Source organism: Bacteroides sp. AM07-18, assembly GCF_003602695.1.
In the GTDB taxonomy this organism is placed as follows: Bacteria; Bacteroidota; Bacteroidia; order Bacteroidales; family Bacteroidaceae; genus Bacteroides; species Bacteroides uniformis.
In genome coordinates this window covers 620,996-678,666 of sequence record NZ_QTLM01000001.1, presented here as the reverse complement: position 1 = coordinate 678,666, position 57,671 = coordinate 620,996, and the positions used below count along the sequence as shown (strand labels likewise).

The window sequence follows — 57,671 nt, the reverse complement described above, 5'->3', positions numbered from 1 at the left end:
TTCGTGCTTGCTGTGTTGGTTCACCAAAGCGATGAAGCGGCGGAATAGCTCTTCCTGGCGTGAAAGGCGTGCCGGAGTTGACTTGCATGTGTGCTCGTGGATATACTTAAGGTTATAGAGAAGTGAGACAATCAAGTGCTGTACAGCTCCGCGGCGGTAGGGCAAACAATGTAGTATATTCCACAATAAAGAGAAGAAGCTGCTGATGTGTGCCCATTCCTCGTTGTTGCATGAAAGGCGGATTCCGTTTCGTGTATAAGCTTCCGAAAGAATGGAATTCTGTAGTACGGGCAGAAAATTGGCAGTGGGCATGATGACTTGGAATTCGTAGTCGGGACTGACTTCCGATATTTCTATCAGCGAATTGTCAGGGATGATAATAATATCGTGGGCTGTAGCTTCATATTCGATAAGATTGATGGAGATTCGGCCCTTACCTTGCATGATGCGTACAATCCTTCCTTCTTTGGCACGATAAGGTTGCTGGGTGCGGAATAGCCTGAATCCCATTGCTTGAAAACTGATGACCATTCCCAAATCGTCGTTTATAAATCTGTATTCGGAATGTTCTATAAAATCCGGATTGTTGCGGATGTCCTCGAATGCGACGCTTATCGGTTTGTTCTTTTCCATATCTTTCCCTTTATGAATAATGTATATTTCCACCGCAAAGATAATAAAGTGTTCCTATTATTTGTCTTTTTCTACGAAATGTCGTACTATTAGAACATCTTTGCGCACAAATGGATTGTAAGGTTATAGGGTTATGCCTTTATCTTTGCATGTGTATAGAACAAAACCATGTAGAATAAACAAGAAACAGAATGGATATGAAACGAACCGTTTTCTTTTTTACCCTTTCTCTTGCCGCCATGCTGGCACATGCCCAGCTCACGTTGGAAGAGTGCCAGCGCCGGGCGCAAGACAATTATCCGTTGGTCAGGCAATACGGACTGATAGAAAAGGCACGCGGGTACGACCTCTCCAATGCTGGAAAAGGTTACTTGCCCCAGTTTTCCCTATCCGGCAAGGCCACGTACCAGAGTGACATCACCCGGCTACCGGTCGAAATCCCTAATCTCGACATCAAGACTGCTTCGAAAGACCAGTACCAGGTGATGCTCGAAGTGCAGCAGACCCTCTGGGATGGTGGGGATATACGTTCCAGAAAACGATTGACGCGTGCCGCCTCGGAAGTGGAACTGGAAAAACAGCATGTAGACATGTATGCCTTGACTGACCGGGTGAACCAGCTCTTTTTCGGCATCCTGCTGTTGGACGAACAGCTGAAACAGAACAGCCTCTTGCAAGAAGATTTAGGAAGAACCCACAAGCAGGTAGCCGACTATATAGCCAATGGCATCGCCACCCTGAGCGACCTGGATGCAGTCAGCGTAGAGCAACTGAACACCAGGCAGCACCGTGTGGAATTGGAGACCACCCGCCGTGCATACCTCAGCATGCTTGCTGCCTTTACGGGCAAGGATCTCTCTTCCGAAACGGTTTTATTGAAACCGGCTGCCGAAGAAAACATAGACCGGCAGATGAACAACCGTCCCGAACTTCGTTGGTACGATGCGCAGGGAGAGCAACTCCACCAGCAGGAGGCAGCCTTGAACACCCGGTTGATGCCGCGTTTCGGCCTTTTTGTACAAGGGGCATACGGCAATCCGGGATTGAATATGTTGAAAGATGAATTCAACGCCTATTACATGGCGGGGGTGCGCATGTCCTGGAATTTCGGCAGTCTGTATACGTTGAAGAACGACCGCCGCAGGATAGACAATACCCGCCAACAGATAGAGACCGGCCGGGATGTGTTCCTTTTCAACATTCGCCTGCAGGCTACGCAGCAGGATGCGGGCATTGTATCCATGCGCCGCCAGATGGCGGATGATGACGAGATTATCCGTCTGCGTGGGAATATCCGCCGTGCAGCCGAGGCCAAGGTGCAGAACGGGACAATGACCGTGACCGATATGCTGCGGGAGATTACCAACGAAAGTATGGCACGACAGACCAAGGCATTGCATGAGGTGCAGTTGCTGATGAACATCTGGCAGCTGAAATATACGCTGAACAATTAATGACTATAATCCGTAATTTATAACTTGAAATAGTATGAAATCATTGAAATTATTTCCTTTTTTATTTCTCCTTGCCGCCTGTACCGGCGGTACTCCGAAATATGATGCGACGGGAACGTTCGAGGCTACCGAAGTCATCGTTTCTGCCGAGGCGTCTGGAAAACTGCTGAGTTTCGACATCGAGGAAGGCACGACACTGAAAGACGGGCAGGAGGTAGGCATTATAGATACCGTCCAACTCTATCTGAAGAAACTCCAGTTGGAGGCCAGTGTCAAGTCCGTGGAAGGCCAGCGGCCTGATATCCTGAAGCAAGTAGCCGCCACTCAGGAACAGATTGTGCAGGCACGGCGCGAGCGCGACCGTGTGTCCAACCTGCTCCGTGTGGGTGCCGCCAACCAGAAGCAACTGGATGATGCCGAGTCCCTTCTCGAAGTCCTCCGCAAGCAGCTCGACGCACAGAACTCCACCCTGCGCAACAGTGACCGGAGCCTGACGTGGCAAAGTTCCTCTGTCGGCATCCAGGTGGCGCAGATAGAAGACCAGTTGCGCAAATGCCACATCACCTCTCCGCTGACGGGAACCGTCCTTGCCCAATATGCCGAAGCCGGAGAACTGGCTGCTCCCGGCACCCCTCTTTTCAAAGTGGCGGATATGGAGCAGATTTACCTCCGTGCCTACATCACCTCCGAGCAGCTTGCCGAAATCAAGCAGGGGCAGCAAGTGAAGGTTTATGCGGATTATGGAAAGGAAGTGCGGAAAGAATACCCCGGCATCGTCACCTGGATTTCCGATACGTCCGAATTCACTCCAAAAACTATCCTGACGAAAGACGAGCGCGCCAATCTGGTCTATGCTGTAAAGATTGCCGTGAAGAATGACGGGATGCTGAAAATAGGAATGTATGGAGGCTGTAACTTTAACTAATATCTCCAAACGTTACGGCAGCGTGGAAGCCCTGCGGGGTGTCTCTCTGTCAGTGGCTCCCGGTGAGCTTTTCGGCATCATCGGGCCGGACGGTGCGGGCAAGACATCGCTTTTCCGCATCCTCACCACTTTGCTGCTTGCCGACGGAGGCTCGGCCTCGGTCTGCGGTCTGGATGTGGTGAAGGACTACAAAGCCATCCGCAGGCGGGTGGGGTATATGCCCGGACGCTTCTCTCTCTATCCGGACTTGACGGTAGAGGAGAATCTCAATTTCTTCGCCACCGTCTTCCACACCACCATCGAGGAGAATTATGATTTGGTGCGCGACATTTACCGGCAGATAGAACCTTTCCGCAAGCGCCGCGCCGGAGCGTTGTCCGGCGGCATGAAGCAGAAACTCGCCCTTAGCTGTGCCCTTATCCATAAACCGGATGTCCTCTTTCTGGACGAACCCACTACGGGCGTCGACCCCGTGTCCCGCAAGGAATTCTGGGGAATGCTTCGCCGACTGAAGGAGCAGGGTATCACCATCATTGCTTCCACCCCCATCATCGACGAAGCGCGCCAATGCGACCGCATCGCCTTCATCAACGAAGGAGAGATAAAAGGCATCGATACCCCCGACCGTATCCTGACACGCTTTGCGGGCATCCTCTGCCCTCCGGGCTTGCAGCACGAACGGGTGGAAAACCACGAAAACAAGGTGATTGAGGTGGAAGGGTTGACCAAGCGGTTCGGTAATTTCACCGCTGTAGACCACATCTCCTTCCAAGTCCATCGGGGCGAGATTTTCGGTTTCCTGGGAGCCAACGGGGCAGGCAAGACCACCGCCATGCGCATGCTTACGGGACTTAGCCGCCCCACCGGCGGCAAGGCATGTGTGGCAGGTTTCGATGTGGCTTCCCAACCCGAAGAAGTGAAGAAGAACATCGGCTACATGAGCCAGAAATTTTCCCTTTACGAAGACCTCAAGGTGTGGGAGAATATCCGCCTCTTTGCCGGTATCTACGGCATCCCCGAAGCGGAGATTGCCCCCAAGACGGATGAGCTGCTCCTCCGCCTCGGGCTGGAAAAGGAACGGGATACACTGGTGAAAAGCCTTCCGCTGGGCTGGAAGCAGAAGCTGGCCTTCTCCGTCTCCATCTTCCACCGTCCCAAGATTGTCTTTCTGGATGAGCCTACGGGTGGGGTGGACCCTGCCACGCGCCGCCAGTTCTGGGAGCTGATTTACCAGGCTGCCGACGAGGGCATCACCGTCTTTGTCACCACCCACTTTATGGACGAGGCGGAGTATTGCGACCGCATCTCCATCATGGTAGACGGCGTCATCCGTGCACTCGACACTCCCGGGGAGCTGAAACGGCAGTTCAATGCCACTACGATGGACGATGTATTCCAACAACTGGCTCGTCAAGCCGTGCGAACCGCCGACTGAAAATCCGTGAAATCCGCATTATCCGAGCCTAAATATAAATATAGACAATGAAACAATTCATATCTTTCATCCGAAAAGAGTTCTTCCATATCTTCCGCGACCGGCGCACGATGCTGATTCTGCTGGGCATGCCCATCGTGCAGATAATCCTTTTCGGTTTTGCCATCACCACCGAGGTGAAGAACGTGCGTGTGGCGGTGCTCGACCCGTCGAATGACGTAGTTACCCGCCGTATCATCGACCGCATGGATGCAAGCGAATACTTCACCGTCATCCGCCGCCTGCATTTTCCCGCCGATATGGAGGCTTCTTTCGGAAGAGGGGAGATTGACATGGCGCTTGTTTTCAGCGAGCGTTTCTCGGACAAGCTTTATACCGGCGAGGCGCGCGTGCAGCTTGTCTCCGACGCCACAGACCCCAATATGGCGACTATGCAGGCAGGCTATGCCGCAAACATCATCTCCTCTGCCGGGCAGGAGATGCTTCCGCCGGGAGTGCATGCCGCTGCCATTGTACCCCAGCTCAAGCTGCTGTACAATCCGCAGATGAAGAGTGCCTACAACTTCGTGCCGGGTGTCATGGGACTTATTCTGATGCTGATTTGCGCCATGATGACCTCCATCTCCATTGTGCGCGAGAAGGAGACGGGGACGATGGAGGTCCTGCTGGTTTCTCCCGTCAAACCGCTTTTCATCATTCTGGCAAAGGCGGTGCCCTATTTTGTGCTGTCGTTTGTCAACTTGACCACCATTCTTCTGCTTTCGGTCTATGTGCTCGATGTTCCCGTGGCGGGCAGCTTGTTCTGGCTGGTGGTGGTGTCGCTGCTATTCATCTTTGTCTCCCTGGCGCTGGGGCTGCTGATTTCCACGGTCACCCGGACGCAGGTTGCCGCCATGCTGGTGTCCGGACTGATGCTGATGATGCCCACCATGTTGCTTTCGGGCATGATATTCCCCATTGAGAGTATGCCCGTTATCCTGCAGGCCATTTCAGCTGTGCTTCCTGCACGCTGGTATATCCAGGCGGTGCGTAAGCTGATGATTGAGGGAGTGGATGTTTCGCTTGTGCTGATGGAGGTCGGCATACTTGCCACGATGGCGGTATTGCTGATAACGGTGAGTTTCAAGAAATTCAAGCATCGGCTTGAGTAAAGAGCGGATATGAATTTTATATTAATTATTCAGGCAGAAGAACATAAGGACAAAAGGATACGGGAAATCTGTTCTTTTGTTCTTATGTCTAAAATCTTTAAAATATCGTCTTATGATAAAGTTTCTCATTGAAAAGGAATTCAAGCAGTTGTTCCGCAACTCCTTCCTGCCCAAGCTGATTTTCATTTTCCCGTGCATGATTATGATACTGATGCCCTGGGCCGCCAATCTGGAGATAAAGAACATCAATCTGAATATAGTGGACAATGACCACAGCGTCTTGTCTCGCCGTCTGGTAGATAAAATCGGTGCATCCACTTATTTCTGCCTGACAGCGCTTCCCGATACATACGATGAGGCTTTGCTGGCCATTGAAGCAGGTTCGGCAGATGTCGTGCTGGAGATTCCCCGTGATTTCGAAAAGGATTGGGTGAAGGGAGAGGCGCCCCGTCTGCTGGTGGCGGCCAATGCCGTGAACGGCACGAAGGGCAGTCTGGGAGGATCCTACTTGTCTTCCATCATCAGTGACTATACCCGTGAACTGGGTTCGGAGTCGTCTTCGCAAGGGCTTGCCGGGAAGCCGCTTCCCCGGGTGGACATCACTACGCAGAACCTTTACAACCCCACGCTGAACTACAAGCTTTTCATGATTCCTGCCCTCATGGTAATGCTGCTGACGCTGATTTGCGGTTTTCTCCCTGCCCTCAATGTGGTGGGCGAGAAGGAGGCGGGCACCATCGAGCAGATAAATGTCACCCCCGTCGGCAAGTTCACTTTCATTGCCGCCAAGCTGATACCTTACTGGCTGATAGGTTTTGTGGTGCTGACCATCTGTTTCGTTCTGGCATGGGTACTTTACGGCATTCTGCCGGCGGGACATTTCCTCACTATCTACGGCATGGCGCTGTTTTTTCTACCGGTGGTGTCGGGGTTCGGGCTGGTCATATCCAATCATTCGACCACGTTGCAGCAGGCCATGTTTGTCATGTGGTTCTTCATGCTTATCCTTATTCTGATGAGTGGTCTTTTCACCCCTATCCACAGTATGCCTGAGTGGGCGCAATGGATTACGCGCATCAATCCGCTACGCTATTTTGTGGAGGTGATGCGTACCATCTATCTCCGTGGTGGCGGATTTGCCGAACTGCTTCCGCAACTGGGAGCCGTGTTGGTCTTTGCATTGGTCTTCAATCTGTGGGCGGTAAAAAGTTATAAGAAAAGTAGTTAACTGATTTTTCTTTATTATTATCCTATTTGGCTCTCTTTTTTGAAGAAGGGCTACACCATTTGCCTTGGATAGCTACACCCTTTTGTGTTTAAGGCTACACCATGAGGAGGAAAAGGTGTAGCCCTTTTATTATGGATAATAAAAGCTGTTTTTTGTGCGGAAAAAAAGGTGCAAGTAGTGATATGTATCTAATGATAAAGACAACTGTTATACTTGTCAATTAATTGATAGAGTTTATATGATATCTATCAGTTCCCTTATTGGAAAAAACTCTTATCTTTGTACGCGAATAAATAAATATCTTATACCAAAATGAATACACGAACTACTTATCTTGCCTCGAAACCGCATTATGAGATTCTTGACGGACTTCGTGGCGTGGCGGCTGTCATGGTTATTATCTTCCATCTTTTTGAAGCACATGCAGGTGGCAGCCATCTTACTCAAATTATCAATCATGGTTATCTGGCAGTGGATTTCTTCTTCATGCTTTCCGGTTTTGTTATCGGCTATGCTTATGATGACCGTTGGAACCGGATGACCGTGGGCACTTTCTTCAAACGCCGTATCATCCGCCTGCATCCTATGGTGATTATGGGAAGCATTGTGGGCGCTGCCTTTTTCTATTTTCAGGAGTCGCCTTGTTTTCCACCTATCGAGAATACGTCCATCGGAACAATGCTGCTGGTGATGTTGCTGGGCTGTACCTTGCTTCCTCTTCCGCTGAAGTTCGACATTCGCGGCTGGACGGAAATGCATCCGTTGAATGGCCCGGCATGGTCGCTCTATTATGAATATATCGGTAATATCCTGTATGCGTTGTTTGTACGCAAGTTCAATAAGGTGGCCCTGTCGGTGCTGGTATTTGTGGCAGGGTGTTTTACGGTGTACCGTTGTCTGACTGCTCCTGCCGGCGATATTGTGGGTGGTTGGGCCTTGAACTGGGAACAGCAGTATGTGGGTATGGTCCGGCTGATGTATCCGTTCTTCGGCGGATTGCTTCTGTCACGCCTCGGCTGGCTGATACGGCTTGAAAAGCGTGCTTTCTGGTGGTGCAGCCTGCTGATTGTGGTGGTTCTTTCCATTCCCCGTATCGGAGGTGAGGATGGTTACTGGATGAACGGGCTTTACGAGGCTTTCTGTATTATCTGCATCTTCCCGGTCATTGTTTCGATGGGAGCGGGCGGCAAGGTGACCGGTAAGCGCTCTACTGCCGTATGCAAGTTCCTGGGAGATATTTCCTATCCGATTTATATCACCCATTATCCGCTGGTATATACTTATACGGCTTGGGTATGCAACAATAACGCTACAATGGCGGAAGGTATCCCTTATATGATACTTACTTTCGTGGGAGCCGTTGTCCTTGCTTATGCTTGTTTGAAACTGTACGACGAACCGGTGCGCAAGTGGCTGACAGACCGTTTTCTGAAAGGGAAGAAGAAATAGTTCCGTATGGCTATGGATATAAAAAATCTCCCGTTGCATTATCTTGTGCAGCGGGAGATTTTCTTTTTAATGGTCGGGCGTTATTTTACGTCGATGAATTTCTTGGCCTTTTCTTTTTCTGCTTCTGTAAACTTAGGCAATGTAATGTTCAACACGCCGTTTTCTACATGGGCGCCAATCTTTTCCTTATCGACATCGTCCGGAAGAATCATGGTTTGCTGGAACTTGGTGTATGAGAATTCGCGGCGCAAGTAGCGGCCTTCCTTCTTTTCGTCCTTGTTGTTCTCTTCCTTGCTTTCTGTTTTCTTTTCCATGCTGATGACCAGATTGTTTTCTTCATCGATGTGAACGTTGAAGTCTTCTTTTGTCATACCGGGAGCAGCCAATTCAACTTTGTACTCTTTTGCTGTTTCGAATACGTTGATGGCAGGGGCGGTGGCATTTGCTTTTACCATCCAATCATTGTCAAAGAAATCATTAAAAATACTCGGTAACCAATTTTGGTTTCTTCTTACAGGCATCATAGTTATAGTCTCCTATTGTTTAAGTTAAACATGCTGTTTAGTTTTGAACTCCGGTTCTTTGTCTTCGGGTGTCTGCCTTTTGGGTTTTCACCATCCGTTTCTTGAACCGTCGTTCGCTAACAATATTGCAAACCTTATGCCAACCAGTTTTCACTGACTTTATTGACTATTTGTCATTGAAAAACTGACTTATTTGCTTATTTAATGCCATTTTGCTATCTTATTTATTAAAAATTGATAGATTTTCAGACTAATTTAAAACGCATTCTCCAACGCTTGGCTTCTTCGTCCCAATCGTGACTGATGATTTTGAAGGTTCCGATTTCTGATGTATTCTCCACATGTACTCCGATGCAGAGGCATTCGTCGTAATCGCCTACTTTCACGACACGTACCGTTTCCGAAGCACCATCGGGCAGGCGTTCCAAGTCGAAACGTCCTTGCGCTTCCTCTTGCGTAATGAATTCTGTTGTGACGGGCAGCTGTCGGGCGATTACCTCGTTTACGGCCTCTTCCAGCTTCTTTATTTCTTCTTCTGTGGGGCAGGCGGCAAGGAGATAGTCCAGCTTGCTCTTCTTCCGTTCTATGTGTGCTGATATGGAGCGGCCGCAACCGAATAACCTTATCATGGTCTGGTTGATGATGTGCTCCGTGGTGTGCATAGGAGGGTACTCCTGCTTGTTGTGGTCATTGAGATGAGGTTGTTGTTCCATGTATAATTTCAATAGTTGATATATATTTGATATTTTATCGTTTGAGGTTGGCCAGCACTTCTTCTTTCAGGATGCTGTATATATGTATATCTGTATATTCTCCAGAAGCCAGCAGTTCTCCGCAACGTTCTGTTCCCTCATGGACGAAACCGAGGCGAACCGGTACGGCGTTACTGGCTGCATTGCCCACGGCACAGCGAATTTGTATCCGCTTTATCTCTTTTTCTTGTACGGCCCACAGACACAGCTTGCGGACACTTTCAGTAATGATGCCCCGATGCTGGTATTCCGGCAGTAGCCAATAGCCGAGTTCTGTACGGTGGTTGTCGAAATCGGAGAAATGGAAACCTATCAGTCCGCAGATTTCATGTTGTTGGTTCCAAATACCGAATATTGGCTCATTTCGTTCGGCAGGAGTAGATAATACCTGACGTAAAAAAGCTTCTTCATCAGCTATTGTGCGCATATTATCCACAAATGGCAGCCATGTTCTTAAGTAGTCCCGGTGTGTGTCGATGGCATGGTAGATGGCTGCGGCATCTTCTATTCTGATTTCCTGCAGATAAATGTCCGGAAGGATGGGGAAGGAAATGGGAGAGGGGAGGATATGTACGTCTCCTGATTGGGACAGCTGTATCCTTTCCTTGATTTTTCCCCAGGCATGTGTATCGAACAGACAGCTTTCGCGCATGGTGTGATACATTTCCTTGAATCGGGACATGGGGATAGTGAAGCTCAATAAGTCCGCTTCGAAGTATGGGCGGACGGAGGGGTCGAAGAATCCCAGGAAAGTACGTTTCCCTTGTTTCCGGTTTTCAATGATGGTTTGGGTAATGACGGAACAGCAGCCGGAGCCGAATGGGGCTGCTACGGCATCCGATGCATTGTTGTCGAAGAAGGTCCATGTCGCCAGTCCGGATAGAATGTCGGGAGTTGGCAGGAACAGCAGTCCTTCCACTTCATCAAAGGAAGGTATCTTGTCTATGCGGGCAAAATGCAGATAGGCTTTGTCAGTTCTGGAAATCTGTAGCTCATTGACAAAATCTACCACCATTTCGGGAGTCTTCTTGTATTTCTCTTTCAAAGAGACAAACCCCGGGACGCGCTCGGGCATTTCAGTAAATCCGGTATAGAACTTGCCTCCTCCGCAGGTAATTGTTTTGTTGCTGAGACTGACGATTTTGCCGTCTCTGACTTGTTTCATGCATTTGAAGAGACAACCGGTTACTTTCTCTGTAGATGCCCCCATTCGGTCTGAATACCAAAAGGCGATGGGGAGTTCGGCGTGTTGGCCGAAAGCTTCCTGATAATTGGCAATAAATGTGTGTATATCCATGATGCTCGGATGATATTTATGATATGGTCTTTCTTTGGATTTTCCGTAAAGGTAATTCAATATTTTGATTCTTTTGCTTGCAGTATGCCTTTTTATCACTCTGCTTTCGAGCTTTTAATGATAGTAGAATAGGTTTTTATGGTATTTTAATTACTTTTGCATGAGGATTCTCAAAAAGTATTGCCTTTAACTAATCGGAAAGCCGGATGAAAAATATAATCATATTCTTGTGTCTTTGTACCATCTGTATGTGCCGCCTTCATGCTGCAGACAGCAGCCGGGCGGATTCTTTGCTGCTGAAACTGGACCAGGCGATAAAGGAGCGTCCCATATACATGGAGCAGAAAGAGCTGAAACTGGTGGAACTGAAAAGACAGTTGCATCGGCAGATACCGGATGAAGAACGTTTTGCCATTCTTGGCACATTGCTGGATGAGTACCGTTCGTTCAATACGGATTCTGCATTGCACATGGCCGAGGAAAGGGAACAGATAGCCATACGTCTTGGAAACCGGGAATACATAGACAATGCCCGCATGAATAAAGCAGATGTTTTGGGAATGACCGGTATGTATAAGGAAGTTATGGATTTGATGCGGAATATCCATATAGACCGGTTACCGGTGGATATCCATCCATATTATTACCATATCTACCGTACGGTCTATGGCCTTATGGCCGATTATGCCGTGACGGCATATGAAAAGAAGCTTTATACGGAGCTTACGGACAAATATCGTGATTCGTTGCTGTTGGTCAATAAAGATAATCTTCTGATACATACCTTGATTCAGTCCGACCAGTATAATGTACGCAATGAATATGACAAGGCCATCCGTTTGCTGACGGATTATCTGGCGCTGCAGAAGGACTATGAACACGACGTTGCGATTTGTGCCTATACTTTATCAGAGTCTTACCGGCTGAAAGGGGACAAAGAGAAGGAAAAGGAATACCTGATTGTTTCTGCTATGGCGGATATGAAAACCGCTGTCCGTGAATATATCTCTTTACGCAAGCTCGCCGTACTGCTTTACCAGGAAGGAGACATCGAGCGTGCCTATTCTTATGTAAAGATATGTATGGAAGATGCAGCCGCCTGCAATGCCCGGTTGCGCAAGCTGGAGATTCTGGAAATCTTTCCTATCATTAATGATGCTTACCAGCAAAAGACGGAGAAGCAGCAGGAGCAGATGAAATGGGCACTGGTATCTATCAGCCTGCTTTCACTTTTTCTGTTGCTTGCCATATTTTATGTATACAAGCAGATGAAGAAAGTGGCTGCCGCCCGCAGGGAAGTGATTGACGCCAACAAACGGTTGAAGGAGCTGAATGATGAGCTTCACCTTTCCAATGCACAACTCAAGGAGGCCAACCACAGCATTGCCGAAAACTCCTATCTGAAGGAGGAGTATATCGGCCGTTATATGGACCAGTGCTCGGTCTATTTGGAAAAGATGGACAATTACCGCCGGTCGCTGGGAAAGATTGCCGCTACCGGAAATGTGGAGGAACTCTACAAGAACATCAAGTCTTCTAAATTCATAGAGGGGGAATTAAAGGAATTCTATACCAACTTTGATAATACCTTCCTGCAGCTGTTTCCTACTTTTGTAGAAGACTTCAATGCCCTGCTTGCCGATGATGAGCAAATATCCTTGAAAGCCGGCGAACGGATGAATACAGAGTTGCGCATCTTTGCATTGATACGTTTGGGTATTACTGACAGCGTGAAGATAGCCCAATTCCTTCGATATTCTGTTACCACCATTTATAACTATCGTACGAAGGTTCGCAACAAGGCTGCCGGTGACCGCGACTTGTTGGAACAGGAAGTGATGACAATTGGCAAGTCGAAGAACTGAGAATAGGGGTTTTGAAGCTTGGAAGTGTCTCTTTTACGCTTATATTTTCACTACTTTTTTAGTTGGGTAATAATTTTATATATTATTGGTATATAGTGGTTTAAGTATTTTTGAATGATGTAAACCACTACTTTTTTACTCTTTCCTCCACTATTGGCTTCTCTTATCTGATACATTTGCATTGTCCCTCTTCGGAAAGAGTGACACATGTGATTTATGTTTTTATTATTAACTTTAAATTCTTATATTATGCAAAAGTACAAAATGCCAATCAGCAGGCTACGGATGATGGTTTGTCTGATAGGAATGTTACTTCCGATGTGCATGTTCGCACAGCAAATTACAGTACAAGGTGTAGTGAAAGACCAGACCGGTGAAACGGTTATTGGCGCCAGTGTAATGGAAAAAGGAACCACAAATGGGACAATAACCGGTATTGACGGTGATTTCTCTTTGAACATGTCTCCGAACGGTACTCTTGTCGTTTCATTTGTAGGCTATAAGACTCAAGAGGTGCAGGTGAAGGGACAGAAACAGCTTCAGGTAGTTTTGTCTGAAGATGCCGAAATGCTGGATGAAGTGGTGGTGATAGGGTATGGCACCATGAAGAAAAGCGACCTTACAGGAGCAGTGTCCTCCATCGGTAACAAGGATATCAAGGATTCCCCCGTATCCAATTTGGGACAAGCCATCCAGGGAAAAATCTCAGGTGTGCAGATTGTAGATGCCGGTAAACCGGGAGACAATGTATCCATCAAGATTCGTGGTTTGGGTTCTATCAACAACTGCGACCCGCTGGTCGTGATTGACGGAGTGCCTACCGACTTGGGCTTGTCTTCCTTAAATATGGCCGATGTGGAACGTTTGGATGTATTGAAGGATGCTTCGGCCACAGCCATCTACGGTTCCCGGGGAGCTAATGGAGTTGTGATGATTACCACCAAACGCGGTACGGAAGGAAAAGGAAAACTTGCTGTATCTGCCAATTACTCTTTCCAGAATGCTACGAACGTACCTTCTTTATTGAACGCGGCGCAGTATGCCGAGTTGAGTAATGACATGATGGTGAACAGTGGACGCAATCCTAATCCGGAATGGGCCAATCCTTCTGAATTGGGTGCAGGTACCGACTGGATGGATGAATTGCTCCGTACGGGTGTGATGCAGAACTATACGGTAAGTTATTCCGGCGGTAACGAGAAATCCCATTATTATGTGTCCGGTGGTTTTCTGGATCAGTCCGGTATCGTGAAGAGTGTGAATTACCGTCGCTTCACATTCCAGTCCAACAGTGATGCGCAAGTCTTGAAATGGTTGAAGTTCTCCAATAACATTACGTTCAGTGCCGATACGAAGAAGTCGGGCAGCTATAATATAGGTGATGCGCTGAAAGCGCTCCCCATTTATCCGGTGAAGAATGAAGATGGCAGTTGGAGTGGCCCTGATGGTAACTCGGAATGGTATGGCAGCACGCGCAACCCCATTGGACCGACGGAACTGAACAAGAGTCAGACTGATGGATATAACTTCCTGGCCAACTTGACGGCAGAACTTACTTTTACCAAATGGCTTAAGTTTAAAAGTACTTTCGGCTATGATGCCAAATTCTGGTTCATAGACAACTTTACCCCCAAGTATAACTGGAAACCCACTCCCACAGAGGAGACTTCACGTTATAAGAGCGATAACAAGTCGTTCACTTATTTGTGGGACAACTATTTCCTATTCGACCATACTTTTGCAGAAAAACATCGTGTGGGATTGATGGCCGGTATGTCTGCCCAATGGAACACCAACGACTACCTGAATGCGCAGAAGAATGTGTTTATGTTCGACAATGTGCACGAAATGGATAATGGCGAGGAAATGTATGCCATCGGTGGAAACGAGACAGAGTGGGCATTGCTCTCTTACATGGCACGTGTCAACTACTCTTACGAAGACCGCTATTTGCTGACTGCAACCATTCGTCGTGACGGTTCCAGCCGTTTCGGTAAGAAACATCGCTGGGGTACTTTCCCTTCCGTATCTGTGGCATGGCGTGCCTCTCAGGAAAAGTGGTTTCCAAAAAACGACTATATCAATGACCTGAAAGTGCGTGCGGGATACGGTGTGACCGGTAGCCAGGCAAGTGTTGGAAACTACAGCTATCTGGCATCCTACAATACCAGTGTATATCCTTTCGGCATTTCGAGCGGCAATCAGACAGCGCTGGTTTCTTCTACTCTCGCCAACCCGTATATCCATTGGGAAGAGGTGGCACAAACCAACATCGGTTTTGATGCCTCACTGTTCAATTCACGCGTTATGTTCTCGTTCGATGCTTATCTGAAGGAGACGAGAGACATGCTGGTAAAGGCGTCTATCCCTATCACATCGGGATTTGAAGATACTACAACCACGTATACCAATGCCGGAAAAGTACGTAATCAAGGTATTGAAATGAGTCTGCATACCATCAATCTTACCGGTGAACTGGGATGGGAAACGAACCTGACCGCCACTTACAACAAGAATAAAATTAAGGATTTGAACAGCGACGTTCCTTATTACATTAACCAAATCAATAACTCCTATGTAACGATGCTGGCAAAGGACTATCCCATTAATGTCTTCTACGGCTATGTTACGGACGGAATCTTCCAGAACCAGTCTGAAGTGAATACACATGCCGTGCAGCCGGGAGCTGAGCCGGGTGATATCCGTTTCAGGGATTTGAACAACGATGGTGTCATCAATGATAGTGACCGTACCGTCATCGGTAACCCGAACCCAAGTTGGCTGTTCTCCATGAACAATAGCCTTTCCTATAAGGGTTTCGAACTTTCTGTTTTCTTACAAGGTATAGCCGGAAATAAGATATACAATGCCAACAATATCGACAATACCGGTATGGCAGCTGCCTATAACCAGACTACCGACGTACTGAAGCGTTGGCAAGGAGAGGGGACCAGCAATTCGATGCCGCGTGCCGTGTTCGGCGACCCCAATCAGAATACACGCGTGTCAGACCGCTTTGTGGAGAATGGTTCTTATCTGCGTTTGAAGAATATCACACTCTCATACACTTTCCCGAAGCAGTGGTTACAGAAAGCCCAGATTGAAAATGCACGCCTTTCCCTATCTTGTGAGAATGTGGCTACCATCACCGGATATTCCGGTTTCGACCCTGAAGTGGGTATTAACGGAATAGACCAGAACCGTTACCCCATTTCCCGTACGTTCAGCTTAGGATTAAACTTTAACTTTTAATGATTGACTCGGATATGAAAAAGATAACAAATTTACTATATATGCTGGCAGTATTGCTGCTGGCTTCCTGCAGCGACTTTCTGGACAAGTCTCCTAAAAATACGGTTGACCCGGAAACGACGGTGACCGATGATGTGGCCATTGCTCTGACCAATGCCTGCTATCGCACCCTTCAGTCTTCCAATATGTACAACCAGCGTATCTGGACACTGGATATTGTGGCGGGTAACAGTTTGGTGGGTGCCGGTGGCGGTACCGACGGCCTTGAAACGATACAAGCTTCTAACTTCATAACGCAGAGCGACAATGGCATGGCATTGTACATGTGGCGTTCTCCCTGGGTGGGGATAGGACAATGCAACATTGTGTTGAATAGTCTTCTGGAGGCTGAAGCTGTGTCAGAGAGAATCAAGAACCGCTGTCTGGGAGAGGCTTATTTTCTCCGTGCACATTATTACTATGTATTGGTACGTCTGTACGGTGGTGTTCCACTGCGTTTGGCTCCTTATAATCCGGGAGAACCGACAGACATTGCACGCGCTACAGTCGAAGAGACTTATGCCCAGATAATTTCCGATTGTAAGAATGCGGTTGACCTGCTTCCTGCCAAGTCTTCTTACGACGACGAGAACGTGGGACGTGCCTGCAAAGATGCAGCTTTGGCCATGTTGGCAGATATTTATCTGACGCTGGCTCCTAATCATACGGAATATTATCAGGAGGTGTCTGATTTGTGTGATGAGATAACAAATTTGGGGTATGACCTTTCTTCCTGCAAGTATGAGGATAATTTCGATGCATTGGTCAATAACGGGCCGGAATCTTTGTTCGAGGTCCAGTATTCGGGCAATACGGAATATGATTTTTGGGGAAACAATCCGCAGTCTTCCTGGCTTTCTACTTTCATGGGTCCCCGTAATTCGGACTTTGTTGCCGGCAGTTATGGCTGGAACCAGCCTACAAAAGAATTTGTGGGTCAATATGAGAGCGGTGACAAACGTAAGGATTTGACCGTGCTTTATGCCGGATGTCCGGATTTTGACGGTAAGGCTTACAAAAGCTCTTATTCCAATACGGGATACAATGTACGCAAGTTTCTGGTGTCGAAAACGGTTTCTCCGGAATACAATACCAATCCTGCCAACTTCGTGATTTATCGTTATGCGGACGTCCTGCTGAAGAAGGCCGAAGCTTTGAATGAAATGGGACGCCCTGACCAGGCTGCCGTGCCTTTGAATATTGTACGTAAGCGTGCCGGACTGCCGGAGGTTTCGGGCTTGTCACAGGAAACCATGCGTGAAAAGATTATCCATGAGCGCCGCATGGAACTAGCTTTCGAAGGGCATCGCTGGTTCGACATGATTCGTGTCAACAATGGAGAGTATGCCATTAAATTCCTGCATTCCATTGGAAAGAGCAACGTGAACAAGAACCGCTTGCTGTTCCCTATTCCGCAGACGGAGATGGATGCTAATACCTTAATGGTGCAGAACCCGGGTTATTAATTAATTTAATCAGAAGAATATGAAGAAATATATTTCACACCTTGTATTTGCCTTACTGGGCTGTGCAGCCTTATCTGCTTGTGTAGATGATGATTACATGGAATTGGATAAAGGACAGAATGAACTTGTACTGACGGCCAGCAAGACGGAAGTTGTTTTGAATGAGCAGGCACATGCCGATGATGCCCTGGAGCTTTCCTGGACTACGGGAACCAATTATGGGACGGGTAATAAAATTTCCTATACGCTGGAATTGACCAAGACCGGCAGTGATTTTGCAGATTCTTATGTAGCTGTGGAGAATGCCGTACAAGAATACTCATGGAAAAAGAGCGTGGAGGAATTGAATGACATCCTACGCAACCATTTTGGGGCAACTGCCGGGGAGAACATTTCGTTGGAAGCGCGCTTGACAGCTACTGTAACAGAACGGGACGAAAAACAGGTGTCTACCACTGCTTTCAGTGTTACAGCCTATAAACCGCTCACATCCACCCTTTATCTGATAGGTAGTGCCACTCCGGGCGGCTGGAGTGCCGATGATGCGACAGAGATGACCCGCAAGGACAATGGTATCTTTACATGGACGGGCCGGCTTGTGGCCGGTGAGTTTAAGTTCATCACGACCTTAGGCTCATTCCTGCCCTCTTACAACAAAGGAACAGATGGATTGCTGGTTCTTCGTAGCAGTGATGACCAGCCGGATGAACCTTTTGTTGTCGAAGAAGACCATAATTACATCGTCGAAGCCAATCTGTTTACCGGTGTTCTTACATTGACCCAGACAGAGACGTTGGCACCTGCCTACGACCAGCTTTATTTTGTGGGTAACGCTACGGATTGGGGATTCGTGAAGATGAAACAAGATGTGCTCGATCCATACTTGTTCCGCTTCGGCAAGTTCTTTGAAGTAGGCAAAGGAGGGGAATTCAAGTTCGGAACCTCCGATGGAAGTTGGGAGAACATGTATAAGGCCAAGAATGCCGATGCTGCTTATACCGATACAGAAGTGGTGTTTGTGAAAGGGTTCGACCCGGACAATAAATGGGTGCTGAAAGACGGGGAATGCGGCAAGGCCTACAAGATTTGCATGGATATCCGTAGTGGTAAGGAACGCATGATGATGAGCGAATTTACTCCGTATGAGATGATTTATATGGTAGGTGATGCTACTCCGGCCGGTTGGACGATTGGTGATGCTACGCCGATGCAGACAACGGATAATCCGTATGTGTTTACTTGGAAAGGTACGCTGAATGCCGGTGAGTTGAAATTTACTTGTGATAAGCAGGAAGATTGGAATGGAGCTTGGTTCATGCCGGCTGTAGCAGACAAACAGCCTGCAGGAGAAACAGAACCGATGCTTTTCCTTGATAAATCAGACGAAGCGTTCAAAGCGCAATATCTGGACGTGATGGTAGGCGGCATCGACCAGAAGTGGAAGATTACGACAGCAGGTTCCTATCTGATTACTTTGAATCAGCTGGAAGAGACAATTTCAATCGTGAAACAATAGGTATCTACAATAGATGAAGAAGATAGTTTATACAACAATGGTAGCCTTGCTGCTGGTTGCATGCAGCAAGGAGAGTGATGATACCGGTAGCGGTACCGGTGGAGGCGGAGAGAGTGGAGGGGTTACGGAAGTAACCCCAGTCACCTCGGACTTGACGGTCAATCTCACTACCGACAAGGCATGTTACCGGCCGGGCGAGAGTGTTTCTTTTACAGCTGACGCCCTTCCTGCCGGAGCTAAAATCCGCTACCGGACAATGGACAAGGTTGTATCGGAGCAGGCTGCTGTCGGTACTACTTGGACTTGGACTGCTCCGGCAACCGATTATACCGGTTATCTGGTGGATGTATACCGTACAAAAGAGAATGGAACAGAGGTTATTCTTGGTACTATTGCCGTAGATGTATCCAGTGACTGGACACGTTTTCCACGTTATGGTTTCGTTGCCACTTTTGATGCTTCGAAAAAGGTGGATGGAGTGATAGAGAAGGAGATGGCTTTCCTGAACCGTTGCCACATTAACGGGGTACAGTTTCAGGATTGGCACAACAAGCATCATTGGCCGTTGGGCGGTACGCGTGAGCATCTGGACGAGGTCTATAAGGACATTGCCAACCGGGAGGTCTATACCGAGGTAGTGAAGAAGTATATCTCTACACAACACAGCCTGGGCATGAAGTCCATGTTTTACAATCTATGTTTCGGAGCTTTGGACGATGCCGTTTCCGACGGAGTAAAGGAAGAATGGTACATATTCAAGAACACGGGACGCATGGATAAGGATTCGCATGACTTGCCCTCCAGTTGGAAAAGTAATATCTTCCTGCTCAATCCCACCAATACGGAATGGCAGGCATATATTGCCCAGAAAAACGATGATGTTTATGCCAATCTGGACTTTGACGGTTATCAGATAGACCAACTGGGAAACCGGGGTGACCGCTATGACTATGATGGCAATAAGGTAAATCTGCCTAAGGGATATGCCTCGTTCATCGAAGCCATGAAACAGAAGCATCCGGACAAGCGTTTGGTGATGAATGCCGTCTCCAGCTATGGAGCTTCCCAGATAGCTGGTACGGGTAAAGTGGATTTCCTTTATAATGAAGTATGGGGCGATGAGGCAGGCTTCAAGGATCTGCACACCATTATCAAAGCGAACGACCAGTATGGCAACCATGCCTTGAAAACGGTGTTTGCCGCATATATGAACTATGACAAGGCAGGTAGCAGTACCGGTGAGTTCAATACACCGGGTGTGCTGCTGACGGATGCTGTGATATTTGCTTTGGGAGGCTCTCATTTGGAATTGGGTGACCACATGCTATGCCGCGAGTACTTTCCAAGCACGGCTTTGCAGATGAACGATGTACTGAAAACAGCCATGATTCGTTATTATGACTTTATGACGGCTTATCAGAACCTGCTTCGTGATAAAGATACGGAGGCGGAGATTTCCGTTTCTCTGAACTGTACGGATGCTGCGCGGAATCTTTCTCTGAATGCATGGCCGCCGCAGAAGTCTGCCATCACTGTATATGCCAAGAATGTAAATGGCAGGCAAGTCATTCATCTGCTCAACTTCCTCAATGCGGATAACTTAAGCTGGAGGGATTTGAACGGAACAATGCCCGAACCGCGTCTGGTGTCCGACGTGCCGTTGAAGATGAATGTTTCCGGTAAAGTGAACAAGATATGGGTTGCATCGCCCGATTTCCATGCCGGTGCTTCGCAGGAACTGTCATTCGAACAGAAGGACGGCACGGTTACCTTTATCTTGCCTTTGCTGAAGTACTGGAGCATGCTTGTGATGGAATAAGAGTATCCAATAAAGGAACAAACAGATTATAGTAATGAAGAAATATATATTTTTATTTTTTGCCGTCTGTGCATTTTCAGTATATGCGAATGCACAGAACCGCACCGGAGACTGCACTTCCTATACCAGTGATGACCGGAGTGTGACCTTCTATTTAAATGACAGTTCTGCCATACAATTACGTCTGTGTAGCCAGTCTACGGTACGTATATGGTTTTCTCCCGACGGTAGTTTCCAGCGGAGTAATCCTTCCTTTGCCGTCGTCAATGAGGACTTGGAGGATGTCGGTACCGTCCATGTGGACGAGCAGAATGCCTGCTACGAGATTTTTACCCCTAAACTCCGTATCCGGGTAAACAAGTCTCCGTTTAACTTACAGATATTCGACAAGTATCAGAAACTGCTGTTCAGTGATTATGCCGATAAGGGGCATATCAGTAACGGGCAGCGCAAATTGGAATACAAGACCCTCCGTCGTGACGAACACTTCTTCGGCTTGGGAGAAAAGACCGGCAAGCTGGACCGTCGCGGCGAAGCCTACAAGATGTGGAACAGTGACAAGCCTTGTTATAGTGCCGTTGAGGACCCGCTCTACAAGAGTATTCCGTTCTTTATGAGCAGTTATCGTTATGGTATTTTCCTGGACAATACGTATAAAACCGAATTTAAGTTTGGTACGGAAAGCCGCGATTACTACAGTTTCGAGGCTCCTGGGGGAGAGATGATTTATTATTTCATCTTCGGGAAGGATTATAAGGAAATCATGAAACAATATGTCGACCTGACGGGAAAACCCATAATGCCTCCTAAATGGGCATTGGGCTTTGCACAATGCCGGGGACTGCTGACGAGCGAGAAATTGTCTTATGAAATAGCTGAAGGCTATCGTAAGCGCGGAATTCCTTGTGATGTTATTTACCAGGACATAGGCTGGACACAGTATTTGCAGGATTTTGAGTGGCGGAAAGGGAACTACGAGAATCCGAAAAAGATGCTTGCAGACCTCAAGGATATGGGCTTCAAGGTGGTGGTTTCGCAAGATCCGGTCATTTCACAAGCCAATAAGCGGCAATGGGAGGAAGCCGATAGGTTAGGGTATCTGGTAAAGGACTCCACCAACGGCAGGAGTTATGACATGCCCTGGCCCTGGGGCGGTAATTGTGGCGTAGTGGACTTCACCCTTCCTGCTGTGGCAGACTGGTGGGGAGCTTATCAGCAGAAGCCCATTGATGATGGCATTGCCGGTTTCTGGACTGATATGGGTGAACCTGCCTGGAGCAATGAGGAGCAGACGGAACGCCTGGTGATGAAACACCATTTGGGCATGCATGATGAGATTCACAATGTTTATGGTCTTACGTGGGATAAGGTGGTGAAGGAGCAGTTTGAAAAACGGAATCCTAACCGTCGCGTATTTCAGATGACACGTGCCGCTTTTGCGGGCTTGCAACGCTATACTTTCGGCTGGACCGGTGACTGTGGAAACGGTGATGACGTGACGCAGGGTTGGGGACAGATGGCCAATCAGATTCCGGTACTGTTGTCTGCCGGTTTGGGAATTATTCCTTTTACTACTTGTGACATTACCGGTTATTGCGGAGATATAGAGGATTATCCTGCGATGGCTGAACTTTATACGCGGTGGATACAGATGGGCGCTTTCAATCCCCTGAGCCGCATTCATCATGAGGGCAACGTGGCTGTGGAGCCGTGGCTGTTCGGCGAAGAGGCCGAGAAGAATGCCAAGGCAGCCATCGAATTGAAGTATCGTCTTTTGCCTTATATCTATACGTATGCCCGCGAAGCACACGAAACGGGGTTGCCTCTCATGCGACCGATGTTTCTGGAATATCCGGCAGATATGGAAACGTTCTCTACGGATGCCCAGTTCATGTTTGGCAGCGAACTGCTGGTTGCTCCGGTGGTAAAGAAAGGAGCGCGAAACAAGAATGTGTATCTTCCTGAAGGAACTTGGATTGACTACAACAACAAACACACAGCATATAGCGGTGAGCAATGGATGACGGTGGATGCTCCCCTCAATACTATTCCTATGTTTGTAAAGCAGGGAAGTATCATACCTCAAATGCCGGTCATGAACTATACGGATGAGAAACCGGTCTATCCGGTTACGTTTGAGATATTTCCTGCTGCAGCGGGCAGTGAAACTACCTTCTCGCTTTATGAAGATGCAGGAACTGATTTAGGATATTTGCGTGGAGAGTTCATGCGCACTCCTATTACTTGCCAGACTACCGACACAGGCTATACGCTGAAAGTAGGTACACGGACCGGTGAGAAATATAGCTTACCCGGCCAACGAAACCTGATGTTCTGCATCTATACGGAACAGATGCCGAAAACAGCTTTGCTGGACGGTCAGAAAATCAAGAAAACGAATGTCGGAAAGCTGGAAGAAAATCGGGAGACAGAGTTTACGATAACTGCCTGGTGTCCCGACAAGAAGCAGGGGACCTGCCTGCTGAGGTTGCCGGATGATGGAAAGGAACATATCATTGAGTTTGTCTATTAACACAAAAAACATATCATTATTATGAAGAAATTTGTACTTAGCGCAGCTTTGCTTTTTTCTGCCCTGGCGGGGAATGCTGAAGGCATTTCATCCCCTTCGGGCATGGTGAAGCTGGATTTTGAACTGACAAAAGACGGGAGACTAGCCTATCAGGTGGATTATAAAGGGACTCCCGTCATCAATCCCAGTACGTTGGGATTGGAACTGAAAGGAGCTACCAGCCTGATGGATGGTTTCAAAGTAGTAAAGACTTCTACTTCCACTTTCGATGAAACCTGGCAACCGGTGTGGGGGGAAACAAAAGATATCCGCAACCACTACAACGAATTGCTGGTAGAACTTGAACAACCGTCTACCACTCGTTTTATGAATATCCGTTTTCGGGTATATGATGACGGCGTGGGATTCCGTTATGAGTTTCCGCAACAGAAGAATCTGGTTTATTTTGTGATAAAGGAAGAGCATTCCCGGTTTGCCATGACCGGCGACCATACTGCCTGGTGGATTCCGGGAGATTATGATACCCAGGAATATGATTACACGGAGTCCAAACTCTCTGAAATCCGTGGACTGCTGCAGGGAGCTGTGAGTGACAATGCGTCACAAACTGTCTTTTCGCCGACAGGTGTCCAGACTTCCATACAGCTTAAAACAGCTGATGGAGTGTACCTTAACCTGCACGAGGCAGCCTTGGTGGACTACTCTTGCATGCATCTCAACCTGGATGACAAGAACCTCGTTTTTGAATCCTGGCTGACTCCGGATGCTCAAGGAAATAAAGGGTATATGCAGTCTCCCTGCCATACTCCCTGGCGTACGGTCATAGTCAGTGATGATGCCCGCGAGATACTGGCCTCCAATTTGATTCTCAATCTGAATGAGCCTTGTAAGTATGATGATACCTCCTGGATTAAGCCGGTGAAATATGTCGGCGTATGGTGGGAAATGATTGCAGGGGGAAAGCCCTGGGCATATACTTTTGACCTCCCTTCTGTGAAACTGGATGATACGGACTATTCCAAGGTGAAACCGAACGGCATTCATCCGGCCAACACGGCTAATGTGAAGAAGTACATAGACTTTGCTGCCGAACACGGTTTTGACCAGGTATTGGTGGAGGGTTGGAATACGGGTTGGGAAGACTGGTTCGGTAATTCCAAGGATTATGTTTTCGATTTCGTGACTCCTTATCCCGATTTTGACATCAAGTATCTGAATGAATATGCTCATTCCAAGGGTGTCCGTCTGATGATGCACCATGAAACATCGGCTTCCGTCCGTAACTATGAGCGGCACATGGAAGCTGCCTACCGTCTGATGAATAAATATGGATATAATTCGGTAAAGAGTGGCTACGTAGGCAATATGATTCCCCGTGGCGAGCATCACTATGGACAATGGATGAACAACCATTACCTATACGCCGTGACCGAAGCTGCCAAACACAAGATAATGGTCAATGCCCATGAAGCGGTACGTCCGACCGGTTTATGCCGTACCTATCCCAATCTGATAGGCAATGAATCTGCCCGAGGCACGGAGTACGAGGCTTTTGCCGGTAACAAGCCCTTCCACACAACGGTACTTCCGTTTACCCGTTTGCAGGGTGGTCCGATGGACTATACGCCCGGTATCTTTGAAATGGACATCAATAAGTTGAATCCGAACAGCCATACGCATGCCAATACTACCTTGGCGCGTCAGCTGGCACTTTATGTCACTATGTACAGCCCTCTACAAATGGCTGCCGACCTTCCTGAGAATTATGAGCGTTTCATGGATGCTTTCCAGTTCATCAAAGATGTGGCTGTGGATTGGGACGACAGCCGCTATCTGGAAGCTGAGCCGGGACGTTACATCACTGTTGCCCGTAAGGCAAAAGGTACGAATGACTGGTTTATCGGTTGCACCAGCAGTGAGCACGGACATGCTTCAACTCTGAAACTGGACTTCCTGGATGCAGACAAGCAGTATATTGCAACCGTCTATGCCGATGCAAAAGATGCCGATTATAAAACAAATCCGCAAGCTTATGTTATCCGTAAAGGTATCGTTTCTCCCAAAACGGTCTTGAAACTGAAAGCTGCTTCCGGTGGTGGCTATGCCATCAGCATCATGGAGGTGAAAGATAAATCTGTATTGAAGGGACTGAAGAGGCTTTCCGGGAATATCTGATTTACGGGCATAAAAAAAGGAGTACCGCTGTACTCCAACCTTTGTTAACCTTAAATCTAATACTATGAAAAACACATTGCAAAGATACGGACTTTTGATAAATCTGCAAATTATCCAACTAAAAAAGTATGTTTTATAACACTTATTAGCCGTTTATTCCTTTGCTTCTATTTTTGTTAACAAAAAGGATGCGAATGTGTCAAAAGCACATGAAGACTTTTATAATGTTATAATATTAGGCGCGGATTGCGCGGAATAATGCGGATTCAATAAACTAAATCCGTGAAATCTGCGTCATCCGCGCCTAAAATAAAGCGTTAAAGAAGGTTTTGACACATTCCCCTTACCCTTTTACTTCCTGATACATAAATCTTTTAATACTCTTCTTTGCCGTTTTCTCGAACTCCTCGAAGTGTATCTTGACTTTTGTTATCTGGCAGTAGGCCGGTAATTGCAGATTCAATTCATTCCGATTGTCCTCCATAACCTTTTCGATGTCCGATTGTTCCATACCATGGGCGAATGCATCGTCAAAATCCGGATAGATAAGAGCCACGAGCTTGTCGTTCTGCAATACGATCAGTGATTCGGACACATAGGGCATGTTGTTCAGTTTGCTTTCAATCTCTTCGGGATAGATGTTCTGGCCACTGGCTGTGAGCAACATGTTCTTACTGCGTCCGCGGACAGTGACATATCCTTCGGTATCCATCGTTGCAAGATCACCGGTGTGCAGCCAGCCGTTTACATCGATGATTTGGGAAGTCGCTTCGGCATTTTTGTAATAGCCCAGCATCAGATTGGCACCTTTACAGATTATTTCTCCTGCCACGTTCTGAGGGTCGGGAGAGTCTATCTTTACTTCCATGCGGGTGGTTGCCTTGCCACAAGAGGCCAGTTTCAATGTTTCCCAGCGGCTGGAACAAATGATGGGGCCGCATTCCGTCATTCCGTATGCAATGGTATAGGGGAAGCCTATCTGCTTCAGGAAGCGTTCCACTTCGGCATTGAACGGTGCTCCTCCGATGATTATTTCATCGAAATTACTGCCGAATACTTCCATTGCCTTTTTGCGCATGTCAGCCTTGATTTTATCGTTGACAATGGGCATCCGCAATAGCAGCTTGCCTATTTTATTGTCTATCCGGGGCAGGATATCCTTCTTGATAATCTTTTCTACGATAAGCGGTACACACGAAATGATCCGTGGCCTGATTTCGGAGAATGACTGTGCAATAATCTTGGGAGACGGCATACGGGTAAGGAAATACAGATGGGCGCCTGCGGAAAAACCGTATAGAAAATCGTACACCATACCAAATACATGTCCCAGAGGCAACATGGATACAATATGGTCGCCCGGACGTACAGGAAGCATCTCATGGCAATATGCAACATTGGACCAAAGGCTGCGATAGGGAAGCATGACCCCTTTGGAATATCCCGTCGTGCCCGAAGTATAGTTGATGACAGCCAGTTCTTCGGGGGATTCCTCCTTGCGGTAACTGATATGCTCGGGGCGGAAATTCTTGGGGAAACGTGTGCCATAGAGGACGTTGCGATGTTCGAAAGCCTCCATCAGCTGCTCGTTGCGGCAAACCACCGGAGTGAAGTCCGTCAGCAGTACGATACCCATCAGCAGGGGCATTGCCTCTTCATTGAGGTTTTCCCATGCCCGGTCGCCGACAAACAGCAGCTTGGCTTCGGAATGGTTGACGATGTTGTGGATATTGTCGGCTTTGAACTCATGCAGAATGGGAACGATGACAGCTCCATAGGTAACCGTCGCCAGAAAAGCGACTGCCCAGTGTGCACTGTTACGTCCGCAAACGGCAATCTTGTCACCGGGCCTGATGCCGGCGCTTTCCAATACGATATGGAATTTGGCTATTTTCCGTGCTACATCTTTGTATTGCAGTGTAATTCCTTTGTAGTCTGTCAGGGCGTTGCGATCCCAGTTTTTAATAATGCTTTGTTCTATATAATCGATGAACCCTTGTTCTTGTTCCATTCAGCTGTTGCACACTTTAGTTAAAACTGCGCAAAGATAGGTCTTATAGTGATGCAAAGCAAATAGTTTCCACTTTTTTCTTGCCCTGGAACGGATAGAAACTTATCTGTAATTCTTATTCCTTGCTATTTTCCGAAATAAGAAGCAGCTTGTCACCGGCATGAAGTTTTAATGTCCCGTTCGGAATGAGGTACTCATCGCCACGTTTTACAATCATCACCAGTGTGCCTTTGGGCAGGTTCATGTCTTTCAGGGTGTCTGCCTGCTCCAGCATTTCTTGTGTAATGGTCATGTCGTGCAAGTTGGAGTCAATCTCTTCGGGCAGTTCAACTCCGAAATCATTTCCGGTCTTTTCCAGCGGGGTGGAGAGGCCAAGCAGCCGGGCTACCCAGGAGACTGTGGTACCCTGGATGACCAGTGAGACGATGGTTATGAAAAATACGATGTTGAAGATGACATGGGCGCCGGGCACATTAGCCACCACGGGATAGGTGGCAAAGATAATGGGTACTGCGCCACGTAATCCTACCCACGATACGAATAGCCGTGACTTGAGGGTGATTCTCTTGCCAAAAGGCAGCAGGCAGAGAAAAACACTGAGAGGACGTCCCACGACAATCATGAAGACGCCGATGAGCAATGCCACGACTGCAACTTCCAGCATCTCATGGGGGTTGACAAGCAGACCGAGGCAGAGGAACATGATGATTTGGAAAAGCCAGGTCAGTCCGTCCATAAAAGTATAAATCTCTTTCCGGTGCATGATTTTGTTATTGCCTACCATCATTCCGGCGATATACACGGCCAGGTAACCGTTGCCTTTCAGCAGGTCGGTGATGGAGAAGGTGAAGAATACAAAGGACAGCAACAGGATAGGATAGAGTGCCTGGTTGTCTATATTCAGCCGGTTCAGCATAAGGATGGCCAGCTTTCCGAGGAAATAACCGGTTGCGGCACCGACAATGAACTGTATGGCAAAAGAGCCCAATATCTGGGGAACTCCCATTCCGGAGGACTGGATGAATTGAATCAGCACGATTGTCAGCATATATGCCATCGGGTCGTTACTACCGCTTTCCAGTTCCAGCATGGGGCGCAGATTATGCTTCAGGTTCATTTTTTGTGAACGCAGAATGGCGAATACAGAGGCTGAGTCGGTAGATGACATGGTGGATGCAAGCAAAAGGGAGGTTATCAACGGCAGGTGGATGTTGGTCCAGCTCATGCCGGACAGCCACCAGATAAATAATCCGGTAAAGAGGGCCGTGAGCAGCACTCCTGCAGTTGACAAAACAATGCCGGGAGTCAATATGGGCTTTATCTCCGTAAACTTGGTGTCCATGCCACCGGAGAACAGAATGATGCTGAGTGCAACCATGCCGATGAACTGTGCTTCCTTGGCGTTGTGGAACTGCAATCCCAATCCGTCACTGCCGAACAGCATACCGACGACAAGGAAAAGCAATAACGCAGGCACTCCGAAACGGTAGCCGGTCTTGCCGACAATGATGCTGACGAAAAGTAATATGGAACCTATAAGTAGTATGTTTCCTGCTGTAAATATCATAAATTCTATGCTATATAGTTTGAAATGTGATGTTTCTTATGTCTAATAGTACAAAGATATGCAATGTGTTTAACAAATACAAATCTAAAATAGTTCAATTGAATTTTAAAATAAAGGTGGTTTCTTTACCAGGCAATAAGGATAAATTTCCGCCGGAAAGCCTCATTATTTGCCGGGAAATACTCAATCCAATACCGCTTCCACCCTCTTTGGTCGTAAAGAAGGGGATAAATATGTGTTCGGCAATGTCATTGGGAATGGCAGGTCCGTTGTTGGAAATTTCTATCAGTATGGCTTCCGCTTCGTTGCAGTAGGCACGTATGTTGATATGTCCTTCTTTATCTGTATTTTTATCCGATTCGATGGCTTGTATGGCATTTTTCAGTAGGTTGATGACCACTTGTGATACCAGGTTCTCATCGGCATATAGAATAAGGTCGCTTGGCGCGATGTCCGTATGAAAGGTGACCCGGACATCGGGGTGCTGGTGACGGGCGAGTTCGACCATCCGCTCGATAAAGCTTTTTACGTAGAACAAGGATGGTTCGGGGGTGGGAATACGGGTGAATTTCCGGTATGATTCCACAAAAGAGAGCAGGCCCTTGCCTGTACTGCTGATAGTCTGCAGGCCGTTTCTGATTTCTTCTTTGGAGGCTTGTGCCTCGGTCAGTCCCAGCAGTGTATCGCTCAGGGAGGTTATGGGAGTGACGGCGTTCATTATTTCGTGCGTCAGTACGCGGGTAAGCCTGATCCAGGAATCTATTTCCTTTTCATCCAGCTCGTTGTTGATGTCGTTCAAGGCGAGGATGCGCAGATGTTCTTTACGGACTGTGATGTCGCTGACGCGGACAGACATGTTGACAGTGCCTCGCTCGTTGTTGAAAGGCATTTGCAATTTGTCTCCCGGGCGGCAATTGGCAAGAAGGGACGAAAGACGCGGATCCACGCGGTTCAGCTGGCTGACGTGGGTAAAGACATTGAGGCCCAGCAAACGGAGGGCTTCGCTGTTTTTCTGATATACGGCACCATTGTCGTTCAGGACAAGGATACCGGTATTCACGCAGTCCAGGATGAGTTCGTAGTATTTTTCTTGCTGGGCTGTTTCACTTTTCACATTATAAAGTATATGGGCAACCCGGTTCAATGCACGGTTCACGAGTCGTGCGTCGGCAGTGTTTTCCGTTTCGGAGAAGTGGATGGCATTGTCGTTGTTTTCGATGGCGTCGAGCATGAAAAGCACCTTCCGCACATGATGGCGGTATAACTTCTGCTGCCAGTACAAGGCTATGGGAAGCAGCGCGGTACAGAGCGCGCCCCAAAATACGTCTACAGTCCACATCACCCCTGCAAGGAGTGCTACTGCCAGACTGACGGCAACGCGGAATGAATAATTAAAGGCCATACTTCTTCATTTTGTTGTACAACGTCTGGCGGGTGATACCCAGTTGTGCGGCGACGGCAGAGAGATTTCCGCTACATTTGTCGAGCGTCTTCCGTATCATCTGCATTTCCATTTCTTCGAGCGTGGATGCGGCTGCTTCGGGAGTGCCGGTTCGCCGTGCCAGTTGGAACAGTTCTGCAGGAAGGGTTTCGTTGTCACAGATGATAATGGCTTTTTCGATGGCATGTTCCAGTTCGCGGATATTGCCGTACCAGGGGTGGAGCGTAAGCTTCTCGCAGGCGCCGTCCGTCAGCTTGACGGGGGGCTTGTCATATTGCTTGCAGAAGCGGGCGATGAAAAGTTCTGCAAGGGGGATGATGTCTTCGGGCCGCTCGCGCAACGAGGGTATCTCGAGGTGTATCGTATTGATGCGGTACAGCAAGTCCTCGCGGAATTCGCCTTTTGCCACCATCTCGGGCAGATTGCGGTTTGTGGCGCAAATCAGCCGTATGTCTACGGGAATGGGAGTGTTGCTGCCTACACGGACAATGCTGCGGCGTTGGATGGCGGTCAGCAGTTTGGCTTGCAGATGGTAGGGGAGATTGCCTATTTCATCGAGAAAGAGGGTGCTGCGGCTGGCTGCTTCGAACTTGCCGGCACGGTCGGCATGGGCATCGGTGAAAGAGCCTTTTACGTGGCCGAACAGTTCGCTTTCGAAAAGGCTTTCGGTGACTGCACCCATATCCACACTTACCATCTCCTGCCGGTTGCGCGGTGAAAGGGAGTGAATTTCGCGTGCCAGCATCTCTTTACCGGTACCGTTCTCGCCCGTAATAAGGATATTGGCATCGGTAGAGGCCACTTTTTCCACCAAAAGGCGGAGCTGCTGCATGGCTGGGCTGTTTCCCCAATACATGTTGCGGGTATCCGCAAACGGGTGGCTGCTTTCTGCCGTACGCCTGGCATTTGGGCCGTTGGCCGGAGATTTTGTTTCAGAAGCCGATACGGCATTCAGCAAGGTTTCCACCAGTTTCTGGTTGTTCCAGGGTTTCACGACGAAGTCTGTGGCTCCTTCCTTGATTCCCCGTACGGCAAGGTCAATGTCGGCATAAGCGGTGAACAGCACTACGGGCAGGGTGGGACATTGCTTCTTTATTTCATGGAGCCAGTATAGTCCCTCGTTGCCGGTATTGATGCCCGAGGTGAAGTTCATGTCAAGAAGAACCACTTGCCATGACCTTTCTCGCAATACGCTGGGCAGGGTTACGGGAGAGGGAAGTGTGATTATCCCTTCAAAATATGGCTTTAACAAAAGCTGCAAGGCGGTAAGTACGCCTCGGTTATCATCGACAATCAGGATGTTTCCGTTTTTTTTTGCCATAAACTATTTCTGTTTTCTGCAGGCAAAGTTAATGATTTATCTGTATTATATGCTTTATTCTATATTTTTGCTTACTAAGAATTAATCGTCCGACAGCTGTTGAATTATCGTCCAACAGTTATCGGACGATAATTCAACAGCTGTCGGACGATAATATAACGATTGTGGGACGAATAGATTTAAGTAAAACAGAAATTAGTTTGTAGCAACTTCAGTAAGAGTTCATGGCGGTACTGAAAAAAGAACTTATAGCAGTTGCAGTTTGATGCCAAACGACAAGCTCAGATAATCCTTGGGTTTCAGATATTTGTTGGTGAAAGCGCTGACTACATATAGGTCACATGTACTTATTTCATAGAAGAAAGTGATTTCCTTGGCCGTGAACCGTCGTTGCGGGTCGATGTCGTAAGTGATGCGCTGTCCTAAGAATACATGGATGCGTACCTTGGAGGAGAAACCATAATATCCTTTAGGGTAGCGTTCCGGTTCATTGACCCAGAATTCATCGCCGAATACCGTGTTCAGATACATACCGCAAGCCAGCGGTTCTACAGAAAAACGGCTCTGTTTTATTTGCAGGCTCCAGGGAAGGTAGTTCTGCTTGACGGTGAATGTCAGCTTGGTACGTTTGGAGTCATATTTGGGCAATACTCCGAAGAATACGTCTGTTTCCCATTGGTTTCTTCTGCCGTAATCCCATCCGGTACCGAATGACAGCAACCCCATATTGCCGGCAAACTGAATTTTGGTGTGCGTCGGAATCAAGGCCTCCCAATGCCTGCGGTAGCGGTGTACGCGGCGGTCATAACGGTTCTCTCTGGTCTGGCTTTCAATGACGGCATCCGGTTGCAGGTCCATCCATACGGTATCGTGTTCTATGATGAAGATGGTATCTCTCTCTTGTGAAAAAGCAGAAAAAGAGCATACCGACAAGAAGACGACGGCGCATGCCAGGTGATTAATAATATGCCACTTCGCGTTCATATCCGTCGGGGGTTATGGTGAATATATAGTAATTGCGGTTCTTCATGCAGTCGCTCATGTAATACATTATCCCATCTTCAAAGAGGTCTTTCTCGAAGCGATGGTGTTCGTGTGCGGATGTACAGAACTGCAGTCCGGGAAATTCCTTGATGTAACGCTGGAATACGTGTGCCACATTATTGTTGAACTCGTTGCAGAACGGGCGTATATGCATGGACACAACGGTTTTATCGAATTCCTCTTCATGGTCGCGTATCTGTGCGGCAAGAAACTCGAAGTCGGGAATGGGGCGGGAGTAGTCAAATTCGATGGCGTTGGTATTCAGGCAGACAAACTTTACCCGTCCTGCAATGAAGGAGAAATTGGGGTCTCCGAATATTACGCGATAAGTCTCTTCGCCCGTGCCCAGACAGTCGTGGTTGCCGAGAAGTACCACATAGGGTATCTTGAGTTTGTTCATAATGTCCCGTTGCCAAAGGAACTCGTCTGTTACACCGAAGTCACTGACGTCTCCGCCATGAATGACGAAATCTATGTCGTCCCGCTTGTTGAGGTGGCTTACAAAGTCGTCGGTCTCGTCATACCAGCGCTGGGAATCACCCATTGTTACGAACCGGATTGTTGTCTTGTTCTGGCAGTTCTGCTCTATTTGGGCAATGTTGTGGGCATTGACATCGGTTTCACCGCTGATGTGTACATCGTAAGGGTGATAATCTATCATGTCGCAGCCGGCTATAAGCAGGCATAGGAATGAAGGATATAAGAGTTTGGGGAATTTCATGTGCAGGTGCTTCATTTTACGTTTATACTCTATCTTTAGAAAACTGTGGGCAAAGGTAAAGTTTTCATTCTTATGGATTCTTTTCTAATTTTCCTTTTTTTTGTTCTATGAGGCTGAACAGAGATTCGGCCTCTGTCTAATTTTTAGACGGGAGTGTCTAAAAATTAGACACCTTTGTCTTCTTCTGAAATACGATATGCGCTGATAATCAGGTTTGTGTATTCTTTGGCACGCTTTCTGCAATATGAAAAGCAAGAAAATAAATCTAATAAACGATAAACGGAATGAAACAAATCTATTATGCAATTCAGACTTTACTGCGGGGACGCGGTTCGAATATCATCAAGGTCATTTCTTTGGGATTGGGATTGACGATGAGTATTCTGCTTTTCTCCCGCGTGGCATATGAACAGAGTTTTGACACTTGCTTTAAGGATTATGATAACTTGTATCAGGTATGGTCGATATTCTCGGTGAAAGGAGAGAAGTTTGAGCCTCAAGAGTGGAATTGCGGTCCCGTGGCAGGGGCCATTTTGGAGAACTTCCCCAAAGAGGTGGAGTCGGCAGTAAGTTTGAGCACGTCTATGGTATCTGCTCCTCTTTACAATGGAAGCGTGCGTCTTGATGACAGGAAGATTGCAGCCGATTCGCTGTTCTTTCGTACTATGGGCATCGACGTCCTGAACGGCAATCCCGAAAAGGACTTGGTGCAGAAGGATATTATTTTCTTGAGTGAACGCTTTGCAAGGAAAGTGTTCGGTGAGGAGAATCCTATAGGGAAAACGCTTAATTATGACCATCAGTTTGACCTGACGGTGAAGGGAATCTATGCCAATTTGCCTGAGAACGCCACAATCAATCCGGAAGCGGTTATCTCGATGCCTACCTTGTGGAGCCGCAACTGGAATAACTACTCGTGGAGCGGGGGAGACAGTTGGGTAGAGTTTATCCGTTTCCGTCCCGGTGCCGACAAATCTGTTGTCAATGCGCGTATTGATGCCATGATAGACAAATATCGCCCGGCAGAAGATAAGAAAGAGTACGGTTACACGGCTTTTGTGCAGCCCATCCGTGATACATACCGCAATTATGATGATGTGCAGCGGATGCGTGTCATTATGAGCATTCTTGGTTTTGCCATTCTTTTCATTGCGGCGTTGAACTATGTGCTGATTTCCATTTCCTCTTTGAGCTACCGCGCCAAGTCGGTAGGCGTACATAAATGCAGCGGTGCGAGCGGTGGCACGGTTTTCAGCATGTTTTTGCTGGAAACGGGTATCATCATTGTGGCGGCATTGCTGCTGATGGCGTTGATAATGCTCAACTTCCGCGATTTTGTGGAAGACACGGTCGTTGTAAAGCTCTCCACCTTGTTGGCTCCGGAGCGTATCTGGGTACCGTTGTCGGTAGTGCTTCTGCTGTTTATAGTGGGAGGCGTATTGCCGGGCCGGCTCTTTGCGCGTATTCCCGTATCGCAGGTGTTCCGCCGCTATACCGAGGGGAAGAAGGGCTGGAAGCGTCCGTTGCTGTTTGTCCAGTTTGCAGGCGTGGCATTCATTAGTGGATTGATGTGTGTGGTGATGTCGCAATACCAGTATGTACTGAAAAAGGATATGGGGTATAATCCCAAGCAGATAGCCATAGGCAATGCCTACTGGGATAATGAAGCGACGCGTGATGCGGCTTATCAGTTCTTCAAGGGATTGCCCTACGTGGAAGCGGTGTCCAGCGCCAACAGCACGCCCATTAGCGGATATAGCGGTTCGATGATTCATAGTGAGAGCGGGCAGGCACTGTTCTCTTGTCGTTCTTCTTATTTCATGCGCGAGGACTTTCCTGCTTTGATGGGCATGACTATGAAGACGGGACGTATGGCGCGCGATAAAGAGGAAGTCGTGGTGAACGAGACCTTTGCCGAGATGATGCGTTGGGGAGACGACGTCGTGGGCCGTACGGTATATACCGAAGGGAATACATTCAAGGTCGTAGGGCAGTTGAAGGATTTCCAGATAGAGAGTTTCAGAACCGAGAAGATGCCTTTCATAGCCCGGGGAAACAAGAATTTTTATGGAACGGTACATGTCCGTTTGAAAGAACCCTTTACCGAAAATCTGCAGAAGTTGAACCACGATGTAGCCGAGGCTTTCCATGACCAGACTATTGACTTTACCGGTTATGAGAAAAGGATAGAGAACAGCTATAATTCTGTCCGTGTATTCCGCAATGCCACTTTGATGGCGGCAGTGACCATGTTCTTCATCATGCTGATGGGGCTGATTGGGTATACCACCGATGAGGTGCGCCGCCGCAGCAAGGAGATTGCCATCCGCAAAGTGAACGGCGCAGAGGCTTCTGGCATCTTGGAAATGTTGTCAAGGGATATACTCGTTGTGGCAGCTCCGGCAGTTGTCATCGGTACGGTATTGGCATGGTATGTCAACGGAATGTGGATGGAACAGTTCGCGGAGCGTATTCCCGTCAGTTGGGCAGTATACGTACTGGTAGTGATGGCCAATTTGGTGATTATCGTAGCCTGCGTACTTTGGAAGTCCTGGCGGATAGCGAACGAGAACCCGGTAAACAGCATTAAGAGCGAATGATAATAATATTAATACATAGAATATCATGATTGAAATTAACAACATCAGCAAAGTATTCCGTACTTCGGAAGTAGAGACAGTAGCATTGAACCACGTCAGCCTCGATGTAAAGGAGGGGGAGTTTGTAGCCATTATGGGACCGTCAGGTTGCGGCAAGTCCACCTTGCTGAACATCCTCGGGCTGCTGGACAATCCTACGGAGGGCAGTTACAAGCTGCTCGGTCAGGAAGTAGCGGACTTGAAGGAAAAGGAACGTACCCGTGTGCGCAAGGGCAAGCTGGGATTCGTGTTCCAGAGCTTCAACCTGATAGACGAACTGAACGTCTACGAGAATGTGGAACTTCCCCTTACGTACCTCGGCGTGAAGGCAAGTGAGCGCAAACGCATGGTAGAGGATATTCTGAAGCGGATGAACATCAGCCACCGTGCCAAACACTTCCCGCAACAGCTTTCCGGCGGTCAGCAGCAGCGTGTGGCGATAGCCCGTGCGGTCGTAACCAATCCCAAGCTGATACTCGCCGATGAGCCTACCGGTAACTTGGACTCCAAGAACGGAGCTGAGGTGATGAATCTGTTGACAGAACTGAATAAAGAGGGTACTACGATTATTATGGTGACCCACAGCCAGCACGACGCCTCGTTTGCACACCGCACGATACATCTTTTCGACGGTAGTGTGGTGGCAAGTGTGGCAGCGCAGGATTTGTAACAGACTTTTAAAACAACTTCCATGAGACAACTATATTACACTCTTCAGACACTGATACGAGGAAAAGGCTCCAACCTCATCAAGATTATTTCCTTGGGACTGGGGTTGGCAGTCAGTATCCTCATTTTTTCCCGTCAGGCATTCGAGCTCAATTATGATACCTGCTACAAGGACCATGAACGTTTGTGTCTTGTCAAAACAGTATGGTATTACAACAACGAGTATCATCCTTCGCATATAACTCTTGGACCGGTGGCTGGTACCATTGCCGAAAACCTGCCTGACGAGGTGGAGAGTGTTACCGTCACCCAGCAATGGTGGAGCAATTCGGCTTGGTTTGCCAATGAACGCCGTTTCCAGACCAATGCCATGACGGCCGATTCTTGTTTCTTTGCCACTATGGGCATTGATGTTGTCAGTGGAGACCCTCGCGAGCTGAATAATCCGGAGGTGGTCTTCATCAGCAGGGAGCTGGCCGGCAGCATGTTTGCCGATAAGAATCCCATCGGGCAGACGGTGGTCTATAACAAACAGATGCCAATGACCGTGAAGGGCATTTTTGAAGATTTTCCCGAAAACTCCAGTTTCTATGGAAGTGGTGTCGTGATGTCTCTGGCTACCTCCTTCAAGCATCATTGGGGATACTGGGGGTGGGGAGGTGGAGACAGCTATATGTCCTTTGTCCGTCTGCGCCCGGGGGTGCAATTGGACGATGTGAACACCCGAATAGAGAAACTTGCCGAGCAGGTGCGCAAGAGCGATGATGTGTTTATCAGTCTGGTTCCGATAAAGGACTACCGTATGGAATTTGGTATCAGTACCATGCGTATGGTATGGATTCTGTTGACGCTGGGAACCGCCATACTTTTTATTGTGGCGATGAATTATGTGCTTATTTCCATCTCAGCCATGAACCGTCGTGCCAAAGCTATAGGCGTACATAAATGTAGTGGGGCAAATACGGGAACTATTTTCGGTATGTTCTTATGGGAGACCGGAGTCATCATGCTTTCTTCCTTGCTGCTCGTAGCGCTGCTTCTATTTAATTTCCGTGAGCCGTTGGAGGACATGCTCGACGTTAGTCTTGCCGGTCTTTTCTCTTGGGAAAACATTTGGGCACCGCTTTCAGTGATAGTCATTTTGTTTATGATAGGCGGCATGTTGCCCGGGCAGCTTTTTGCCCGCATTCCGGTGACGCAGGTTTTCCGCTGGTACACCGAAGGCAAGAAAGGCTGGAAACGTCCGCTCTTGTTTGTGCAGTTTGCCGGTACCTCTTTTATTTTCGGCTTGTTGGGGCTGGTGCTTATGCAGAGCCATTACATCACCAATAAAGAACGTGGATTCGATTACCACCGGGTGGCTTATGCTTCGGGCGTATCCTTTGACTCGGATGCGGAAAGCGATGCAAATCGTAGTGTGATGCTTTCTTTGCCTTATGTGGAAGATGGAGCTTGTAGCGGTAATCTTCTTACAGACGGATTGAGTGGAGAAGGGGTTACGACTGATAACGGGCAGTGGATGAGCATGCGTTGGGTGGAATTTGGCAAGGACTATGCCCCGTTTATGAAGTTGGAATTTGCGGAAGGCAAGAATATGGATGCTCCTGGGCAGATATTGGTCAATGAAACATTTTTGAAAATGATGCATTGGGAAGATAAACCGATAGGCAGGCAAGTGCGCAACGGCGATCGCATAGCGGGCAATATTGTAGGTGTACTGAAAGACTTTGCCACATCCAATGCCGCTTATGTGGCGGTGCAACCTATGTATGCAACTTATCTTGACCGATTTTCCGGAAACATCCAATTACGTCTGAAAGAGCCTTTTGACGATAACCTCAAGCGTTTGAACGAAGACATGGAGAAGCTGTTTCCCACCCGTGACATTGTATTTTCCTCGTTCCAAAAGGTCATTGACGACCAGAACAGTACCGTCACGGATTTCCGTAATGCAGCTTTACTGGCTGCCATAACCATCCTTTTTGTTACGTTAATGGGGTTGATTGGCTACATCAATGACGAGATACAACGCCGCAGCAAGGAAATTGCCATCCGCAAGGTGAATGGTGCGGAAGCGTCATCCATTCTCCGGCTTTTCTCGAAGGATATATTCTGGATATCCTTGCCGGCCGTTTTTCTTGGAGGGCTGGGAGCCTGGTATATAGGCGGTGTCTGGATAGAGCAGTTTGTGGAGGGAGTGGATTTTGGTATCTGCGGATTCTTGCTTATTGCATGCATTGTACTATTGCTCATCATCGGTTGTGTAGTATTCAAGGCATGGCGGATTGCCAATGAGAATCCGGTAGACAGTATTAAGAGTGAATAAAGAATAACTTCAGGAAATTATGAGGCGGCACATTTATTATACATTACAAAGCTTGTTGCACAAGCAAGGTTCCAATGCCATTAAGATTGTATCTTTGGCATTGGGACTGCTGATGTCTGTATTTCTATTTGCACGGATTGCATTCGAGTTGAGTTTTGATAACTTTTATCATGATTCGGATAACCTTTATATTGTGAAGACGGGTTGGTTGAAAAATGGAGTGTTGGAAGGTAACGAAAGTCGCTTTACCATCATTCCGATTCCGGCTGCCATTGCCGAAGAGTTTCCGGAACAAGTGGAAAGTAGCACAGTGAGCTGTTCTCTTTTTGATAATAGTTTCCAGTTGGGTGAGCGCCAATTAGATATGTCCACGGTGATGGCAGATACACTTTATTTTTCTGTACTCGGTTTGGAGATGATAGAAGGCAATCCACAGGATTTGGCGGGTCCGGATGTCGTATTCCTTTCTGCCAAGTCAGCAAAGGAGGCCTTCGGTGACGAAAATCCGATAGGGAAAACACTGCGTTATGATTTTGGGGGATATCAGACTACACTGCTCGTGAAGGGTATCTTTGCCGATATTCCGTTGAACACTTCTTTGGAGAGGCGTCCAGAGGCAATCATTTCCTTTCCTACTATAGGGCGGCATCTGAAGTGGAACCTAGGTTGGCAAAGCGGTGGAAACTACGACGGTTATCTCAGGCTGCGCAGCCCGCAGGATGCTGATTGGCTGAATAAGCGTATGTCCATAGCTATTGCCCGTCATATTCCACCGGAAAGTGGTTTAGAATTGAGCGTACGTATTGTCCCTATCCATAATCTGCATATCGAGACTCCTCAAGTACGGAAGATGATTTGGATTATGTTCTTCCTGGGTATCGTGCTGCTTTTTACGACCGCATTGAATTATGTACTCGTTTCCGTGGCTTCGCTGACACAGCGTGCTAAGGCCATCGGTGTACACAAATGCAGCGGTGCTTCGGGAAGTAGCATCTTTTCCATGTTCATGGTAGAGACTGCTATAGTAGTAGGGCTTGCCTTGCTGCTCATTGGACTGTTGGTGTATATTTTCCACGAAAAAATGGAAGAATTGGCAGCTGTACCTCTCAGTGCTCTTTTTGACTGGCAGAATCTTTGGGCACCATTGTCGGTGATACTGTTACTGTTTATTTTAGGTGGTTGCCTGCCTGCCATGCTTTTCGCTCGTATTCCGGTGACACAAGTGTTCCGCCGCTACTCTTCCGGACGCCGCGGCTGGAAACGGGTACTGCTTTTTGTTCAGTTCATCGGAGCGGCATTCATTCTGGGGATGATGCTGATGGTCGTTTCACAGTACAGTTATGTAACGACGCGTGACCGTGGTTGGCGTCCTGAACGTGTGGCATATACCACCCAGCGGGAAGTGGATGGCAATAGCCTGCGTAGTCTTGTCGGCAGTTTGCCTTATGTGGAAGGGGTTGCTTCGGCAGAACGCCCTATATTGTGGTTCGGTTCTAACCAGCCAATTCTTGACAATCAGGGTAACGAGCTTTTCTATCCTCGCAATACCTGGTTCGACAGTGATTTTCTTCCTTTCATTGGTCTGAGACTGAAAGAGGGGCATAACTTGACGGGAGAAGGTCAGTTGCTTGTCAACAGTGTCTTTTGTGAGAAGATGAATTGGACAGACAGCCCCGTAGGCAAGCGGGTGAATGATTATGGCACTGTTGTCGGGCTGTTTGACAGTTTTAGTTTTGCCGATATGCCCAACGATAATTTGCCGGTGATGGTGGAATGGACGGGGAAGACAGCTGCCACCCTGCATGTTCGCCTCAAAGAGCCATTGGATGAAAATCTCGCCCGCCTCAATGAAGAGATGCATCGGATTTATCCTCAGAAAAGCCTCGTATTCCGTTCGGTGGAGCAGGAAATGCGCAGTTATGCCGAGTCTGTACGGGTATTTCGTGATGTCACCCTGCTGGTTTCATTGACCATACTCTTTATCATTCTGATGGGACTGATAGGCTATGTGAATGATGAAATCCGCCTGCGTTCAAAAGAGATTGCCATTCGTAAAGTGAATGGAGCGGAGACGGAAAGTATTTTGCTGTTATTGTCAAGAGATGTGCTTTGGCTGGCCATTCCGTCTGTCGCCATAGGTATTGGGGGAGCATGCCGGGCCGGAAAGCTTTGGGCGAGCCAGTTCTCTGATGTTGTGCCATTCCCTATAGGCGGATATATTCTTGTAGGTTGTCTGTTGCTGTTGTTTATCGTTGCTACCGTGGTATTGAAGGCATGGTGCATTGCCAATGAAAATCCGGTAATGAGCATCAAGAGCGAATAAAGTTGCCGCAACATACATCATGCGTTTGGGGTAGACAGACCATCTGTTTGGGGCGAATAGATGATGTGTTTGGGCTGAATGAATGATATATTTTCGAACAATTTGTTTGTTATAACATAAAATGCAATATTTGCAGTAGAATAAATCACTTTCACCTCGCTTTTTCGGTAATTCCTGTGGGTAATCTTTTTACATATATCCACAATGCCACCGCTGCCGTTACAAAAGCAAAGAAGTCCGATACCGGCATACATATCCAGATGCCGTCCAGCCCAAAGTAATGCGGGAATATCAGTAGTCCCGGCAACAGATACAGTAATTGGCGTGTCAGCGATAAGAAGATGCTGATTTTCGCTTTCCCGATGCTTTGGAAGAAATTGCCGATGACAATCTGTGCACCTACCAGCGGGAATATGGCTACGGCAATGCGTACGCCTCTGGAAGCAATATCTATCAACTCTTCATCACTGGTAAAGATGGCAGATATGGCATGGGGGAACAATTCGCAGATAAGGAAGCCTGTACTGGTGATACATACTCCGGCAATGATGGTCAAGCGCAGGGTAGCCTTCACACGGTCGTGCTTTTGCGCACCGAAGTTATAGCCTACAATCGGTTGCATTCCCATCGTCAGCCCCAATACAATCATTACATAGAGTACCAGCAGTCGGTTGATAATGCCATATGCCCCGATGGCCATATCGCCTCCGTACTGTTGGAGGCTGTTGTTTACGATAATCACAATGATACATGCCGTGACGTTCATCAGGAACGGTGACATACCGATGGATAATATACTGCTGATGATGCGTTTCTTCATCTTCCAGAACCCCCGTTGCAGACGTACCACACTTGTCTTTTGCAGGAAATGGCTCACTACCCACACCATGCCGATGAACTGCGAGATGACCGTTGCCGTTGCAGCTCCCCGTATTCCCCAGTCAAATTGGAAGATGAAAATGGGAGCGAGGATTATGTTGCAGACTACCGTTACCATAGACGTGAGCATCGCTTTCTTGGGATATCCCGTGGCACGCATGATATTGTTCAGGCCAATCATGGTATAAGTGACGGGGGTACCCAGTAATATTACCTGCATAAAGTCGCGTGCATATGGCAACGTATCATTGCTGGCACCGAAGAAGAGCAGAATATCATCCAGAAAGATGAATGAAACACTGCCGAATATGAATGCGTTGACCAGGCAGAACATCAGTGTGTTTCCCAATACTTCCGTTGCTCCGTCCAGGTCTTTCTGTCCCAACCGAATGGACGAAATGGTGGAGCCACCTGCCGATACCATCGTACAGAAAGCCACGACCAGATTCATCAGAGGGAAAGTAATGGCGAGTCCGGCAATGCCCATAGGACCTACGCCATGACCGATGAAAATGCTGTCGATGATGTTGTACAACGAAGTAATCGTCATGCCTATAATGGCCGGAATGGAGTACTGCACAAGCAGTTTGCCAATACGTTCGGTTCCTAATATATGCGCGTTGTTCATTTGATATGAGTCAATTAAGGAGCACAAAGGTATAAAATATTTGTTTGATTCGCAGATTATTCCCACCTTTGTACGCTATAATGTTTTGGTATTAACAGATTTAGGTAAAAGAAAGTTTATGGACACAACAAAAGCAACCGCCGTACTTTTTGATTTTGACGGCGTGGTGGTAGACACGGAAACACAGTACAGTCACTTCTGGCATGAAATGGGAAAGCAGTATTTGGGTATGGATGATATTGAAGGCAGGGTGAAGGGCCAGACGCTGGTCTATATTTATGATACCTTTTTTCCGGGCATGGCGAAGGAACAGGCCGAAATTACCGAACGGCTGAACCGCTTTGAACAGGAAATGTCATTCGACTTTATTCCCGGAGTGCTTGACTTCATTGCCGACCTACACCGGAATGGGGTGAAGACTGCCGTAGTGACCAGCTCCAACGAAGCGAAGATGGCAGCTGTCTATCGGGTTCATCCCGAAATAAAGACTCTTTTCGACCGTATCCTTACGGCCGAGATGTTTACGGCTTCCAAGCCTGCACCGGATTGTTTTCTGTTGGGTATGGAGGTTTTCGGCACAACTCCCGACACCACATATGTATTCGAGGATTCTTTCAACGGGCTGAAAGCCGGCATGGCTTCAGGAGCTACCGTTATAGGGTTGGCAACCACCAATTCCCGTGAAGACATAGCTCCGTTGTGTCATTATGTACTGGATGACTTTCAGGGATTCACTTACGATAAATTAACTCAATTGCACAAGTAATCAGAAAAAGGATTACCTTTGCGCCGAAAATTAAATTGAGTAATTGTAAATACTATCATGGGTTATATTTCAGACGACACTCGTAAAGTGACTACACATCGCCTTGTTGAAATGAAGCAAAGAGGCGAAAAGATATCAATGTTGACATCATATGACTATACTATGGCGCAGATTGTGGACGGTGCCGGGGTAGACGTGATTCTGGTGGGAGATTCCGCTTCCAATGTAATGGCAGGCAATGTCACCACGCTTCCCATCACGCTCGACCAGATGATTTATCATGGCAAATCCGTGGTTCGCGGTGTGAAGCGTGCCATGGTCATTGTCGACATGCCTTTCGGCTCTTATCAGGGCAACGAACTGGAGGGATTGGCTTCCGCTATCCGTATTATGAAAGAAAGCCATGCCGACGCCCTCAAACTGGAGGGAGGCGAGGAAATCATCGGTACGGTGAAGCGTATCCTCAGCGCCGGTATTCCCATCATGGGACATCTCGGACTGATGCCCCAATCCATCAACAAGTATGGAACATATACGGTCCGTGCCAAGGATGATGCCGAAGCCGAGAAACTGGTACGCGATGCGCATTTGCTGGAAGAAGCCGGATGCTTCGGACTGGTATTGGAGAAGATTCCTGCCGCATTGGCTGCCCGCGTGGCAAGCGAGCTGACTATACCCGTTATAGGCATCGGTGCCGGTGGCGATGTGGACGGCCAGGTGTTGGTGGTTCAGGATATGCTGGGTATGAATAACGGTTTTCGTCCCCGTTTCCTGCGTCGCTATGCCGACCTGCATACAGTGATGACGGATGCCATCAGCCGTTATGTATCCGATGTGAAGAATTTAGATTTCCCGAATGAGAAAGAACAGTACTAACAAACTCATGACACTCAATTTTTGGCGGATGTGTACGGCAAATCTGTTGCTGTTCATATCCGTCTATATGCTTTTCCCTTTGCTTCCTTTTGTGATGGGAGAGCAGTTGGGTGTTTCCGTCGGGCAGGCGGGCAGCATGTTTCTGGTCTTTGCGGTGGCCATGTTTGCTGTCGGTCCTTTCCATGCCTATCTGGTCGATGAATATAAAAGGAAACACGTGCTCCTTTACTCCGCACTCATTATGCTGGCGGCTGTTCTGGGATATGCCTTTGTGGATGGTTATACGAAATTTCTGCTGCTTGCCGCTGTGCAGGGAGCATGTTTCGGGCTGGCAACCACAGCGGGCATTACGGTGGCCATCGACATAACGACTTCCGCGCGCCGCAGCGCAGGAAACATGGTATATGCATGGGCTGCACGCTTGGGCATGCTGGTGGGTGTTGTGTTGGGCATTGGAATGTATAAGATGTATGGTTTCCGTATGGTGACCTATCTGTCCGTAGCGGCCGGACTGGCCAGCATATTTTTCGCATCGAGGGTATATGTGGCTTTCCGTGCTCCGATAGGCGTGTCGTTGTGCAATATGGACCGCTTCTTATTGCCGCGTGCATGGGTACCTGCCATCAATATGCTGTTGATTGCTTTTGTACCGGGAGCGTTGCTGCCACTGATGTTTGTGGGCGATTACTGGTCATTGGCGGCATTGGCTGTATTGGTGTTCATTACAGTCCCGTTCATGAAGATGTTCGTCAAGCTGTCGCACCATTGCCAGCGTGGAACGGCAAACACCACTTGCCATTTGTTCATGGAGGCAGGGCTGCTGGTGGGCATGGCTGTGGCTTGCCACCTGATGGACAAAGCGCAGATATACCATGTGGCGTCTGTTGCTGCTATGCTTGCCGTATTTTTCTTTGTACTGCTGACCTATCCTTATTATAAGAAGAAGCGGGTGAGGTAAGGGATAAATACAATCAATCCTATAATGGCCGCCGTTGCAGCACATACCAGTACTGCTCCGGCGGCTATGTCTTTTACTTGCCCTGCCACGGGATGCTGTTGGGGAGACACCAGGTCGACCAGCTTCTCAATGGCGGTATTGAACAGTTCGGCTGCTATCACCACTCCGATGCAGAGAATGATTATCATCCACTCCATGCGGGTAATGCCTAAAACGAATCCTGCAATGACTACCACAGCCGTAGCTATCAGATGGAAGTTCAGGTTCTGTTCTTTTCCTATGCAACACCGGATACCTTTCCAGGCATATCCGAAACTGCGCAACTGCTTTTTAAAGTCATACTTCATGGATTATAGTTGTTGCTTAATTCCTTGAAACCTGTTTCACTCCCTTTACTGTTCTCAGTTTCTTGACGAGCGCTTCCAGATGTCCCGTATCGCTCACCATGATGGTCAGTGTTCCGGAGAACAGCCCGTCATGCGAGTCAATGCCGATGCTTCTCAAAGTAATACCCGTTTCTTTGGAAATGATGGAAGTGATGTTGGTCACGATGCCGATGTCATCGTGTCCCACTACGCGCAGGGTGATGGGGTACTGTGTACCTTGTGACTTTCCGGCCCAGCGTGCCTTCACGATACGGTAGCCGAAACGTGAGTGCAAATCACTGGCATTGGGACAATCGCAACGGTGTATCTTGATACCTCCCGTCACACTGACAAAGCCGAATACATCATCTCCATAGATGGGATTGCAGCAGCGTGCCAACTTGAAATCCAATCCTTTCAGATTTTGATCAATGACCAGTACATCTTCTTTGGTACCTATCTCTTCCGGTATGCCTTGTTGAAGGTTATAGCCTTCAGCACTGCGGTAGACAATATCGTCGCGCGTATCATTTTCCCGTCTTTGCTGTTCCTGGTATTTGTCTATAATCTCGTTGACATCCAGTTCTTCATCGGCTATGGCTTGATAGAAGTCGGTCACTATCTTGAAACCGAGGCGCTTGATGAGGCGCATCATGGTTCCTTCATCATACTCTATCTTCCGGTTCTTGAACTTGCGTTCCAGGGTTTCCTTAGCGAAGGCGTGCTGGCGTGCAGCCATTTCCTTCAATGCCTGGCGTATTTTGGTGCGTGCCTTGGAGGTGGTTACGATGTTCAGCCAGTCCTGCTTGGGCGTCTGCGTATTCGATGTCATTATCTCCACCTGGTCACCGCTATGCAGCATTTGCTTCAGCTGTACATTCTTGCCGTTCACTTTTGCACCGATACATTTGCAGCCCAGTTTGCTATGGATGTGGAACGCAAAATCGAGCACGGTGGAGCCTTTGGCAAGTTTGAACAAATCACCTTTGGGGGTAAATACAAATACCTCGTCTTCGTACAAATCCAGTTTGAACTGGTCCATCGTTTCCAGTCCGTTGCTGTCCGAGCTCTCTAAGGCTTCGCGTACGGAAGTCAGCCATTCGTCAAGACCAGATTCACCTTTCACTCCTTTGTATCGCCAATGGGCGGCCAGGCCTCGTTCGGCAATATCATCCATGCGTTCGGTACGTATTTGTACTTCCACCCATTTGCCTTCGGGGCCCATCACGGTGATGTGCAGTGATTCATATCCGTTGCTTTTAGGTACGGACAGCCAGTCGCGTAGCCTTTTCGGGTTAGGCTGGTACATATCTGTTACGATGGAGTAGGCCTGCCAACATTCCAGTTTCTCCTTTTCCAGGCAAGAGTCCAGGATGACGCGGATGGCGAACAGGTCATACACGCCTTCGAAGGGGCATTTCTGCTTCTTCATTTTCTGGTAGATGGAGTGGATGGACTTGGTGCGTCCTTTAATATGGAACTTCAGTCCGGCTTCTTCGAGCTTCTTCTGTACCGGTGCAATGAAGGCGGCAATGTACTTGTCACGCGATGCCTTGGTCTCATTCAGTTTTTCCTTGATATGGTAGTAAACTTCCTTTTCTGTATATTTCAATGAGAGGTCTTCCAGTTCCGACTTCAATTTGTACAGACCCAGCTTATGGGCAAGGGGCGCATAGAGATAAGCCGCTTCGTTGGCTACCTGCCGACGGGCTTCATCGTTCTTGCAATCCTTTATCTGCCGCATGATGTTTACGCGGTCGGCAATCATGATGAGAATGACACGCATGTCTTCGGCGAAAGTCAGCAACAAGTTGCGGAAATTCTCGGACTCGATGGTAGGGCTTTTGGAATAAAGTTCGTTTACACGTATCAATCCCCGGATGATGCCTGCCACATCCTCGCCATAGATTTGCTCCACTTCCAGAGCGGTGCAAGTGCCGCAGCGCACGGAGTCGTGCAGCATGAGCCCCAGGATAGAAGCACGCTTCATTCCGATTTCTTCCGCTACAATGACAGCCGTCTGCATATCTTTGATGACGGGATTCAAACCGAATATATCACGCTGGATACGGTTGTTCTGTATAGTATTGACAAGATGTGTTTTCAGCTTTTTGCAGTCCCCCTTCTGGAGGGTTTCTCCGGAAAGTTGCAACAGTTTGCGGTAGAGCGAGAAGAGTAAATCTTTCTCTTTGATAGTGAAAAATTCATCAGTTTCCATAATCGTCCGTATTTTATGCTTCAAAGGTAAGTTTTTTCTTCATTTTCTTGACGGCAGTTCTGCTTTTTTTGTATTTTTGGGCATGAATTAATAAAACAAGATATTATGATAACACCGCAAGACAAAGAGTTGCTCGAAAATAAAGGCATCTCCGAAGAACAAATAGCCGAACAGTTGGCTTGTTTCGAAAAAGGTTTTCCATACTTGAAGCTGTCTGCCGCCGCTTCTGTAGAAAAGGGTATACTGGCTCCGGATACGGATGAACAGAAGAAATACCTGGATGCCTGGGAGGCATATACACAAACCGATAAAGTGGTGGTGAAGTTTGTGCCTGCTTCGGGTGCTGCCAGCCGTATGTTCAAGAACTTGTTTGAATTTCTCGGGGCAGACTATGACACTCCCCAGACAAACTTTGAAAAGACTTTCTTTGAGAAAATAGAGAAGTTTGCCTTCTATGATGACTTGAATACCGCTTGCCAGAGGACTGCCGGAAAGGATATACCGACTTTGGTTGCCGCCGGAAACTACAAGGCGGTTGTTGCTGCCTTACTCGAAGGGGCCGGACTGAACTATGGTGCTCTGCCCAAAGGATTGCTTAAGTTCCATAAGTATGAAGACGGTAGCCGCACGCCGCTGGAAGAGCACTTGGTAGAAGGAGCATTGTATGCTGCCAATAAGAACGGTAAGGTGAATGTGCATTTCACGGTTTCGCCCGAACATCGTGCCTTGTTCAAGGCTTTGGTAGACGAAAAGGCTGCCGCTTATGCAAAGAAGTATGGGGTGGATTATAACATCTCTTTTTCGGAACAGAAGCCGAGCACCGATACCATTGCCGCCGATATGGAAAACAAACCCTTCCGCGACAATGGCAAATTGTTGTTCCGTCCCGGCGGTCATGGCGCCTTGATTGAAAACTTGAATGACCTTGATGCGGATATTATCTTCATAAAGAATATCGACAATGTGGTACCCGACAAGCTGAAGGGTGACACCGTATTATATAAGAAACTGATTGCCGGTGTGCTGGTAGCTTTGCAGCAGAAGGCATTTGCCTATTTGCAGTTGCTTGACAGCGGGATATATACACACGAACAAATTCTTGAAATCCTGCAATTCCTGCAGAAGCAACTTTATTGCAAGAACCCGGAGACGAAGAATCTGGAGGATGCCGAACTGGTGATATACCTGAAAGAAAAACTGAACCGTCCGATGCGCGTCTGCGGTATGGTGAAGAACGTAGGCGAACCGGGTGGAGGTCCGTTCTTGGCATACAACAGTGACGGCACTATCTCTCTGCAGATTCTGGAAAGTTCGCAGATTGATATGAACGATCCGGAAAAGAAGGAAATGTTTGAAAAGGGTACCCATTTCAATCCGGTGGATTTGGTTTGCGCCGTACGTGACTATAAAGGACATAAGTTCAATCTCGTGAAGTATGTGGATAAAGCCACGGGGTTCATCTCCTATAAGTCCAAGAACGGCAAGGACTTGAAGGCGCTTGAACTTCCCGGTTTGTGGAACGGTGCCATGAGTGATTGGAACACTGTATTTGTAGAAGTGCCTCTGACTACATTCAATCCGGTAAAGACGGTGAATGACTTGTTGAGAGAACAACACCAATAAGGGGATTTACGATTGGACGATTTACGATGTACGATTGGGATTGCTTTTGCTCGTGGCGGTTTGTTATTTAAAGTAACTCTAATCGTACATCGTACATCGTCTAATCGTAAATATATAAAATTGTAAATAAAAGAATTGATGAAAAAGATTTTATTGTTGGGTTCCGGTGAGTTGGGCAAGGAGTTTGTTATTTCCGCCCAACGCAAAGGTCAGTATATTATTGCTTGCGACTCGTATGCCGGAGCGCCTGCCATGCAAGTGGCAGATGAATGTGAAGTATTCAGCATGCTCGATGGAGATGCTTTGGAACGCGTGGTACGCAAACACCAGCCGGATATTATTGTTCCGGAAATCGAGGCTATCCGTACGGAACGTCTGTACGATTTCGAGAAAGAAGGTATTCAAGTGGTGCCCAGTGCACGCGCCGTGAACTTTACCATGAACCGTAAGGCCATACGCGACCTTGCAGCTAAAGAACTGGGATTGAAGACTGCCAACTATTTTTATGCCAAATCTCTGGATGAACTGAAAGCTGCTGCTGAAAAGATAGGTTTCCCGTGTGTGGTGAAACCGCTGATGTCCTCTTCCGGCAAAGGCCAGTCTCTCGTAAAGAGTGCCGACGAACTGGAGCATGCTTGGGAATATGGCTGTAATGGTAGCCGTGGAGACATCAAAGAACTTATCATTGAGGAATTCATCAAGTTCGACAGTGAGATAACATTGCTCACCGTAACGCAGAAGAATGGCCCGACCTTGTTCTGTCCGCCTATCGGTCATGTACAGAAGGGCGGGGACTATCGCGAAAGCTTCCAGCCTGCCCATATTGACCCTGCCCACTTGAAGGAGGCGCAGGATATGGCAGAGAAAGTGACCCGTGCCTTGACCGGTGCCGGATTGTGGGGAGTGGAATTCTTTCTCAGCCATGAGAACGGTGTCTATTTCTCCGAACTCTCTCCACGTCCGCACGATACGGGCATGGTAACTCTGGCCGGAACGCAGAATCTGAATGAGTTTGAATTGCATTGCCGTGCGGTGCTTGGTCTGCCTATCCCTGGCATCAAGCAGGAGCGTATAGGAGCCAGTGCGGTTATCCTCTCTCCGATAGCCAGCCAGGAACGTCCCAATTATCGTGGTATGGAAGAGGTTACGAAAGAAGAGGACACTTATCTGCGTATTTTCGGTAAGCCTACTACCCGCGTAAACCGCCGTATGGGTGTAGTGCTGTGTTATGCACCTCTTGACAGTGATCTTGACACGCTGCGCGACAAAGCGAAGCGTATTGCTGATAGGGTAGAGGTATATTAATGATTAGTGATGAATGATTGGTGATTTGTTGATGAATGGATACCATCAACAAATCACCAATCGTCAGTATTAATCATTGAAAAAGAGTCCGGGATAAATCTCTCCTCCAAGTTCTGTTACATCGAGGCTTTGTAATAGTTTTCCATCCGGAGCATAGAACAGTTGGAATTCTTCATCGGAATTGTATTGTTCCACCTCAATTATTATCACTGTGGGATGTTTGGGAAAGGTGATGATTCTTATATCCCTTAATCTCATGCCGGTCATTGTACTGCTCATGAATGCTTCTGCCACGGGAGCCGGCACTTTTTCCAGTGACTCTACATCCGTTTCAGTCATAACCCACTCCGCTTGTTTATTGAACCAGACATCAATTTCCTGACCATCTGCAATAAATTCTGCCACGTAGCAACCGGCCATTTGCTCCCATTCCACATCCGTTGCTTGAGGATAGAGCTTTAGAAAAGCTGTTTGTATATTTGCAGGAAGACGCCCTTCCGCAAAGGCGGACACTGACAACAAGACGAGTAGTCCTGCCAGAATACCGAATTTGAACTTTTTCATAATCAAGGTTGTTTTGAGTTTTCTGTAAGAACAACCTTGTTGTATTTTTGTTTCCGGAAATCAGTATATTGGTTGATGCATTTTTAAATATCAGTGAGCCGGCCTTTGTATACAAAAGCTTTTTCTCCGAAATCCACTTCCGGCAGTACGGCACCTTCCTTGAATAATCCGTAAACAGATGACCCCGAACCACTCATGGAGGCATATACAGCTCCTTGCCGGTACATCTCTTCCTTGATTTCTCCAATAGCCGGGAATTGGGGGAATACGCTTTCTTCAAAGTCATTGACCATTCGTCCGTTCCATTCTTCTACGGGAAGTTGGGCAATTTCTTTCAGGGACATTTCCGGATGATGCGGTTTTATCTTTGCAAAGGCATCCCGTGTAGAGACGAAAATGTCCGGTTTTACCAACCATATCCGGTATCCTTTCAATGAAAGCGGAAGGGGAGAAAAGATATTTCCGATACCTTCTGCGTAAGTCGGACGGTTTTTGATGAAGAAGGCACAATCGGCACCCAGCTTGGCGGCATACTCTTCCAGAGTGTCATCCGGCAGTCCGAGTTCAAACTTGTCGTTCAGCAGTTTCAGCATGAAGGCTGCATCGGCCGAGCCGCCACCCAGTCCGGCTCCCGAGGGAATATGCTTGAAGAGATGGATGTCTACCGGAGGAAGGTTGAACCGGTCGTCCAGCAACTTGTAGGCTTTCACTACCAGGTTGCTCTCTGCTTTTCCCTCAATTTCCAGACCTGCCTGATGCAGACGGAACTTGCCGTTTCCTTCGTTCAAGACATTTATTTCCAAAGCATCTTCTATGGGAACCGGATAGAAAATGGTTTCCAGATTATGGTATCCGTCCGGACGCTTCTCTGTGATATTCAGTCCCAAGTTTATTTTGGCATTTGGAAAAGTCAGCATGGCGTTGAAAATTAAGAATTAATAATTTAAAATTAAAAGGAGAAGCTATTGGAGTGCAGCTTCCAAAGACAAAGTTAGTGATTTCTGTTCATAGTAGATTGAAAACTTAACAATGATTTATTTACTGCTTATAAATAAATTCGCTTATCTTTGCCATACGAGCGAAGATAGGCTGCACCTCAACATAACTTTTTCATGCAAGCATGAAAGTTATGTATTCGGTTTGCACTATCTTTGCTTCCCCTTTCTAAAAAGGGAAGTTCATTTAATTTTTAATTTTCATTTTTTAATTCTTAAAGTGGCAGAACAAAGAAGAACATCCCGTACTCCGAAAGGAAAGGCACCACAGCCCGTAACAGACTACGGACGTATCCAGCCGCAAGCGCCGGAGCTGGAAGAAGCTGTCTTGGGAGCCTTGATGATTGAGAAGGACTCTTATTCGCTGGTAAGTGAAATTCTTCGTCCGGAGTCATTCTATGAGCATAGACATCAGTTGATATATTCCGCTATTACCGATTTGGCCGTGAATCAGAAGCCGGTCGATATCCTCACCGTGAAGGAGCAGCTTTCCAAGCGGGGAGAATTGGAGGAAGTGGGCGGCCCGTTCTATATTACCCAACTTAGCAGTAAGGTGGCATCTTCTGCACACATCGAATACCATGCACGTATCATTGCGCAGAAAGCTTTGGCACGTGAATTGATTACTTTTACCAGTAATATCCAGAGCAAGGCTTTCGACGAGACGCTGGACGTGGACGACCTGATGCAGGAGGCCGAAGGAAAGCTGTTCGAGATTTCCCAGCAGAACATGAAGAAGGATTATACACAAATTAATCCCGTCATTGCCGAAGCCTATGATTTGATTCAGAAAGCTGCCGCCCGTACCGATGGTTTGAGTGGCTTGGAAAGTGGGTATACCAAGCTGGACAAGATGACTTCCGGATGGCAGAAGTCCGACCTCATCATTATTGCAGCCCGTCCTGCCATGGGTAAAACGGCGTTCGTACTTTCCATGGCAAAAAACATTGCCGTGAATTTCCGCAATCCCGTAGCACTGTTCTCGCTTGAAATGAGTAACGTGCAGCTGGTGAACCGTCTGATATCCAACGTGTGCGAGATTCCGAGTGAGAAAATCAAGAGTGGCCAGTTGGCAGACTATGAATGGCAGCAGTTGGATTACAAACTGCGTGACTTGCTGGATGCTCCGCTTTATGTGGACGATACGCCTTCTTTGTCGGTATTCGAACTCCGTACGAAGGCACGGCGTCTGGTACGTGAACACGGAGTGAAGATTATCATCATCGACTACCTTCAGCTGATGAATGCAAGCGGAATGTCTTTTGGTAGCCGTCAGGAGGAAGTCAGTACCATTTCGCGTTCATTGAAAGGTTTGGCCAAGGAGCTGAACATTCCTATCATCGCCTTGTCGCAGTTGAACCGTGGTGTGGAGAACCGTGAAGGCGAGGAAGGCAAGCGTCCCCAGTTGAGTGACCTTCGTGAATCCGGTGCCATCGAGCAGGATGCCGATATGGTGTGCTTCATCCACCGTCCCGAATATTACAAGATTTATACTTCTGCCGATGGCAGTGACTTGCGCGGTATGGCGGAAATCATCATAGCAAAGCACCGTAACGGTGCCGTGGGGGATGTGCGTCTGAGATTTATCGGACAGTACACCCGTTTCCAGAATCCGGAGGATGATATGGTTATCCCACCTCCGACAGAGGGTGGAGGAGCTACATTCGGTTCACGTATGAATGCGCCTATCGGAAGTACGGCAACACCGCCACCTCCATCGGCTGCTGATTTTCCGCCACAGACGGACAACCCGTTTGGAGGTGTGGGGTCGGACGGGCCATTACCTTTCTGATGTATTTTTATGGCTACACCCTTTGCCTTGAATGCCTATACCATCGTAGAGTGATGGCTACACCTTTAGGTACAAAGGGTGTAGCCATGTTAAATACTGTATTTGAGCCTATTTACTTATTCTAAAACCTTCAATGTGGACAGTAAGAACGTCAATTTTACTTTTGCTCCCTTTTCCGTTTTGATTGTGCCTCGGGCATCTGCTGTTCTGTGTTTATTTTATCAGAGGATAGAGTATCTTGTTTTATTTCTTGTTCCTTTCTCAGCCGGTTGAGTTTCCATCTGTTCCAGAAAAGGAGCTCACTCCATTTGTTGAAATCCTTTTTGAAGATAATGCCAATACCTTGTGTTGTCAGATTTGTCCGGGTGTAGTAGCGGTCGTTCGTTTCGTTGTACGCTTTCAGGCGGATGTCTCCGGAACGGTTGACGAGCCATTCTGCTTCAAAGTCTCCCACAAAATTGGTATTTGCCATCGGATTGTCACGATAGCCAAAATTACCATTGATAAGTAGTCGGTTATTCAATAATTGCCCCGAAAGCATGGTCTCGAACTCCATGTCTGTCCAGCCTCTTTCACCGGTACTGAAATTGGTGCCGAAGTTCCAGTTATTAACATCGAGAATGTTCGATAAAGCGTTATTCAACTGTCCGGAAAGGGTGGATGAAACAACACTGGACATCATATTCGAATTCTGGGTGGCTCCCAAGTTTTCCGGGGTATAGAACTTGCCGATAGCCAACAGATAGAGTATCTGCATGTTCATTTGCTCGTCAGTAGGAATATAGTTACGGACAATGGCCTGCACTTCATCGCGTTCGTTGGGCAGCTCGATGTCGAATTTTACATCGGGTGAAGTCAATTGTCCGGTAAGGTCCATCATACAGTTCACTTTTACATTTGTCTGGCTGATGTAGCCGGAGGTTGCCTCGTTGGGCATTAGGTCATTTAAGGATGCTGAGTTGACCGTATAGCCTGCTTTTATGTCCAGAGTGGCATCCAGCGGCGAACCGTTGAATGTAATGGTACTTCCATCCCTGATAATAAAGTCCTTTCGGATAACCTCTTGCAGACTGAATTTATAGACTCCCTGGTTTATCCGGTAACTGCCGAACATTTTTACATCTCCTTTATTGAAGAACTCAGTACGGATATTTCCGGTTCCCCGTCCACTGATATAGTCGCCGGCGATAGGGTCCATGATAATCTTCATGGTAGCGTCGGAGGTGGCGTCTACCAAGAGATTCAGCCGGATGTCAGTGTCGCTCTCTTTCTCTTCCTCGATTTCCTTTTGGGCAATCTCGTAGTCGGAAAGGCGAACAGAGTCTTGTACGGCACGGCGTGGCGTCTTGTCCACAAACTTGATGAACTGGTTGCTGACTGCTGTAGATACGTTATCCTTTATATAGGTAAAGGTGGTGTTACGATTGGTAGTCATTGCAACGTCAATGTTAACGCCATCTTGGGCATTACCGGCAATAGTGGCATTCCCCGTACCGTAGACGGTGCCGTAGAAGGGATAGTCCGGTGATTCTTTGGTATTCATCACCAGCATGTCGTTGACATTGAAATTGAAACGGTACTCCAGGTTCTTGAAATGCTGATATTGCAGATAGCCGCTCATGCTGCCTTGATGCCCTTGCGTGTCGAAAATGCGGTTGTTGCGGAAGGTCAACCCGCCGGGCTCGATGTAGATGCTGTCTTTGACGGAGAAAGTGGTGTTGAGCACGTCTACCTTCATGGAAGCATCGCCGAATACACGCCCTTCCATGGTGAGAGCCTTGAATTTGCCATAGAAATGTACATGGCCGGTGGCACGTCCGTTGAATTCGGGCGTGATGCTGCTCATATAATGATGTATAAACTTCAAGTTGGTACCGCCCGCTTCAATTTGGAGATCCAATGAACTGGTGGGCTTCAAGGGATAGACATAGCCATACACATGGCTTTTGGCGATATCTTTCTCCCGGATATGGGCATCCAGATAGATGCCCTTCACGTCGTGGTGCCATTCTCCGTGTATGTTGGCATCACCCAGCAAGCCTTCGTTCAATCCGAGATTGCGGATAAACAAGTCGGTGCTCATGACGGGGGTTTCCAGTACTCCGCTGGCGAAAGCCGGACCGGTGGCTTCTCCTTTGAAATTGACTCCGAGGTCTGCAATGTCGAACACATAACCGATGTTGATTTCCTTCAAATCCAGACGTACTGTATCTTCGGGTTGTGGTGAAACGATACCATTGATACGCAAGTGCCGGTCTTTATGGCTGAAGTAGAAATCATTGACATACACTTTGCCGGAGTCGAGTACCACTTGGGAGGGATGTATATCCCATAGCGTATCGTTCAGTATCACGTTGGTGGGCTGGACATCAATGACGGTTTTTAAGGGGGGAAGTTTCCTCTTGTTTTCATTCGCTTCTTTCTGTTCACGGATGAAGTGGGCGACGGCGGCGAGTTTCCCGCTGTAGGTTACAGTGCTGCTGTTACCCCAGTTCAGCGTGGTCTGTATGCTGTTGTTCTGGGCTTGCGCTTCTAAAGCTATATTGACAGCGCCGCTTGATTTGCGGTTGCTGAAGCGTAGGCGTGTATGGAACTGGTCACCGGGATTCTCGCAAAGGAACATTCCGGATTCGATGAATTTGTTTTCATAGCGGAGACGGGGAAAATAGCCTTCTACACGGAGTCGCTGTGCCTTGTCATTGAAGTATCCTTTAATGGTGGAATGGGTATATACTTTTACCGGAATCTGAAAGACAGTGGAGAGTAGTTCCGTATTGTAAATGTGCATGTCGAAATGGAAATTGTTCTCCGTCTCTATGGGTTTCTTGTCTGGCAGAATCAAGGCGGGGATATAACGACGCATGATATTCAGTACACTGGCAGGCAGGGTACGATAAGAATAATCGCCTTCTATGCTACCTTGGAGAAAGTTGGATTGGATGGTCAGCCGTTTCTGGTCTTCGCTTTCTCTGATGGCGGATATCTTCAGATTGTCCAGGAAGTATTGTGTTTCCGGAGCTGCGAACAGTAAGCTGTCAACGTTGATTTCACCGTTCATCTCGTCAATGGAACCGCCGGTGAAGTCAGCCTTGACTTTGACTGATATTTCCGTATCTTCATAGTTGGG

General features: G+C 47.7%; 39 protein-coding genes (2 of these 39 running past the window's edge). 23 read left to right on the top strand and 16 right to left on the bottom strand.

The genetic code is table 11. The features are described 5' to 3' along the window. A protein-coding gene (locus DW096_RS03055) for an AraC family transcriptional regulator (RefSeq protein WP_034529753.1) crosses the window boundary here: on the bottom strand, positions 1-633 show its 5' portion. 261 nt of this gene lie to the left of the window's left edge; 633 of the gene's 894 nt are visible here — the first part of the coding sequence; its start codon is at positions 631-633; its stop codon lies off the left edge, out of view. Positions 634-824: 191 nt separating this feature from the next. Here DW096_RS03055 and DW096_RS03050 point away from each other — a divergent pair, with 191 nt between their 5' ends. The 6 genes from DW096_RS03050 to DW096_RS03025 all read left to right on the top strand — a co-directional run bounded on the left by DW096_RS03050 (position 825) and on the right by DW096_RS03025 (position 8,275). Continuing rightward, positions 825-2,087 (top strand): TolC family protein, encoded by a 1,263-nt coding sequence (locus DW096_RS03050; protein WP_035448616.1) that lies wholly within the window; start codon positions 825-827, stop codon positions 2,085-2,087. 34 nt (positions 2,088-2,121) lie between these two features. Then, complete coding sequence (locus tag DW096_RS03045) at positions 2,122-3,012, top strand: HlyD family secretion protein (protein WP_035448614.1); 891 nt, start codon at positions 2,122-2,124, stop codon at positions 3,010-3,012. Beyond that, positions 2,990-4,447 carry an ATP-binding cassette domain-containing protein gene (locus DW096_RS03040; RefSeq protein ID WP_016273870.1) on the top strand — a complete coding sequence of 486 codons (1,458 nt, stop codon included), beginning with the start codon at positions 2,990-2,992 and terminating at the stop codon, positions 4,445-4,447. Before DW096_RS03045 ends, DW096_RS03040 begins: the two co-directional genes overlap by 23 nt. 47 nt (positions 4,448-4,494) lie before the next feature. After that, entirely contained in the window at positions 4,495-5,598 is a 1,104-nt protein-coding gene (locus tag DW096_RS03035) for an ABC transporter permease (protein WP_118931223.1), read from the top strand. Between the two features lie 112 nt (positions 5,599-5,710). Beyond that, positions 5,711-6,826 (top strand): ABC transporter permease, encoded by a 1,116-nt coding sequence (locus tag DW096_RS03030; RefSeq protein WP_005827641.1) that lies wholly within the window; start codon positions 5,711-5,713, stop codon positions 6,824-6,826. A 312-nt stretch (positions 6,827-7,138) separates the two neighbouring features. Beyond that, complete coding sequence (locus tag DW096_RS03025) at positions 7,139-8,275, top strand: acyltransferase (RefSeq protein WP_005827644.1); 1,137 nt, start codon at positions 7,139-7,141, stop codon at positions 8,273-8,275. A gap of 80 nt (positions 8,276-8,355) precedes the next feature. On the opposite strand, the gene DW096_RS03020 is transcribed toward DW096_RS03025, so the two are convergent. The 3 genes from DW096_RS03020 to DW096_RS03010 form a co-directional block, all read right to left on the bottom strand. Continuing rightward, the gene (locus DW096_RS03020; RefSeq protein ID WP_005827646.1) at positions 8,356-8,799 is read right to left on the bottom strand and encodes an Hsp20/alpha crystallin family protein; all 444 of its coding nucleotides are present in this window, start codon (positions 8,797-8,799) and stop codon (positions 8,356-8,358) included. A 245-nt stretch (positions 8,800-9,044) separates the two neighbouring features. After that, on the bottom strand, positions 9,045-9,512 hold the full coding sequence (locus DW096_RS03015) for a hypothetical protein (protein ID WP_005827650.1): 468 nt from the start codon (positions 9,510-9,512) through the stop codon (positions 9,045-9,047). 34 nt (positions 9,513-9,546) lie between these two features. After that, positions 9,547-10,848, bottom strand: coding sequence for a GNAT family N-acetyltransferase (locus tag DW096_RS03010; RefSeq protein ID WP_081028991.1), 1,302 nt, complete (start codon positions 10,846-10,848; stop codon positions 9,547-9,549). A 206-nt stretch (positions 10,849-11,054) separates the two neighbouring features. Between DW096_RS03010 and DW096_RS03005 the strand changes: the two genes are divergently transcribed. The 7 genes from DW096_RS03005 to DW096_RS02975 all read left to right on the top strand — a co-directional run bounded on the left by DW096_RS03005 (position 11,055) and on the right by DW096_RS02975 (position 25,513). Continuing rightward, positions 11,055-12,713, top strand: coding sequence for a DUF6377 domain-containing protein (locus DW096_RS03005; RefSeq protein WP_008664452.1), 1,659 nt, complete (start codon positions 11,055-11,057; stop codon positions 12,711-12,713). A gap of 249 nt (positions 12,714-12,962) precedes the next feature. Further along, positions 12,963-15,965, top strand: a complete 3,003-nt coding sequence (locus tag DW096_RS03000; protein ID WP_005827660.1) for a TonB-dependent receptor — start codon at positions 12,963-12,965, stop codon at positions 15,963-15,965. 14 nt (positions 15,966-15,979) lie between these two features. After that, positions 15,980-17,470, top strand: a complete 1,491-nt coding sequence (locus tag DW096_RS02995) for a RagB/SusD family nutrient uptake outer membrane protein (protein ID WP_158589290.1) — start codon at positions 15,980-15,982, stop codon at positions 17,468-17,470. Between the two features lie 19 nt (positions 17,471-17,489). Beyond that, positions 17,490-18,986: a SusF/SusE family outer membrane protein gene (locus DW096_RS02990; protein ID WP_005827666.1), complete on the top strand. Its 1,497-nt coding sequence runs from the start codon at positions 17,490-17,492 to the stop codon at positions 18,984-18,986. A gap of 13 nt (positions 18,987-18,999) precedes the next feature. Then, positions 19,000-20,805 carry a glycoside hydrolase family 66 protein gene (locus DW096_RS02985; protein WP_005827668.1) on the top strand — a complete coding sequence of 602 codons (1,806 nt, stop codon included), beginning with the start codon at positions 19,000-19,002 and terminating at the stop codon, positions 20,803-20,805. Between the two features lie 34 nt (positions 20,806-20,839). After that, complete coding sequence (locus DW096_RS02980; RefSeq protein ID WP_005827670.1) at positions 20,840-23,338, top strand: glycoside hydrolase family 31 protein; 2,499 nt, start codon at positions 20,840-20,842, stop codon at positions 23,336-23,338. Positions 23,339-23,359: 21 nt separating this feature from the next. Further along, on the top strand, positions 23,360-25,513 hold the full coding sequence (locus tag DW096_RS02975; RefSeq protein WP_120028667.1) for a glycoside hydrolase family 97 protein: 2,154 nt from the start codon (positions 23,360-23,362) through the stop codon (positions 25,511-25,513). Between the two features lie 343 nt (positions 25,514-25,856). On the opposite strand, the gene DW096_RS02970 is transcribed toward DW096_RS02975, so the two are convergent. From DW096_RS02970 to DW096_RS02945, 6 genes are all read right to left on the bottom strand, one after another. Beyond that, positions 25,857-27,524 carry a long-chain fatty acid--CoA ligase gene (locus DW096_RS02970; protein WP_005837229.1) on the bottom strand — a complete coding sequence of 556 codons (1,668 nt, stop codon included), beginning with the start codon at positions 27,522-27,524 and terminating at the stop codon, positions 25,857-25,859. Positions 27,525-27,639: 115 nt separating this feature from the next. Continuing rightward, complete coding sequence (locus DW096_RS02965) at positions 27,640-29,091, bottom strand: potassium/proton antiporter (RefSeq protein WP_005827676.1); 1,452 nt, start codon at positions 29,089-29,091, stop codon at positions 27,640-27,642. Between the two features lie 94 nt (positions 29,092-29,185). Next, positions 29,186-30,493 carry a PAS domain-containing sensor histidine kinase gene (locus tag DW096_RS02960; RefSeq protein WP_035448591.1) on the bottom strand — a complete coding sequence of 436 codons (1,308 nt, stop codon included), beginning with the start codon at positions 30,491-30,493 and terminating at the stop codon, positions 29,186-29,188. Then, positions 30,483-31,853 carry a sigma-54 dependent transcriptional regulator gene (locus DW096_RS02955; RefSeq protein ID WP_016273810.1) on the bottom strand — a complete coding sequence of 457 codons (1,371 nt, stop codon included), beginning with the start codon at positions 31,851-31,853 and terminating at the stop codon, positions 30,483-30,485. The genes DW096_RS02960 and DW096_RS02955 overlap by 11 nt, the downstream gene beginning before the upstream one ends. Positions 31,854-32,099: 246 nt before the next feature. Continuing rightward, positions 32,100-32,837: a hypothetical protein gene (locus DW096_RS02950; protein ID WP_008664464.1), complete on the bottom strand. Its 738-nt coding sequence runs from the start codon at positions 32,835-32,837 to the stop codon at positions 32,100-32,102. Then, the gene (locus DW096_RS02945) at positions 32,812-33,618 is read right to left on the bottom strand and encodes a metallophosphoesterase (protein ID WP_034529839.1); all 807 of its coding nucleotides are present in this window, start codon (positions 33,616-33,618) and stop codon (positions 32,812-32,814) included. Before DW096_RS02945 ends, DW096_RS02950 begins: the two co-directional genes overlap by 26 nt. A 284-nt stretch (positions 33,619-33,902) precedes the next feature. Here DW096_RS02945 and DW096_RS02940 point away from each other — a divergent pair, with 284 nt between their 5' ends. Genes DW096_RS02940 through DW096_RS02925 form a run of 4 tightly spaced genes read left to right on the top strand, consistent with a single transcriptional unit; the run spans position 33,903 to position 41,575 of the window. After that, positions 33,903-36,218, top strand: coding sequence for an FtsX-like permease family protein (locus tag DW096_RS02940; protein ID WP_118931221.1), 2,316 nt, complete (start codon positions 33,903-33,905; stop codon positions 36,216-36,218). Positions 36,219-36,243: 25 nt separating this feature from the next. Continuing rightward, entirely contained in the window at positions 36,244-36,927 is a 684-nt protein-coding gene (locus DW096_RS02935; protein WP_008664472.1) for an ABC transporter ATP-binding protein, read from the top strand. Between the two features lie 21 nt (positions 36,928-36,948). Continuing rightward, positions 36,949-39,252 carry an ABC transporter permease gene (locus DW096_RS02930; protein WP_118931220.1) on the top strand — a complete coding sequence of 768 codons (2,304 nt, stop codon included), beginning with the start codon at positions 36,949-36,951 and terminating at the stop codon, positions 39,250-39,252. Between the two features lie 19 nt (positions 39,253-39,271). Next, complete coding sequence (locus tag DW096_RS02925; RefSeq protein ID WP_118931219.1) at positions 39,272-41,575, top strand: ABC transporter permease; 2,304 nt, start codon at positions 39,272-39,274, stop codon at positions 41,573-41,575. Positions 41,576-41,726: 151 nt separating this feature from the next. Here DW096_RS02925 and DW096_RS02915 read toward each other — a convergent pair whose 3' ends face one another. Then, the gene (locus tag DW096_RS02915; protein ID WP_118931218.1) at positions 41,727-43,082 is read right to left on the bottom strand and encodes an MATE family efflux transporter; all 1,356 of its coding nucleotides are present in this window, start codon (positions 43,080-43,082) and stop codon (positions 41,727-41,729) included. 118 nt (positions 43,083-43,200) lie between these two features. On the opposite strand from DW096_RS02915, the gene DW096_RS02910 reads away from it, so the two are divergent. The 3 genes from DW096_RS02910 to DW096_RS02900 are packed head-to-tail and all read left to right on the top strand — an operon-like array spanning position 43,201 to position 45,682. After that, the gene (locus tag DW096_RS02910) at positions 43,201-43,848 is read left to right on the top strand and encodes an HAD family phosphatase (protein ID WP_005827705.1); all 648 of its coding nucleotides are present in this window, start codon (positions 43,201-43,203) and stop codon (positions 43,846-43,848) included. Between the two features lie 54 nt (positions 43,849-43,902). Further along, entirely contained in the window at positions 43,903-44,724 is an 822-nt protein-coding gene (gene panB / locus DW096_RS02905; protein ID WP_025832138.1) for a 3-methyl-2-oxobutanoate hydroxymethyltransferase, read from the top strand. Continuing rightward, a complete protein-coding gene (locus DW096_RS02900; RefSeq protein WP_057281042.1) occupies positions 44,705-45,682 on the top strand; it encodes an MFS transporter in 978 nt (325 codons plus the stop codon). Before panB ends, DW096_RS02900 begins: the two co-directional genes overlap by 20 nt. Here DW096_RS02900 and DW096_RS02895 read toward each other — a convergent pair. Next, positions 45,658-46,029: a diacylglycerol kinase family protein gene (locus DW096_RS02895; protein WP_057253034.1), complete on the bottom strand. Its 372-nt coding sequence runs from the start codon at positions 46,027-46,029 to the stop codon at positions 45,658-45,660. The genes DW096_RS02900 and DW096_RS02895 overlap by 25 nt on opposite strands. A 16-nt stretch (positions 46,030-46,045) precedes the next feature. Beyond that, positions 46,046-48,265: a bifunctional (p)ppGpp synthetase/guanosine-3',5'-bis(diphosphate) 3'-pyrophosphohydrolase gene (locus DW096_RS02890; RefSeq protein WP_005827714.1), complete on the bottom strand. Its 2,220-nt coding sequence runs from the start codon at positions 48,263-48,265 to the stop codon at positions 46,046-46,048. A gap of 105 nt (positions 48,266-48,370) precedes the next feature. Between DW096_RS02890 and DW096_RS02885 the strand changes: the two genes are divergently transcribed. Both DW096_RS02885 and purT read left to right on the top strand, forming a co-directional pair. Then, positions 48,371-49,888, top strand: coding sequence for a DUF4301 family protein (locus DW096_RS02885; RefSeq protein WP_118931217.1), 1,518 nt, complete (start codon positions 48,371-48,373; stop codon positions 49,886-49,888). Between the two features lie 138 nt (positions 49,889-50,026). Further along, a complete protein-coding gene (gene purT, locus DW096_RS02880) occupies positions 50,027-51,193 on the top strand; it encodes a formate-dependent phosphoribosylglycinamide formyltransferase (RefSeq protein ID WP_118931216.1) in 1,167 nt (388 codons plus the stop codon). 69 nt (positions 51,194-51,262) lie between these two features. Here the strand turns inward: purT and DW096_RS02875 are convergent, their stop codons facing one another. After that, complete coding sequence (locus tag DW096_RS02875; protein ID WP_118931215.1) at positions 51,263-51,757, bottom strand: PepSY-like domain-containing protein; 495 nt, start codon at positions 51,755-51,757, stop codon at positions 51,263-51,265. Between the two features lie 83 nt (positions 51,758-51,840). Further along, complete coding sequence (gene ispE / locus DW096_RS02870; protein ID WP_118931214.1) at positions 51,841-52,674, bottom strand: 4-(cytidine 5'-diphospho)-2-C-methyl-D-erythritol kinase; 834 nt, start codon at positions 52,672-52,674, stop codon at positions 51,841-51,843. A 298-nt stretch (positions 52,675-52,972) separates the two neighbouring features. Between ispE and dnaB the strand changes: the two genes are divergently transcribed. Next, a complete protein-coding gene (gene dnaB, locus DW096_RS02865) occupies positions 52,973-54,544 on the top strand; it encodes a replicative DNA helicase (RefSeq protein WP_118931222.1) in 1,572 nt (523 codons plus the stop codon). 157 nt (positions 54,545-54,701) lie between these two features. Here the strand turns inward: dnaB and DW096_RS02860 are convergent, their stop codons facing one another. After that, positions 54,702-57,671: the 3' portion of a translocation/assembly module TamB domain-containing protein gene (locus tag DW096_RS02860; protein WP_120028666.1), read on the bottom strand. The gene runs 1,503 nt beyond the window's last position; 2,970 of the gene's 4,473 nt are visible here — the last part of the coding sequence; the start codon falls outside the window, past its right edge — the gene reads right to left on this strand; the stop codon is at positions 54,702-54,704.

Excerpts from the sequence above, each read along its gene's own strand:
- DW096_RS02915 (WP_118931218.1), bottom strand. The coding sequence starts at position 43,082 with ATGAACAACGCGCATATATTAGGAACCGAACGTATTGGCAAACTGCTT.
- DW096_RS03020 (WP_005827646.1), bottom strand. The coding sequence starts at position 8,799 with ATGATGCCTGTAAGAAGAAACCAAAATTGGTTACCGAGTATTTTTAAT.
- DW096_RS02875 (WP_118931215.1), bottom strand. The coding sequence starts at position 51,757 with ATGAAAAAGTTCAAATTCGGTATTCTGGCAGGACTACTCGTCTTGTTG.
- DW096_RS02910 (WP_005827705.1), top strand. The coding sequence starts at position 43,201 with ATGGACACAACAAAAGCAACCGCCGTACTTTTTGATTTTGACGGCGTG.
- DW096_RS03025 (WP_005827644.1), top strand. The coding sequence starts at position 7,139 with ATGAATACACGAACTACTTATCTTGCCTCGAAACCGCATTATGAGATT.
- DW096_RS02900 (WP_057281042.1), top strand. The coding sequence starts at position 44,705 with ATGAGAAAGAACAGTACTAACAAACTCATGACACTCAATTTTTGGCGG.
- DW096_RS03010 (WP_081028991.1), bottom strand. The coding sequence starts at position 10,848 with ATGGATATACACACATTTATTGCCAATTATCAGGAAGCTTTCGGCCAA.
- purT (WP_118931216.1), top strand. The coding sequence starts at position 50,027 with ATGAAAAAGATTTTATTGTTGGGTTCCGGTGAGTTGGGCAAGGAGTTT.
- DW096_RS02955 (WP_016273810.1), bottom strand. The coding sequence starts at position 31,853 with ATGGCAAAAAAAAACGGAAACATCCTGATTGTCGATGATAACCGAGGC.
- DW096_RS02935 (WP_008664472.1), top strand. The coding sequence starts at position 36,244 with ATGATTGAAATTAACAACATCAGCAAAGTATTCCGTACTTCGGAAGTA.
- DW096_RS03045 (WP_035448614.1), top strand. The coding sequence starts at position 2,122 with ATGAAATCATTGAAATTATTTCCTTTTTTATTTCTCCTTGCCGCCTGT.
- DW096_RS03040 (WP_016273870.1), top strand. The coding sequence starts at position 2,990 with ATGGAGGCTGTAACTTTAACTAATATCTCCAAACGTTACGGCAGCGTG.
- DW096_RS03030 (WP_005827641.1), top strand. The coding sequence starts at position 5,711 with ATGATAAAGTTTCTCATTGAAAAGGAATTCAAGCAGTTGTTCCGCAAC.
- DW096_RS02945 (WP_034529839.1), bottom strand. The coding sequence starts at position 33,618 with ATGAAATTCCCCAAACTCTTATATCCTTCATTCCTATGCCTGCTTATA.
- DW096_RS02980 (WP_005827670.1), top strand. The coding sequence starts at position 20,840 with ATGAAGAAATATATATTTTTATTTTTTGCCGTCTGTGCATTTTCAGTA.
- DW096_RS02965 (WP_005827676.1), bottom strand. The coding sequence starts at position 29,091 with ATGATATTTACAGCAGGAAACATACTACTTATAGGTTCCATATTACTT.
- DW096_RS02925 (WP_118931219.1), top strand. The coding sequence starts at position 39,272 with ATGAGGCGGCACATTTATTATACATTACAAAGCTTGTTGCACAAGCAA.
- DW096_RS03035 (WP_118931223.1), top strand. The coding sequence starts at position 4,495 with ATGAAACAATTCATATCTTTCATCCGAAAAGAGTTCTTCCATATCTTC.
- DW096_RS02975 (WP_120028667.1), top strand. The coding sequence starts at position 23,360 with ATGAAGAAATTTGTACTTAGCGCAGCTTTGCTTTTTTCTGCCCTGGCG.
- DW096_RS02960 (WP_035448591.1), bottom strand. The coding sequence starts at position 30,493 with ATGGCCTTTAATTATTCATTCCGCGTTGCCGTCAGTCTGGCAGTAGCA.
- ispE (WP_118931214.1), bottom strand. The coding sequence starts at position 52,674 with ATGCTGACTTTTCCAAATGCCAAAATAAACTTGGGACTGAATATCACA.
- DW096_RS02970 (WP_005837229.1), bottom strand. The coding sequence starts at position 27,524 with ATGGAACAAGAACAAGGGTTCATCGATTATATAGAACAAAGCATTATT.
- DW096_RS02940 (WP_118931221.1), top strand. The coding sequence starts at position 33,903 with ATGAAACAAATCTATTATGCAATTCAGACTTTACTGCGGGGACGCGGT.
- DW096_RS03015 (WP_005827650.1), bottom strand. The coding sequence starts at position 9,512 with ATGGAACAACAACCTCATCTCAATGACCACAACAAGCAGGAGTACCCT.
- DW096_RS03005 (WP_008664452.1), top strand. The coding sequence starts at position 11,055 with ATGAAAAATATAATCATATTCTTGTGTCTTTGTACCATCTGTATGTGC.
- DW096_RS02950 (WP_008664464.1), bottom strand. The coding sequence starts at position 32,837 with ATGAACGCGAAGTGGCATATTATTAATCACCTGGCATGCGCCGTCGTC.
- DW096_RS02885 (WP_118931217.1), top strand. The coding sequence starts at position 48,371 with ATGATAACACCGCAAGACAAAGAGTTGCTCGAAAATAAAGGCATCTCC.
- DW096_RS02930 (WP_118931220.1), top strand. The coding sequence starts at position 36,949 with ATGAGACAACTATATTACACTCTTCAGACACTGATACGAGGAAAAGGC.
- DW096_RS02895 (WP_057253034.1), bottom strand. The coding sequence starts at position 46,029 with ATGAAGTATGACTTTAAAAAGCAGTTGCGCAGTTTCGGATATGCCTGG.
- DW096_RS02995 (WP_158589290.1), top strand. The coding sequence starts at position 15,980 with ATGAAAAAGATAACAAATTTACTATATATGCTGGCAGTATTGCTGCTG.
- DW096_RS02985 (WP_005827668.1), top strand. The coding sequence starts at position 19,000 with ATGAAGAAGATAGTTTATACAACAATGGTAGCCTTGCTGCTGGTTGCA.
- DW096_RS02890 (WP_005827714.1), bottom strand. The coding sequence starts at position 48,265 with ATGGAAACTGATGAATTTTTCACTATCAAAGAGAAAGATTTACTCTTC.
- DW096_RS03050 (WP_035448616.1), top strand. The coding sequence starts at position 825 with ATGGATATGAAACGAACCGTTTTCTTTTTTACCCTTTCTCTTGCCGCC.
- DW096_RS03000 (WP_005827660.1), top strand. The coding sequence starts at position 12,963 with ATGCAAAAGTACAAAATGCCAATCAGCAGGCTACGGATGATGGTTTGT.
- DW096_RS02990 (WP_005827666.1), top strand. The coding sequence starts at position 17,490 with ATGAAGAAATATATTTCACACCTTGTATTTGCCTTACTGGGCTGTGCA.